Raw genomic sequence first — 57671 nt, 5'->3', positions numbered from 1 at the left:
ATTAATCTTTTGATTAACTATTTTTGTTCCGTACTGCTCCTTCTCCAAATTTTTTATTTTTGTAATCCAATCAAAAGAATTTTTTGCATCTTGGTATACTTGCCCAAAGGAAAAGAAAAATTTAATACTCTGTATCAGCATTCCAAAATATGATGAAATTATCAAAAACTCTCCTAATGTTAAGTTTCCAGAAATCATCTCAATACCACCAACTATTAATGCTGTTGATTTAAAAACAAGCGTAATGATACTCTCTAAAGAATTGTAAAAATATGAAAGCTTAGTATACTTCATGAATTCTTCTAAATATTTCCCAAACTCTCTTCTTCTTTTGTTTTCCTTATTTTTATAATCAGCCCATAACTTTATTTTTTTATAAATTCAAATTGTTCATTAATATGCTTGTAATATGCAGACTGTTCTTCTTTATATCTAGTACTTTGCTCATACAACGGTTTTTTAAATAATAATAACTAAGTATGTAAGCTGGAACTATGAACATTATAAGTAAAAATATTTTTTTATTTATTTTTCCAATTGCTATTATTACCCCAATTATAGTTAAACTCTGAAATACACTACTTATAATATTATCAAAAACAAAAGACCATATTTTATTTGCATCAATATTGATCTTTTGATGTAAATAAGATGGATTAAATTTACTACTTTCGCTATAGTCGGAATATTGTACACACCTTATAATTTCATTCATTGTTTTAAATACAAGTTGGGACTGAACTTTAGTTTTATAAATATTAAAACAATATGTCAACATCGTAGTTATCACCCCTAGCCCCACTATTAAACAACCAAATTTAATTATTTTTTCTTTACTTGGTGTATATATCACTATATTAAAGTAAAAACCGTTCAAATACGGAACAACTAATGCTAATACAAAAGTCAGGAAATTCCCCATAATTATAAAAATTAAAAGCCTTTTATTTTCACAAAAATTTTTATACACAAACCGTAATAGTTCCATAAATACCTCTTTATCAAAATTTCATATATCATTTCATTATAAATTTTTGTTTTTCCCACATTACCATAGTTCCTATATACTTCCCATATTTTTGTTTAAAATGCACTTTTTTTTCTATTTGGCACATTTACTTCTTATATTTTACTTCAACTTGGCACACTTCTGCGATTGAAGGGTTATCTTACCCATGTTACAATTGATATTGCTTATAGTATTCCTATTTTTTACCGGCACCTTAATTGGTGCTTTTTTGTACCCGTAAACCTTTCGCTGACAGTAGCCAATACTTACACAGTACGTACAGCGTACTTCCCCTAAAATAAAACGTATTCTGTGCGTACAGTGTAAGTAAAACTTCCTATTTATATAATGAAGGGAGATTACCATGAAAACAAGAAATGAAATCTATCAAGGGGAAGGTGCCCAACTGCTCCGGTTCATTACAACTTACCATTCGCTGCAATATGAACAGGTCTTACGGCTCTTTTCCAAAAACAGAGAGTCTATCAAATCTCTGATCACAAGTCTGGTAAAACAAAAACGCATTATCTATGATAAGGAGAACGGGCTTCTCTGCGACAGCCAGGAATCTGCAAACAATCCTGATTATGGCATGATTGCATCCTTTTGGGTGCTTTTGGACTTCAAAACAGCCATTATGTACCATACTGACGGTGAATTTCCTGTAAAACTGAACTTTTTCTCTAAAGATGAGTGGTATGAAGTCCTCTATGTCCCCCAGGAACAAGAATATCTTATCAATCATGTCATGGAAAGCCAGACAAAAAGCGATGCTAAACGGCTGGTAGTATTAGAAACGGAAGAACAGGCTGCAAAAATCCATATCACAGGTGTGATTGCCTTTTGCCTTGTAGACTCCTCTACCGGATCTGTCAGCTATTATGCAAAGAAATGAGGTATGTATGAACACCAAAACTGTTTTTGACCGTTTACAGAGCATTGATGATGAAGTCCAAAAACTTCACAACACTATTTTTGCATTGAAAACAACAGATATTCAAGCGTATGCCGACAAATACGAAGAGCTGAGTATCAGTGCTGCCCTACGTTCTGAAAGGATTGCCTGCCAGCTCAGAAATCTGGTATATACCACAACTGATACTGGAAAGAAAGACTATCTGAAACAGGCTGCGGCTGTGCAGGGAATCAAAATCTCTTTTTCAAATAGTGTTCTTTCCATTACCATGCCAGGGCTACTGCCCAAACGTAAATTGCGAACCAACACCGCTTTTCTACATGAGCCATTAAACCTTGCCTTGCAGACTTATGTGACAGAACATTCTATTCCGTTATATAAAAGATGTGTGGTCTGTTTCAGTCAAATTTATGACCAGAGCCTTTCTTTACAACGAATACGTGATTACGATAATTTGGAGTTCAAACAGATTTTAGATACTATCGCTTCCTATGTTCTGGTTGATGATACGGGACTCTTTTGCGACTCCTATCACACTACAGAACTGGGGAATTACGATCACACCGTTATCTTTGTAATGAAACCGGAAATCTTTCCTGGCTGGCTGAAAAATAGAAAATCGTCTATCAAAACCATATCGGAAATTTCCTGATATTTTTCTTTCTTTTTCCGATATAGGTAATTTTTCTGCAAAGAAGCCATATTCTTTGCATTTTTTATGCTTAATACCGCCCTTACTTTACCCAAGTATAGGCTGTCATAGGTAAAAATCGAACTGAGGTGATGCTTATTTGATAAAAACCGATTCTATAAAATATCAGCTTTTGGAAATGGTTGGACTATGTGGGGAATTCCCTTCCGGACAGCTTAACAGATTGATTGAGAGTGATTCCTATGCAGAGAAGGTGGTTACAGATTTAAAGCAGAGTAAGCTTATAAGAACACACTATAAAGATGGCCTACGAGGTTATCGCCTTACCAAACGGGCAAAAGAACTGCTGCTTTCGCAAAATTCCTGTCGTTTTCAAAACTATTTAACCGGAAATGCAGAAACCAACCTCATACGTAGCGAATTACCAAGACGGCTGCGACTTCATCAAAAAGCAGAAACCTATTTGACGCTTTCCCATGCTGGAATCCCATTCTTTCCAGATGAAAAGCCCCTGCTTTTTTCTGAATCCGGCGAAGCGGCTACGTTTCCTATGCGAAGCCTTCCTCTGTTTTACTCTTCTAGGGAAATAAAAAATCTTAGAGCATCCACTACTAAAATCAAAAATTCCCGTAGTATGGGAATCCTGATGGCTCCTCACTGTGTCTATGCTGTTTATAATACCGGAAATACACTTCTAAAATGGGAATACAAAACGGAAGTCCGACTCAATGCTTTTTTGCAGCACTATCTTCAAGGACTTCCTTACCATGGCCCGCCTACCGTTTATGCCATCATGACCGGCAGTGATATGGATATGGCTTTCCGTCTCCTTACCAGTACCGGGGGATACAAAAAAACACTGTTCATGCTGGATACTGCGTATGAACACTTCTATTTCCTGCCCAATAACAGCTACGGAGAATACCTGCTCCGTTTATTGGTACAACCCCAGCGTATGATGCAGCTTAATCAGTTACTACTGTCCGACTGTTTTCCCCAGCGTGAGGATCTGCCAATTGAACATGATGGAATAGACAGCCAGGAAAACCCTATTTTGCTTGCGTATGATTTTGACATGCAGCGTATCAACCGCTTCAATACTGGATTAAATGTATATGGGCTATCCGGGAACCTGATTTGCTTTGACTTTCAGCTTCCCTGCCTGAAAAAATACCTGACTGCAGATATACACTTCTCCAGCATTGATTTTCAAAAGTTTAAAAGGAGGTTTTTCAATGAACCGTAAATGGTGGAAGTTCCTGTTTTTGCTTCCCATAAGCGTCTGCACTCTGTATGCCGGAGGATACGCAGCACAATTTATTAAAAACTATCAGGAATGGACTTCTGCCGGAAACTTTGCCGGCAACGGAACCTATCCGCAAGCAGCTTCTTTACACCCATTGGTATGCTTTCATACTGCCCTTACCGATTTCCCATACAATTTGTATGGGATTTTTCTTTGCCTGGTTCTCTTTGGGCTTCTTACTTTTTTACTTATGCGTATGGGATATGACAGAAACGGGGAGATTAGTGACCATGACCGGAACTTAAATTACTCTACAAAAGGAACCTACGGTACATCCGGATTCATGACTCCAGATGAAATGATGAAAGTTTTGGAACTGACCGGAGATGTAAAGAAAAATAAAGGAACCATTTTAGGAAAATTGAATGGCAAAGCCGTATGTCTTCCATATCAAACACGAATGAATAAAAATATCGCCGTGTATGGTGCCAGTGGTTCCATGAAATCCAGGGCATTTGCCAGGAATATGATTTTCCAGTGTGTCGCCAGAGGGCAGGAAGGCAATTCCGGGGAAAGTTTAATCATTACCGATCCCAAAAGCGAACTCTATGAAAGCATGTCTGCTTATTTGGAAAACGAAGGCTATGTAGTAAAAGCATTTAATCTGGTCAATCCGGAAAACTCGGATAGTTGGAATTGTCTGGGTGAAATCAATGGACAGGAAACGATGGCTCAGGTATTTGCAGATGTCATTATCCAGAATACAGGTTCCGGAAAAGGAGATCATTTCTGGGATAATGCGGAGATGAACCTGCTAAAAGCCCTGGTTCTCTATGTGGATCAGGGATTTCCGCCGGAAGCCAGAAATATCGGACAGGTTTATAAGCTCCTGACCATGAGTTCCGAAAAGGAGCTGAACAGTCTTTTTGATCTGCTCCCAGTGTCCCATCCAGCAAAAGTTCCTTACTGCATCTACAAACAAGCCAGTGATACCGTGCGAAGCGGAGTTATTATCGGATTGGGTGCCAGACTTCAGGTATTTCAGAATAAACTCATTCGGCAGATTACCTCTTATGATGAGATTGATCTGACACTTCCAGGGAAACAGAAATGTGCTTACTTTTGCATTACCTCAGACCAGGACAGCACCTTCGATTTTTTATCTTCCCTGTTTATGACCTTCATCTTCATCAAACTGGTCCGATATGCAGATAAATATGGAGAAGAAGGAAAACTTCCTGTTGCTGTACATATACTGGCTGATGAGCTTGCTAACACCGGAGCTATCCTGGAATTGAATAAGAAAATCAGTGTAATCCGAAGCCGGAATCTCAGCATTTCCTGCATCTTTCAGAATTTGCCCCAGATGCAGAACCGCTATCCTTATAACCAATGGCAGGAAATTATCGGCAACTGTGACACCCAGCTCTTTTTGGGCTGCACAGATGAAGTTACTGCTACCTTTATCAGTAACCGCAGCGGCGATGTAACCGTAGGGGTAAGCAGCGAAGCCAAGCAGCTCAATAGCTGGCGGGTATCCGACTATACACCAGAATACCGGCAGACAAAATCTATCGGCAAGCGGAAACTCTTAACACCAGATGAAATCTTGCGGCTCCCGCTTGATACTGCTTTGGTTATCCTACGTGGGCAAAAAGTCCTAAAAGTAGAAAAGTACGATTATACCCTGCATCCAGACGCCAAAAAGCTGATACCAAGAAAAGCATCGGAACACATACCTGAATGGCGCAAAAATGGTTCCTCGGAAGAAACAGATTATCGACCACAGCCCTCATCCGGATCATCCAAAAGGAAACGCCGTTCATCTTCTGCGTCAATAGCAAAACAGAAACCACATTTTACATCCGACCCCGTTTATCAGGAACCTACTCCCGATGATTTTATGGAGGATTTCCTTCAGGAAAATTTTATAGAAGATTCCCCCGACTCTGGCATGGTTCCTTTAGATAAAGATTCCATCATGTCATAACACATTTTGAAAGGAGATCATATTTATGGCAAACGAAACAATGAACCTGAACACCCCTATTTTAACCCTTGACTCCGATACTGTATTAGAAACTGCTCAATCAAAAGCGGATTTAATCTGGCATGACATCCAAAATGCCTATCGTACCAGGAAAATTCTCACCGGCATTCTGGGAGGTATTGAAAAGACCGAAGCCGGCAGCTTAATAGCAATTATTTACTATAAAGATTATCGGGCAGTCATCCCCATCTCGGAAATGATGATCAATCTGATCCAGGATGAAAATCATGATTACGGAGATCTCTCTCTTAGACAGAACAAAGTCCTTAACAATATGCTTGGTTGTGAAATCGACTTTGTAATCAAAGGACTGGATACCAAATCCAGAAGCATCGTTGCCAGCCGGAAAGATGCTATGCTGAAGAAACGTCAGATTTTCTATTTTGATCAGGACTCTTCCGGACAGACTAAAATCCACGAAGACCGTATTGTGCAGGCCAGAGTCATTGCCGTTGCTGAAAAAGTAGTCCGGGCAGAAATCTTTGGTGTAGAAACTTCCATCCTTGCAAGAGATCTGTCTTTTGACTGGCTGGGTGATGCCAGGGAACGATTCCAAGTAGGGGAACATATTCTGGTCCGGATCTTAACTATCCAGGGAGATTCCCCGGAAATGCTCTCCATCCATGCAGATGTGAAAAGCGTGGAAGGCAACACCAGCAAAGAAAATCTGAAAAATTGTCGGGTACAGGGAAAATATGCCGGAACGGTGGAAGACATCCACAAAGGAACTGTTTTTGTCCGGTTAGAATTGGGCGTCAACGCCATTGCTCACAGTTGCTACGACAGCCGCGCCGTTGGAAAGAAAGATAAGGTGTCCTTTGTTGTGACACATATTGACGAGGATCGGAATGTTGCAGTGGGGATCATCACTCGGATTATTAAGCAATACATATAGCATTCATAATGCACTGGGGGATAAGAGAAATCCCCCAGTCTTTAATGCCTTCATCAGAGTTACATTTGAACCAACATACAATTATGCATTCAAAGTTATTATTTCATCACACATAGATAAAAGATATTTTCTATGTGTGATGATTATTATAATTTTATCCCACTTTATTTTTGCAAGCAAATCACCAACTATTTCTTCACTTTTCATATCCATAGATGCTGTAGGTTCATCTAAAATTAAAACATCTTTATTCTCTAAAAATACTTTTAAGAAACATATTTTCTGCAGTTCGCCACCAGATTTTAAAGTATAATTATATACTTGCTTTTTCGGCACTTCATCTAGGTTTAAAAAATTTAAAAGTTCATTATTATTCACATAACAAGCTATTTCTTCTATATCATCAACAGACACTGTTGCCTTTTGAGGCATTACCGATATTCCCTTTAACAATGATTCCTGTGATAATTCATTAATATCTACATCATTTATTGTAATCGTACCATTGTATACCACATCAAATCTTCTCAATAATTTTATTAGGGTAGTTTTTCCAGATCCGTTTTCGCCTGTTATACCTAGAATTTTGCCCTTATGTATAGACATATTGAATTTGTCAAATATTACTTTGGTATCAATTTTTTAGTTAAGTCCGTTATTTCTATTTTTTGAATACTTGTTACTTCCTTACTACCATAATTACGTAAAGGTATCTTAACTAACAAATTCAATCTGTTTGACACTACACAAAATGATTTGTATTGTAAAAAACTTCTCCTATCTTGAATAATGGAACATACAGTTTTTGGGTGTACAAAATCACATTAATTAATTGACCAGGGCTTAAATTGATACTGGAATCTAATATCCATACTGATAGGATTACAATAATAGAAATCAAGTTAAAACTCTGTGATATGATCAATGAAATTTGATAATGGTTTTTATTTAAAAACTGTTCAAACAATAATTTATTTGATTTTGCATACAAACTAAATGCACTTTTTACATTATCAATTAAATAGTAACTTTCAATATTGTTCAAAATATCATTAGAATATGTATTGGTTTGTGTCTCCACTTCCTTCATTCGTTGTAGCTTATAATTTAAAGGTAAAGTATATATTTTTTGAACAACGACAAAAAATATGACTAACCCAATAATAACTACTCCTAGTTTTATGTTGACTCTCAAAATATACCAAGCTATTCCTAAAAAGGAAAGCAAATTTCCTACAGCATTAGAAACATCCGATACCAAAAAGCTATTAAATTGTGGAATATCTTTATCTAATAGTGTCTCTAAATTTCCTATTGAATATTTTTCCCAAAAATCAGCATTGGTATTTGTAATTCTTTGCATTATTGCCTGTCTTGAAGCAATATTCATTTTTGCTTCAAAATAATTATATCTATTTGCTTTCCAATATTCTATTATTAATGCGATAATAGTCAGTAAAATCAATGCTTTACTATAAAAAATCACATTATTATATTGCATATTTTGAACGCTATCTATTAGTTTTCCAATATAACTTGGTGAATAAACAGATGTTGCTGTGCTTATCAGCAAAAACAAGAAACAAATTCCATGTTGCATCAAAAAAGTAATCGTAATATGACAGTTGCTTAAAATATTTTTAATACTTTTCACCAAACAACTCCTTTTTTTCTTCTTCACTAAGTTCCATATACAAGTATATTAATTTTTCATAAAATACCTGTTGGTGGAAACACTCCCTTGGTGGCTGCGACAATAAACCACCATTTTCTTCATAATTTCCAGCCACACAACCACCTGCACAATATTTTCTAACCCAGCATTTAGAGCAGCCTTCACGAGTATTTAGATTATTAATTTGTGCTTTTTCTAAATACTTTTCTCTCTTCTCTTCATTTTCCTGATATGTATCATACACATTACCTAAACAAGTTTCCTTATAACTTACAAATCTATGACAAGGATATATATCACCATGTATATCTATTGCAACGTCTCTTATCCCTGCCCCACAACCGAATTGTCTATATACACCCCTGTGTAAACTTAACAATGCAGAGTATATAAAAGTCATCTTTCGCACTTTAGAACAATTATTGCTATGAATAAATTCTTTGGCATATTCTATCAATTCTATTTCGCTATTAATGTATTCCACAAATTCCGCATCTGATGTCAAATTATTGGCAGGTGTCATCGGTATATTTTTAAAGCCTAACCCATTCAAATGATTAAATGTATTAACCATATCAAGATTACCTGGTGTAAGAGTTGCTCTAGACGTTAAACCGTACTCTTTTCGTAATTCTTTTGTATTTTTTACAGTTTGGTCATAACTGCCTGTTCCATCTTTATGATATCTGTTTTTATCATTTTTTCTTTATCACCATCAATGCTGATAATAGTCGAAATTTTATTTTCTACTATTAGTTTATTTACCTCATCATTTAATAAAGTTCCGTTTGTTGTCATCGAATAACCAACATTTTTATCTTTGGTTTTACAATACGAAATAATTTCTTTCATTAAATCTACTGCCAACAAAGGTTCCCCTCCAAAAAATGTTATTAAAACTTTATCGGCATCTGAGTGCTCAAATAAATAGTCTATTGCCTTAAAAGCAGTTTCTTTACTCATTTTACCTGAATCACAATAACTACCTTCGTCACCAAAACAATAGGAACATGCCAAATTACATCCTTGAACCAACATTAAGGTTATTCCAACAATATTTTCTTTGGTATAAGTTTCTATCGACGATTCATTTTTAGAATCCACATATTTAAGAAAGCCTGCATTTTCCATTGCATTTACAAGCGAATTAAATTCTTCTTCGTTAAAATATTTTTTACTTTTCTGAAATAATTCTTCTTTCGATAAGTTATTGTTTTGAATTACTTTTAGGGTTCTTTCATCCACTTTTACAAGTTTTCCGTTTTCTATGTCTAAAATAACCACCTCTTTTTCATTACGAAATATCTTGAAATCATTAAACTGAATAATTCTATTGTACATATGTATCCTTCTCTCCTTTTTTTATTATTCTCATTGTAATAAAGGCATATAATACAGTCATTCCTATAACCAATAACAGATAACGACTGGCATTTAAAATAACACCTTTTATTGATACATAAGCATGTATTTCTGCATAATTCAATGAAATATATACTCCTAAAATAATACTCAGAAAAACTCCCGCACAGACCAATGGAGTAGTATAGATATACCTACTCTCCTTTTTTCTAATATCACTACTTTCCTTTTCATTAACCCCCAGCCTACGGTATACCTTAATATTATCAACATGACTTCTCATAATAAATAAATAATTCAAACTCAAAATGCTTAAATTAAGTACCATACCTATTATGAATAAATAGATGGATAATAAATTCACCAATATCGTAAACGTCACAAACTGGTTATTTGAAATTGTTTGCATCGTAACCTCAAATATTCTGAAAAAGTCATCTTCTTTATTATAAATTCTATTTAACTCATATATTTCACTATTATTTAACTCTGTCAAAATATCTTTTTCTATTTTTCTTGCTTGGCTATATGTTATCCTATTTTGTGTATCAATTAATACTGTTTCTGATACTTTTAATAACCCTTCTACAGCGTATGCATTCACTACTATAACATACGGATTATCTGTATTAAATAAACTTTCTCCCGCAACAGAATCTGTAAATTCTTTCTGGGAATTTTTTCAGAGTAACACCATTGGACAACACAATTTTTTTATCAGAAAAAACATTCTGTTCGGTCTTATACTTATGAACTAAAAACTCATCTTTATTTAAACTAACCTTTTCCAATCCTGATGCAGATCTAACACAATTATAATCATCTAGGGATATAATATAAGGTGGAAACATTCCCCTTCGACGATTTTTAAATAAATCTGGATTTGCAAGATAATTTTTAACCTTAATGAATTTATTAACATGTACATCTTGACTCTCTAAATACTCATTCAAAAAATCAATTTCAATTTCTCCAATCTTATCGGGTTCTTTGATATAATTATAAATACTATTTACTTCTATATCATACGAGCCTTTATATTGATTGAATGAATGAGACCACGTGAATAGTATGTTAGCCATTACTGGTACTACTATACAAAAAAGCAATATAATACTAGATGAAAACATCATAAACTTTAATCTTTTGGAATATGTAGTTAACTCTGTGAGCAATATAATGTCTTCAATATTATGATACTGCTTTTTCAACCTCTTTCTTGTCTGCAAATTTATTCCAGCATAAATAAAACTTCTTATCGCCAGTATCGCTAAAATAATAACCAAAAAAATCAAAAGATTTTTTACATTATCAGGAATCTCTTGTAAGTGTTGAACATAATCATAATATCTTAAAACTCCTATTCCCATTATGCCAATAACTATTATGGAAATTATATTTGCTTTAACTGAAGGAATCTTTCCAATTTTTATTTTCTTTTCTACTGTTAATAATTCTTTTAACTCAATACTTTTGAATCTTTTCACATTTTTTATAAATGTAACTAATAATAATATGGCATTTCCCAAAATAGTAAGTGCTAATGCATCTTTATATAACTTGAAAGATATTGTTATAGTAGTCTCCATAACTTCCAAAATATGTTTTGTCAAAAAATAGTTAAATACAGTGCCTATAATAATACCAATCAAAAGTCCTATAATACTTCCTATAAGTCGTTCAACCAAAATTTTATAAGATATTATTCTTCTTGATAACCCCATTGTTCGTAACAAATAATATTTGTTCTTCTGGTAATTGAATAAGTAATTATCAAGATACAAAATTATTCCTAATGCTAATAAAAAAAAGCATCCTGCCATAATACGTGTCATCAAAAGAATATTATCCACATTAAAATACTCTATATGTTGAATTACATAATCCTTAGAATATATGATATTTATTCCATACATTATTGCAGAATACATAACAATCATAACAACATAATATAGATTTAACTGAATGTTCTTTTTAAAGTCTTTTGAGGATAATTTGGTTAGTAATTTACACATTTTAATAGTATTATCCATCATATTTCTCCAAACAACTGATTATTTCTTTATAATATTTCTTTTGTGAATCATTCTTTATCAACTGTTTCTCTATCCTTCCATCTTTTAAATAGACGAATTTATTTGAATATGAAGCCACATATGGATCATGGGTTACCATAACTATTGTCTTTTCTAAATCCGTATTCAGTTTTCTAAAAATCTCTAATAAAATATCGGCATTTTTTTATTGAGAGCCCCTGTTGGTTCATCCGCAAAAATACATTTTGAATTATTCAATATACTTCTAGCAATTGCAACTCTCTGTCGTTCACCTCCAGATAATTCATCTGGATATTTATTTAACAGAGTTTTTATATTTAATTGTTGTACTACTTCTTCAAAAGATAGTTCCTTCGCATTTGATTCTGCTAGTAATACGCCTAAATAAGCATTTTCCTCAACTGTCATTTCTTGAATCAAATTATAATCTTGAAAAATTATACTTATATCTTTTTTCTGTATTGATCTCTTTCCTTATCCTTATACTTCCTAAATGATTTGGCGAAAAAGGATATTTCTCCCTCATCATAATCTTCAATCATTGTCAATATATTTATTAAAGTAGTTTTACCAGCTCCACTACTACCCATAATCGCTAAAAAATCACCTTCAGCAATATCTAAATCTATGCCTTTAAGTACCTCTGTTATCTGTTTTCCATTCACATAATTTTTAGTTATTTGCTTAAGACTATACATATTATCGCCTCCCTTGTATTATCTAACAAGAACCGGGGAAATCCCCGGTTCTCTAGTCTTGAATGACCACTCTGCTTCTTAATTGGCAATTAACTAATGAAATCTAATGATCCACCATTGCAAATAGTACAGTTGTTGTCACCTTTATTGCACAGAAGACAAATATTGCTATCAATATTTTTTGCCTCTTCTTCAGTAACTGTTCTGTTCACTACTTCAAACATATTTACATCCTCCTTTCATTCAAAATTGTTAGGCAACTGTCAACTTATACTCTTCCATTTTTGTTATACGAACTAATTCCCCGTACAAAGCAAAAATATTTCGTACTAAGTTTTATGTAACCAAAATCACTTATCGCCAACAATTTCACCTAACATTTTAGGTTACCATTAATAAATACACTTTCCTAATCTACAAATCTATATTTTATGCTTAAATTGCGTTTTTTGTCCTCGTTGGCACATACTATTCATTTTTATGCCCCAGCTTGGCACACTTCTGCGATTTACAGGGAAATCTACCCATGTTAGAATGATACTGTCAAAATTATATGTAGCGAAAACGCAGCTTTCCAGGGAATGCCTCTTCTCTGGTGCAAGCTGCGTTTTTTAGTGCATGGAAAGGAGTATCACAACTAAATATAGAATAAGCGTTCCTCCGTATTGACCGGACGGAAGCTTTTATGAGGCAGGAAAACTATAAGCCAGGGCAAAGTGAAAGATCTCACTTTGCCCTCTTTTTATGAAGGAGGTTCATTTACTTGAAAAACCATGTACACAAAGCAGCCCCACCGGGCATGAAACATCATCGGAACTATGGAAAATATCTCTACACTGCCTTCCTTGTCTTCACTCTGATTGCCTGTAATGTACAACCAGTTATGGCTGCTACCATCTGGGACAAAGCTTCAGAAATCATGAAAGACGTATATAACCAGATTATCCTGATCTCCACCATTGCGGCTGTTGTAACTGCATCGGTTGCTTTGCTTTTGATGAATTTTTCCAAATCCGGAAAAACCGTGGATGAATCCAGGGCATGGCTCAAACGAATCATCATTACATGGGCGATTCTCAATGGTCTGGGATTTATCATGGCTTACATCACTCCGTTCTTTGCCGGCGGGCAGTGGAATGGATAATGCAGATAAGGAGGTGGCTCTTTCATGGGAATACTTGACGGAATTGTAGAATGGATTGCCGAACAGGTCATGAACATTCTGGATTTGATTACGACTTCTGTTCTGGCTGCACTGGGATGTTCCATGGATACTTTTCTCCGGTATTTTCCAGCAGCGGAAACAATGTACCAGATTTTTCTGGCACTGGCTATCGGACTCATCCTTTTAAACTGGGTTTGGCAGCTTTTTAAGAATTATTTTATGGGGACAGGGATTGACGCTGAAGATCCAATCAAATTATCACTGCGAACCTTTATGTTCCTTTTCCTGACATTCTATGCCAAAGACATTGTAGATCTTCTATTGAATATTGCAGGAACCCCGTATAGCTGGATTCTGACTGAAGATCTTCCACCACTGGAATTTGCCAAGTTTAATTCTGTAATCACAGTCATCCTGGGAGTATGTGCCAACGGTGCTGTTGCCATTGTTGCCCTCATACTGGTACTGATCCTTGCCTGGAATTACATCAAGCTGCTTTTTGAAGCTGCGGAACGTTATATACTGCTTGGAGTTCTGGTCTACACCGCACCTGTTGCATTTTCCACAGGTGCTTCCCAGGCTACTGGAAATATTTTTAAGAGCTGGTGCCGTATGCTCGGCGGACAGTTCTTTTTGCTTTTAATGAACGCCTGGTGTTTGCGGCTGTTTACTTCCATGGTGGGAACATTCCTTGCAAACCCTTTATCACTCTAGGAAGGAGGAGATTATGAAACATAAGAAAACACTGCTCTGCAGCCTGCTATTGATTTCTTGTCTGATTCTTGTAACATCCATGCCGGTCTTTGCCGCTGAACTTACAGAAGCAGAGGTACAGCAAGCTGTGGATGCACAGGGAAAAGAAACGGTCACCGGTAATGTTTTTATCTGGTTTCTGTGTGCCATTGCTTTTTTGAAGGTTTCTCAAAAGATTGACAGCTTTATGGCAAGTCTGGGAGTCAATGTTGGAAATACTGGTGGAAATATGATGGCTGAACTTTTAATCGCCGGAAGAGGTCTTGCAAGTTCCTTTCGAGGGCATGGAGGTGGAAGCCATAGTAGTTCCCATTCTTCCTCTCCCGGAAGTGCTGCAGTACAAAGTTCTTTCCTTTCCGGAGGATTAGCCGGAGCCGTTGGAAGGCAGACAGAGCGTTCTGCGGTAAATGCAGCCACCGGATATACCGAAGGACCAAGCATCGGAAATGCACTCTATCAGTCTTCCCTTGAAAAAGGCGGAGATTTTGCCAATAACGTTATCAGCAATATTGCTCAAGGAAACTATGGTCAAGTTGGCTCGATCAAAGGTGATGGAGCTGTTTCTGCATTTCAATCCTACATGGGAATTCAAAATGAAGATAAAACAGATCATTCCTATACCAATGTTGAAATTGGAGGTGGCAGGATAACAGGAGTTGAGTCCGGTTCCAATGGGGACAGCCGGGAATTTGCTATGTACCATGCCGATCAATATACGGCTCCTACCCAGGGAACCTATGAAACTGTGCAATCTGTAGACGGAGCTACCTGGTACAAGCAATATGCCGAAAATACGGTATCCAAAATCCCTTATGATGCTGGCGATGGAAAAATAGCCTACAACGAATCCATTGTCCAAAAGCTTCCTCCTACTCCTCCAAGAAAGGATCGGATTTAGTAATGGATACAGAACGTTCTGGACTTGACGAAGCAATGGATGTAGGCTCCAGTACCGTTTCTCACCTAAAGTCCTTAAAAACAGCAGCCACTTTCTCCAAAGCAGGATATGGTGCCGCCCTTGGCGGACCTTTCACAGCAGCAATTGGAGCCGTCATAGCCAACCGGAATCAGCTCGCTAAAATTCTTCTTGTTATTCTCGCCATACTGCTGCTCCCGGTTTTATTTATTGTGATGCTCCCTGGTCTGATCTTTGGAAGCCTGACCGAGCAAAGTGATGTACTAAACAGCAACTCTATGATCAGTGAAAACATCCGTGCTTCCCGTGAAGCCATCGTTGAAGTGTTAGAAGAAAGCCATGAAGACATTCTGGCAGAGATCCATGCAGCAATTTCCCGTCTTCCACAAGGTGATACTGCATCCATCAATGATCCCTATACATACAGCATCTCCGTCAATGCCAATCTGCTGATTTCACAATTTTGTGCCAGCCAGGATGATTATAAAAATATCAACCGAAACCAATTAAAGAAACTCATTCGTGAAAATAAAGAAGGACTTTTTTCTTATGATGTAGCAACCGAAACAGTTACCATGGAAGTTACCGTTGATGGCGGTGCAGAAGGAGAATCCGGCACAGAACAGGGACAGGAACAAACACAGACGGTTACTTTTACGAAACACACCTATACTGTTGTTTATGCCGGAGATTCCTATTTTGCAGACCATGTATTCCATCTTACAGACAAGCAGAAAGAACTTGCCAAAAACTATGCTGAAAACCTGACTGCTTTCTTTGGAACTGCTTCTTCCGGTATTGTCGCTGCTATCAATCTTAGCGATGAGGTATTGTCCTACCGCCCTGCTGTAGAAAGAGCCGCTGCGAAATATGGTATGAGTGATTATGTAGATTTAATTCTGGCAGTCATGATGCAGGAATCTGGCGGACGAGGGCTGGATGTTATGCAAGCAGCGGAAGGTGGATTTAATACCCGCTATCCCCATGTGCCAAATGGGATTACAGATCCAGAATACTCCATTGAATGCGGAGTACAGGAATTAAAATATGCCCTCGACAAAGCCGGCTGTACCGGACCTACGGACTTAGACCGGATTAAACTGGCTCTTCAGGGTTACAACTACGGTTCTGCATACATTGACTGGGCAATGGAGCGTGACGGTGGTTATACCAAAGAAAATGCGATTGCCTACTCTGATATGATGTGTGCAAGACCAAGCTGGCCTTATGACCGGTATGGTGATAAAGAATATGTGGATCATGTCCTTCGGTATTACCAAATTACTGCCAGTGGCGGCAGCTATCCCGCAAACGGCATGCAGATTCCACACTATCTCCAGACAGACTATGGAAATATCCCCTATGGCGGTGGTTCGATTGCATCCAGCGGTTGTGGACCTACCAGTTTTGCCATGATCGCCAGTTATCTTACAGGCACTACCATTACACCTATTGATGCAATATCCTGGTGCGGAAATTCCTATTACAAACCAGGAGTCGGCACTTACTGGTCTTATTTCCAGGCAGCGTCCGATCATTTTGGGTGTGGGGCTGTCACACAGACCAGTGATCCCAACCAGGTACTTCAGGCTTTATCTGAAGGTCATCCGGTCATCAGTTCCCAAAGAGCTGGGCTTTTTACCAGTGGCGGACATTTTATTGTCCTTCGTGGTGTAACGGCTGGAGGTAAAGTATTAGTCAATGATCCCAATGACAGTTCCTCCAAAAACTACATCAACCGTGAATTCGATATGATGACGGAAGTGCATGCAACCGCAAATGCCTATTGGATCTTCGCTAAAAAATAAAGGAGACACTTATGAACAGAAAAAAGCAATTCTGGCTATCTTTATGATGGCCTTTTTAATTATCATCGGATTTGTCTTTCCCTCCATCTGGAAATCCCAAAAAGGAAGCAAAAAATCCGAGACAGAAAATACTCAACACGATAATAATGAAAATACCGAGACAGAACAAGCAGAAAATAACGAATCCATAAGCTTTCAGGATTTTGAAGCTTTGGAAGACTTTTTCTCCAAGGAACAGGTGAAACTTTTTCAGGAAGAACTGACCTCCTATCTTAAAAACGTAAAACAGATGTCTCTAACTTCCATCCGTTTCCTTGCTGATGATACTACCTATCCCAATGCTTCTGATATTAATTTTTTATTCCAGCTTCCGGATAAGTCCGTTCTTCCTGTGTACTACACTTCCTCTACTGGAAGATTCTTTTTCGGTGAGGAACGTACCCCTGATTCTGGAAAAGAAATCATCTATGAACGTCCGACAGATGACAAACTTCCTTCCATCACAACAGAGGAAGTGGAACAGTTGCAAGAAGGTGGGTATGACGATACCTCAGTGAATTTGGAAAAAGCTGCCCCTGTCACAGAAGTTCCGGAAACTCCTTCCATGGAAGAACCAAAGGAGGTGCAGCCATGAACAATACTGAAGAACAACATCCTGTCTTCATCCCTCGCAATTTTATAGAAAAAGGGACCTTTATGGGCGGAATGTTTAAAATCCGTAATGCCATCGAAGGCGGTATCCTGGCAATCCTGATCACCATTCCTGTTGTCAATCTGCCTCTGACACTCACTGTCAGGATTATTATTCTCTGTATGACTGCTCTGCCTGCAGCTATGATTTCTCTAATTGGAATCGGTGGGGAAAGCATTACTGCGTTTTTAATGAACGCTCTGCGTTTTCTGAAAAACCGCCGGGTTATTTACCGTATGGATGTACATCCGGAGCCGAAAAAAAGTACCGGATAAAAAAGCCCCGCAACAAAGAACCAAAAACCAGAAAACGAAAACGTCATCCAAAGCAACCTGCAGAATCTTCTTCTGAAGAGAACTGCTCACAGATGTCTTCCGAAGAGGAAACAAAAGAAACCTCTGCTAATTAAAAAAAAGAACGCCGGCAGTTTGACACTTCTACAAAACGTGGAATACGCAAACAGGCTCGTGAAGACATCCGGATTCTTAAATATGAGTCCCGACAATTAAAAAAGAACAAACCGCTGCACGTAAAAGTGCGAAAAGGCAGGCAAAACTTGAAAAACAACAGATAAAGCAGCAACTTTCGGAGGAACGAAAAAAGAAAGAACTGCGAATAAAGCTTCCAACCAGCCTCCTGCTTCCGGGAAAAGCAAAAAGAAAAAGCGAAAAGAAATCACCTTGGAAGATTATCTTCCTATTGATAAGATTGCCAATGGTGTTATCTACACGACAGACCATCGTTATGTAAAAATCCTGGAGATTGAACCGATCAATTTCCTCTTACGCAGTGCCAGGGAACAACAGGGGATCATCTTCAGTTTCATCTCCTACCTAAAAATCAGTCCTGTGAAACTGCAGATTAAGATGATCTCCAAAAAAGCGGATATCAACAAACATCTGGAACAGTCCCGTTTGGAAATGGAACGGGAATCAGATCCTAACTGCCGGCAGTTACAAAAAGACTATATCCAATTTGTCCGGCAGTTAAGTTCCAGAGAAGCGGTTTCCAGACGTTTTTTCCTAATCTTTGAATACGAACCTTTCAATGTGAATCGGAAGGTGGAGGAAAAGGAAATCCTGGCAGCTTTGGAAACTGCTGCACAGACCGCAAAAACCTTTCTATATCAATGCGGCAACGATGTGCTGGTTCATGACAATGAAGATGAGTTTACAACCGATGTACTCTACACTTTACTGAACCGTACCAAATGTACCGAAACACCTTTGCCAAAACGGATTAACCAGGTACTTACCCGCTATATGGAATCTGGCCGTGAGCAGGAAGTGGATAACATCCATATCAATGAATTCATTGCACCAGAGTCTTTGGACTTTAAGCACAGCAACTATGTGCTGGTAAATGGCATCTACCATTCTTACCTGCTGGTGCCGTGCGATGGTTACAAAGCAAAAGTAATGCCAGGTTGGCTGTCCCTGCTTATCAATGCTGGCGAAGGAATTGACATTGACTTTTTTCTGCATAAACAGCCCAAAGATAAGATCCAGCAACGTCTTGGACAGCAAATCCGGATCAACCGTTCAAAGATCAAAGATGCCTCTGATACCAATGCGGATTTTGATGATCTGGATTCTGCCATCCGTTCCGGCTATTTCCTCAAACAGGGACTTGCTAATAATGAAGATTTCTATTACATGAATCTTTTGATTACAATTACGGCAGGTGATCTGGAAGAACTGCAATGGCGGATTCAGGAGATGAAAAAACTTCTCATCTCACAGGATATGGATCTGCGGTCTTGTTACTTCCTGCAAGAACAGGGATTTTTATCTTCCCTTCCTCTTGTAAACCTGGATAAGAAGCTCTATGAACTCTCAAAACGAAATGTCTTAACCACCGGAGCTGCCAGTTGCTATCCTTTCGTCAGCTACAGCATTTGCGATGACAACGGCATCCTATTTGGAGTAAATAAGCATAACAACTCTTTAGTGATTGCTGATATTTTTGACTCCAAACAATATAAAAACTCCAATATTGCGATTCTTGGCACTTCTGGATCCGGAAAAACCTTTACCATGCAGACTATGGCACTTCGTATGCGGCGTAAAGGAATCCAGGTATTTATCATCGCACCGTTAAAAGGTCATGAGTTTTATCGGGCTGCCAGAAATGTAGGAGGAACCTTTATCCAGATTTCTCCTGCCAGCCAAAACTGCATCAATGTCATGGAGATCCGAAAAGTAGATAACTCTGTCAATGAGCTGCTGGACGGTCCAACTTTAGACGCATCTGCCTTAGCCAGTAAGATTCAGCGTCTGCACGTTTTCTTTTCTCTGCTCATTCCAGATATGAGCCATGAGGAAAAACAGCTTTTGGACGAAGCACTGATTAAAACCTATGCAAGAAAGGGAATCACCCATAAGAATGAATCCCTCATTGATCCCAAACACCCGGAGCATTATAAAGCGATGCCAATTCTTGGAGATGTATATGATGTTTTGATGGAAACCGAAGATACCAAACGGCTGGCTCACATCCTGAACCGTCTTGTCCATGGCTCTGCTTCCTCTTTTAACCAGCAGACCAATGTAGACCTGACCAATAAATATACTGTTTTGGACATCTCAGAGCTGACCGGCTCCAGCGATCTCTTAACGGTGGGGATGTTTGTTGCTCTGGACTATGTATGGGATAAAGCCAAAGAAAACCGTACCGAAGAAAAAGCTATTTTCGTAGATGAAGTATGGCAGCTCATCGGTGCTTCCAGTAACCGCCTGGCCGCTGAATTTGTTTTGGAGATTGCCAAGATTATCCGGGCATACTCTGGTGCCGGTATTTTTGCAACCCAGGATCTTAATGACTTTTTTGCTCTGGATGACGGAAAATATGGAAAAGGCATTATCAATAACTGTAAAACCAAAATTATTCTTAACATGGAAGATGAAGAGGCACAACGTGTAAAAACCATTCTTCGTCTTTCCGAAACCGAAGTTATGAATATCACCCATTTCCAACGTGGAAACGGACTGATTTCAACAAACAACAATAATATCACTGTGGAATTTAAAGCTTCCAACCTGGAAAAAGAATTAATTACCACAGACCGACAGGAACTCCTGGAAATCTTGAAACGCCAGGATAAAAAAGTCGGTTAATGTTACCTGCAGCCCGAATGTGGCTGCTTTTCTTTTTAACAAAGGAGGAGATTTATGTTAAAACCAGCAAAACAACCTCATATCCGGCTAACCGCCCTTTTTCTTTGTGTCACGATGTTTCTTAGCACACTCTTTTTCAATGCCCATACCGCTTATGCTGCAGATGGAACCATTGATTATAAGGCAGGAGCCAAAATTCCATACGGGGACTATTATACTTCCCGCATGAGCTTTGATGGCAATAACACGGCTTATTGCGTTGAACCATTAAAGAAAACACCGGCTTCCGGAAAGTATCCTTATAACCTTTTGGGAAAAAATTCCCCACTCAGAAAAGCTCTTTACTACTTAAACGGTGGATATGGTTATGAAAAGGTAATAAAAGATCAATATTTCCAAGGATGGTCCGATGACAATTCTTATGTCATTGGTCATCTGGTCGTTTCCTATATCCATGCAGGAAATAATGGGGACACCGGTGCTTTTCATGGTGCACCTCAAAATTATATTGACAAAGCATTGGAAGTTGCCAACGCCATTGAAGGGCTTCCTGCCCCACCAGAATCCTTCCGTGCTTTTATCGTTCCTGGCAATGCTTCCCAAACTTTTGCAGGAAGCTGGTATCAGGTTCCAAACGGCTTTATCGAACTGCAGAAATCCTCTGCCAATACCGATATTTCCGATAAAAATGGCAATTACTCTTTAGAAGGAGCCAAATACGGAATCTACAAAGGGGAAGAACTGGTAGAAACTCTTGTTACCGATAAAAAAGGATATGCAAAATCCAAAGAACTGGCAGAAGGAAGTTACACCGTTAAAGAAATCAGTGCCCCAGAAGGATTTGCTATAGATCCTTCCGCCCATAATGTTACGGTAAAAGCAGAAGGAACATCTACCGTAAAAGTAAAGGATATTCCTCAAAATAATCCCGTAAAACTGCTCCTTAAAAAGCTGGATGCTGACACACAGCAAAATTCTGCACAGGGAACCGGCTCTCTCGCCAATGCCGAATTTACAATAAAATTCTATACAGAGCAGTCAGCTACCGATCCCGGAGCAAATGGTAAGAAACCGGTTCGCACCTGGATATTGAAAACAGATGCCTCTGGAGAAATCCATTTTACAAAAGATTATTTGGTATCCGGGGATGAATTTTTCTATGCCAGTGATGGAAAGACCGTCTGCTTCCCACTGGGTACAGTAACCGTACAGGAAACCAAAGCACCTGCCGGCTATCTTCCAAACGAATCTGTTTTCGTGCAGCAAATCACCAGTACCGGTACGGAAGAAACTATCTCTATTTATAACGCTTCTTCTGTCGAAGAACAGGTCTTCCGAGGCGGCGTCAAAATTCAGAAGCGGGATCTGGAAACTCAGGGAACACAAGCACAAGGAACCGCATCGCTTGCAGATGCCGAATTTACCATTACCACTTTGAACAAACAGCCGGTATGGGTAGGTGGAAAGCTCTATGAAAATGGTCAGGCAGTACTTACAATTAAATCGGATGCACATGGTATTGCTGCAAGTGCCGCTGATGCCCTGCCCCTTGGACATTACCGGATTGAAGAAACCAAAGCGCCTTCCGGATACCTAACCGATGGTGCAAAGGCTCTTGAATTTGACATCACCCAAAATGGAGAAATCGTAGATTTAACAACAGAAGAGACTTCTGTTTCTAACCAGATTATCCGTGGCGGTGTCAAAATCCAAAAACGGGATCTGGAAACGGGAGAAGCCAAACCACAGGGAAATGCTTCTTTAAAGGATGCAGAATTTACAATCACCAATCTTGGTCCAAATCCTGTTCTTGTGGATGGAACCCTTTACGAAAAAGATCAAGTAGTTCTCACTTTGAAGACAGATGAAAAAGGGCTTGCTTCCACAAAAAAAGATACTCTCCCTTATGGACATTACCGGGGTGATGAGACAAAAGCACCGGAAGGTTATTTGAACGAGGGAAAACTCTCTCAGGAGTTTCATATCACAGAAAATGGGAAAATTTTGGATTTAACTGCAAAAGAAACAGCGATTTCCAATCAGGTAATCCGTGGCGATTTAGAATTCGTAAAGGTATCTGACGGAGATTTAAACCGGCTGGCAAATGTCCCATTTTCCATTACCTCCAAAACTACAGGAGAAAGTCATACCATTGTAACAGACAAAAATGGCTATGCCAGTACCTCCTCAGAATGGAATAAGCACACTACAAATACCAATCGTGGGGAAACTTCTGAAGACGGAATCTGGTTTGGCTCTTCTAAACCTGATGATACCAAAGGAGCCCTGATTTATGATACCTATATTTTGGAAGAACAACGCTGCGATTCCAATGAAGGTATGAACCTCTTAAAAATTGAGGTCTCTGTATATAAAAATCACGTAGTCGTGGATATGGGAACTTTAACGGATGATCAGATTACCATTGGAACTACTGCCCTTGACAAAGACAGCAACTCCCACTTTGCCAAACCAGAAGAAAAAATCACTCTGGTTGATACCGTAGAATACGAAGGCTTAAAGAAGGGACAGTCTTATAAGCTCATCGGCACACTGATGGATCAGGAATCCGGAAAGCCAATTGAAATAGATGGAAAACCTGTCACAGCAGAAACCACCTTCAAACCAAAAAAATCTTCTGGTTCTGCAAAAGTGACCTTTACGTTCAATGCCTCTTCTCTGAAGGGCAAAACAATCGTAGTATTTGAAGAACTGTACCAGGAGGATTTAAAACTGGCTGTTCATGCGGACATTACAGATCAGGATCAGACTATCTATTTCCCAGAAATCGGGACCACTGCAAAAGATAAGGAAACAGATATGAATCTTTCCCAGGCAGATAAAGAAGTTACCCTTGTAGATACGGTAGCTTACAAAAATCTTCTGCCCGGCGAAGAATATGTTATGACTGGAACCCTTATGGATAAAGAAACCGGAAAACCTGTCGAAATAGATAAGAAAGAGGTTACTGCCGAAACCACATTTACTCCTAAAGAATCCTCTGGAACGGTAGATGTGATTTTTTCTTTTGATGGGACTTCCCTTGCCGGAAAAACCGTAGTTGTTTTTGAATCTGCTACTTATGACGGCAAAGAATTTGCAACACACGCTGATCTTGAAGATAATGGGCAGACCATCTACTTCCCGGAAATTGCTACCACTGCAAAAGACAAAGCAGACGGAGATCATTTTGCCAAAACCGATAAAGAGATTACTATTGTTGATACGGTTAAATATAGTAACCTAATTCCAGGAAAAGAGTATGCACTTACCGGTACCTTGATGGACAAAGAGACAAAAGAACCTCTTCAGGCAGATGGTAAACCGATTACTGCCACTACGACCTTTACTCCTGAAGATGCCTCTGGCAGTATTGAACTTACCTTTACATTTGATGGCAGCATCCTGTCCGGCAAAACAATTGTTGTCTTTGAGTCTTTAACGTATCAGGAAAAAGAGATTGCTGTTCACGCCGATATAGAAGACCATGAACAGTCTATCTACTTCCCGGGAATTGGAACTACTGCGAAGGACAAAGCGGATGGGGATCAGGAAGCCGTTGCTACGAAAGAAGTAACCATCATTGACACCGTATCCTACCAAAATCTGATTCCGGATACTCCATACAAACTGGTCGGCACACTGATGGACAAAACAACCCAAAAGGAAGTTATGATTGATGGAAAACCTGTCACGGCAGAAACAGAATTTACACCAAAGGATTCCAATGGTTCTGTCGAAGTCATCTTCACTTTTGATGGAAGCACATTGGCTGGACATGATGTAGTCGTTTTTGAAAAACTTTTTTCCCTTGAAGGAGAAACAGCACTTGAAATTGCTTCCCATGAGGATCTGGACGATAAAGGACAAACGATAAAACTTACGGAAGCTCCAAAAGACACACCTGAACCTTCCAAACCAGTCAAGACCGGAGATGAAACAACCGTTCTTCCTTATCTTTTACTGGCAGGTGCCGCACTCCTCTTTGCTGCAGGATTTGGTATTTTATATATCCGTAAGCGGAAAAAAGATAAGTAACTATCAATAGATATGCTCACAGGCAGCTTATTACGGCTGCCTGCTATAAAGGTGATGAATATGGAACAATCTCGTTGTAATGCCGATGCCAAACACATCCGGCATTTTTTAGATATTTGTGATGGAAATTGGCATTCCTGTATTTATGTTCGCTGTGTTTCCTGTAAAACCCCAGGTTATTGTAATGGCCCACACTTCTTATATCATCCAGATGAAAACGGCAGTCCATGTGTCCTGCCCATGGCAGATGCCCGTATGCTCTTCTCCCGCATACCGGAACCAACGGAATGTCTATCCGCCATAACACTGGAACAATTTCAGTCTTTATATGGACTCTACTTTGCAAAAGAAGCATTGACCGATAAGCCATGTCCTTGTTTTGCTTTACTGCGGCACCAGGAAGCATCTCATTATCACTGGTAAAAGGTTGCACTTTTGGCACTTTCTGCGTACAGGATAAGAAAGGAGGCGATTTTATGTTGAATTTCACTGCTATGATTCAAGGAATCGATACAATATTTACGAACTTTATTTTTATTCCTGCACTTTTAATCCTGTACCTGAAGTTTCGTCCGAGAAAGCCCTGGAACAAACGCACCAGAAATCTGTATCGGCTATGTATAGCTCTGATTTCTGTTTATGTCATCCGGATTTTCTGTGCAGGGTTCATCTTTACACCAGTAAATTACTCACGTTTTGCAGACAGCGGTTTCTTTCCGCTTATCAAGGCACTGTTCTATTCTTAGATTTTCTGCCATTTTGTGCCATTTAGTCCGAATCTGGGAGTAGTTTCTATGCCCATCCTATGGGAATTCATCACCTGCTTTCTTACAATATACGTATAAAACACGTAAGCGAGGTGAATCTTTATGAAACAGAAACAAATCCGCTGCCCATACTGCGGCAGCATCGCAATTTTAAGGGATGCGTCCTATGTATATGGAAATAAAGCGAAAGATGGAAAACTCTATGTGTGCAGTCACTTCCCACAGTGTAATTCTTATGTAGGAGTTCATCCTGGCACTACCAATGCCAAAGGAAAACTGGCAAACAAAGAGCTTCGGCAAAAAAGGATCCAAGCACACCGGGTATTTGACCAGATATGGCTAAACCACATCTTTACGAAATCGGAGGCTTACCGCTGGATTGCTGATAAATTCTGTCTGACTGCCAAGGAAGCACACATCGGAGAATTTAGCACTTATATGTGTGATCAACTAATTCTGGAATCCATGAAGATTCTGGAGAATAACCATATCCCTCTCAGGGCCATTGGTTGAAAGGGGGGATATGTATGATCATCCCGATGACAGATGATGAACGCCGATTGACAGAGGAGTACTTATATTTGGTACCTGAAATGGTAAAAAATTGACTTCCCGTTGTGCTTATGTCTCATACGATGAGCAGCAAGACCTTCTGCAAGCCGGAAACTTAGCTTTATGCAAAGCCGCCATGAACTATGACAACACCCGTCCCTTTGCAGTTTACGCCAAAGTTGCCATACGAAATGCCATTTACAGTTATTGGAGAAAACTGCAAAAAGAACGAAAATACACCTGTTCCATGTATGCATCTTCCGAATTTGACATGGAACCCCTGCTTGTAGACCAAAAAACCGAACTATGGCAGGAACAATGTATGAACCAGGAACCCATTTATAAGCACCTGCAGTCCTTAGAAGCGAGAAGCTGCAATACACTAAGAAAAGGAATACATGCCCTGCTCCTGCAGCAAAAAGGATATACCAACCAAGAAATTTCCAAACATTATGGTGTCCCAATGAATCATGTCCGGGCATGGCAAAGCAAAGCCCGGAAATACTTACAGCAGGATACCAAATTATATACTCTTTTATCTTGAAGGGAGAACGATTATGCTGACACTTTATACTGCAGTCGGAATCCTACGATTCCAGGATTCCATAAAGGAACATAAAACACCGACTGTTATCAATAACCGGCAGGAATACGGACTGACAGAAGAAGAATTCTTTCTGTGGAGCAGCCTCGCATTTCAAATCCGACAGATCCATGAATTGCAGTCTGCTTTTTCCGAACGCTTGAAAAACATCACCGTTCGGAAAATATCCCCATTGAACCTTACCTGAATCGGCTGCTGCTTCGAGGACTGGTTGTAAAAGGGGATGGTTTAACTGGTGTGGATGCCCTGTACCGCCTCTTAGGAGAACTTTATATCAGCCCATTGCAGGACAGTTTTTCAGTACGGCTTTTTACCTGCATCTATCTCTGCATGAAGAAAAAACTGCACACAAAGGAACTGATCCATTATCTAAAAAAGCCGGCACGGACTGCTATAGAGGACACGGTACTCCAAATAGCAAAAAAAGTACAGATTTCTACGGCAGAGCTTGTAACCTGTGTAGAACAAGGCATCCATCCACAAAATACAGAGCAGCTTTTGACGCAGCTCTATGAAACCTCGGATGCAACATTCCGTACCCTGGCACAGGATATCCAATTCACCCATGCCGGTTATCCTGTACTGGAAGCCATCAGTAATTTGTACCTCAATAAACAGATTGCATTTGAAAAATTATAGGAAGGAGCAAATTATGCCAAAACCATTTCTTAATAAGCTGATTGTCCATGGGGCAATCGGCTTTTTCTGTGTCTTATTTGGATGTATTTACGGATTTATAACAGACGACCAGATATTTCTCCTTATGAGTCTTTGCATCGGTGTTGGAACTGCCATACGAATTGTGAGTCTGCTGCATACCATCAAGATACATGACTATACCGAATTAACTGGAACCTGTACAAAACGTGAAGTCAGCCCACTTACCAAGAAACAGAAAATTATTTTCCGGTCCACTGACCAGAAAGAATATCACTTTACATTCGATAAAAATATCCGCCTTTTATCTGGACATTATTATCGCCTATATTTTAGGAATGTAGCAAACCTTTCGGGTGAAGAAAAGGTTACTCCGGATTTACTTGCGTATGAGGAATTATCCCTAAATGAAGATGTTTCCCCGAAGAACTCTTAGATTTCTTCTCTAAATACAATAGAAGTGGATATGCCACTTTCACATACCCACTTCTATTATGCTTTATAAGTTTTCCTTCTGCCGTCCCAGTGAAATGACAAAAACCACTCCGAACTACCACGTATTCTGTCTCAAGGATGACAGCATAACAGCAATCGCAGGGAATAATAATCTATTGTATTCCAGAAGACTCTTCAAAAAATGGACAGTGCTTTCACTTTCAGGGTTTCAAAATGCAGTAACAATATCTTTTATTTTTCTACTGTGACCAATTTTTTCATATTAAGGGCAACTTTATACTGACAGTGAAAATTCCCGCTTCATAATTCACTTGAATATCACCACTTATTTGTATTACTAGCTTTCTAGTAGCATACAATCCGATACCACTGCTTTTTATCCTTGCTTCATCTTTTGTGTAAAACAAATCAAATATAGATTTTAATTCTTCATCACTAATATAATCAGAAGGATTGCTTATTTGTATATGACAATACTCGGATTCTCCCCACATGTAAAACATTATATCACCAGTACTATACTTTAAAGCATTATCTATTAAATTACATAAAATTCTAATTAATATTTTCTCTTGAGCAAGTATCCAAATGTTTCCATGTGGCAGTCTAATATCTAATTGTTCTGAGGCACGTTTTGAATTTTGAATATATTCCTTTAACAAAGAAGTGACTACCTCTGTAATATTGACTGATTTCATATCAACTTCGCTCTCTATTGCTTCACTCCAAAACAATAAATATAAATCGTCTACTAATTTTTTAAATAATCCGCCTTTTTTCAATATGTTCTATATAGCTATTAACAGGTTCATTCACATTTTTTCTAATCTAATTAACTGCAAGTAACCAATAATAACAGTTAATGGAGTACGTAAATCGTGTGATAAATTTGCTACCATCTTTTTAAAATTTTTATCCTGTTTTTTTAGCTGATGTTCTTTTCGTTCATCTTCTTTAATTCGCTTGTTGATACTAAGTGCAAGGTTCTCAATATCTTTATCCAATACATTGACCGAGTAGATATGCTCATTATGTTCTATCCATTCTATAATTCTTCTAATTTCCCTCTTCAGATGAAAAATGTATAATATGCCTAATAATATAAACACTCCTGTTATTAAAAAGACAACTAGCAAACTTCATATCTCCTTATAATATTAGAATCTCATCACATGTATTCAAGATTGCATTATCATGTGAAACAATAATAATTATTTTATGATTTTTAATTTGATCGATCAACTGTAAAAATTGTTTTTTTCCACTCTCATCCATAGCTGAGGTAGGCTCATCAAAAATCATTACCTGACCGTCTTGCACTACTTGGCGAATAATTGCAATTTTTTGCTTTTCTCCACCGGAAATATTACTTGACTTTTCATTAATTTGCAAATCCCAATTATCTCTTTTCAAAATACTATCACCAAAGCAATCAACGGCTCTCTGTATACATTTTACATCAAGCTTTCGATATAAAGCAATATTATTATATATTGTATCTGCTATTAAAGTCGGCTCCTGTTCTGTTACACTGATTACATGTTCTCTTATATAATCCATATCTAAATTTCTCATTTCTGTATCGTTCCATATTATATTCCCTTGATATTCATCTACATACATACCCATTAAAATTTTAATAAGTGTACTTTTCCCACATCCGTTTTCTCCTTTCAATCCATAAACTTTCCCCTTTTTAAGTTTGTAGAAAAACTTTTTATGGTTTCTTTCTGGTCATATGCAAAATTCAAATCCTGAATTCTAATTTGTTTGATTTCATTAAGTCTTATACACCCCTTAGACTGCTCCTTAATTTCTAAAATAGATTTTATACGTTCAAAGGATACATAAGCCTCTTGGTATTCTTGACCGTATGCCACTATTTCTTTTCCATATTCCAAAATCATATTAAAATATACTGAAATCATATAGAAATATCCTATTTGCATATCTCCAGTAAGTATCTTTTTCCTCCAATCCAAAGTAAAATGCATACAGATATTGCCCCTACAATCCCTTCAAGATTTGCAAATGCCTGGATAGTCGCTTGTTGTTTAAATATAGATCGATATAATTTTTGATATGATGCTACTAACCTATTTAAAAAATGAATCCATACTATGTATTTTTATAAACTCTATTTTTTCTAATTGTTCCTGCAGTCTGGAGAAGAAATTGGATTTCTCCTCTTTCATTCCATAACTGCAATTATAAATACGCTTTTTGAAGCCAATATATATAAAAAAATAAAGTGCTAATAAAAACATTGTAACTATAAAAGCAATCGAATCCATTTTCCAAATCATAAATAAGATTATACCCGCTGAAAAAACTGAAAATATCAATTCAGTCAAGGAGCTGATGAAAAAATAAGTACATCATTCGCATCATTGTTTATCCTTTGAGATAAGTACGATAAATCAGTTCTGCCAATTACGAGTGGCGAAACTTTTTTAAATGATTTACAATTTCGAAATTTAATGAAAATGCTGCATTAGTCTGTATCCTTATATAAAGTATTTTATTGACATAGCAGACAATTTCCTTACCAACATACAATAACAGTAATAAAAATATGAATTTTAACATTGCTGAATATGTTGTTTCCACATTAAACATATTAATAAATTGTCCCATAGCAGCCGGTATAAATGTATTTAACCCGCACAGTATAATACCCAACAAAAAATATATCCCATATTCTATTTTATATTGAAAAACATATTTACTGCAAAATTTTATCATTCCAATTCTCCCTGCTATTTCATTGAGCCATTTCTTTCATCAGCTCCAACATCTCTTCTGCATTCCATTTTACTGAAGAACAAATCTTATTTTTATAAGCAGCACACCCACCATAACATACTGGAAAAAATGAACAATCTTTACATTCTTGATCCTTTACGACATCATAGGAAAGCCATTCTACAAATTTATTTGTAAGTTTGATTCCTTTTTCCAAATTACCGATACTTCGTTCACTATATCCAATATCATTCCAACATTTATACAACGCTCCATCTGGACCTATCACAAATGAATTTAAGCTAATTGCTCCACATACACCATAATTGCTCGGCTTAACACCTTGGTACATAAAGCCTCTCTTAATCCCTTCTTTATAAAACGCAATCTCTTCTTTTGCGTACTGTGGTCGTTCCATACATATATGATTATTACATACTCCATTAATATCATCTACTGGTGCTAAATAATAACCAACTCTACCTTTTAAACCATATCTTTCTAGCCAATCAAATATTTCTGTTGCTTCGTTTATATTTGTCTTGTCAACATTAATTCTTATCGAAATATTCAAAATATCCGCACATTCTCTTATATTGTCCAATATATGTTCGAAGGTAGGCTGATGATTATGGAGAATCCTTCTACTATCATGGGCTTGTTTTGAACCATCTAAAGTAACTTGAATATAGTGGATGTCCATGTCTTTTAATTTTTCAGCTACTCTTCTAGTCAATTTATAACCATTTGTGACCATATCCGCATTATATTTGCAACCAAGTGGCAAAACAGACTTTATCTTTTTGGTTAATTTTTCAATAGTTTCAATTGCCAATAATGGCTCCCCTCCATACCAAGATACCGTTAATTCATGTATATGCTGATATTTTTCTTTGAGCTGCGATGTTAATTGATCCTGAACAGTCTCAGACATAGTAATATATTCTCTCCCTTTTTCATAGCAATAGGGACAACAAAAATTACATGCCATAGTTGGGGCAATAGTTAATGTAAGATTTGAATCCGCAAACCTTTCTATTTTATTTCTTATAAGCAATTCTGCAAATTCATCTTTATCATCTTCAACTAGCATACCACCCTCTAATAATGCTGACTCTAAATCAGGCTTTGAACATTTTTCCCTTCTTTCATTTCATAATATGATTTTTCATAATCAGTATCTAATTCCAGTATTGCAGATGTGACCGTATTGTAAATCAAACAACTTTTATCTTCTTTTTCTCTATATTGTATCTTGATAATTTCATTATTATATCCTCTTTTCTTAATCTCTTGTTTTCACAGTGTTCTTTGCAATAATGAAAATGTGCCCAGCATATTGCTGAGCACATTTTCCTTTACTGACTACAAATATCTTTAGTAACGAATTACACATGTAGCCTTTTTAGATCCACAACCTTTATCATTGTAAACCCAGCAGATTCTTGTACTTTTGTCCTCTGATGCTTTGTTAATCCACTTCATTGCAATATCCTCCTGTAAAATATTTATTTATTTCAAAGTAGTAAGAGCTACTTGAAACACAAATTAAAGTTCTTGACGTTTCAATGCAAAATGCATTAAAACTATCCCCACCAGGCACGCACCCATACCATACATAATAGTTCCAACAACAATCCCATTTGTCATCCGATATCCACAAATATTATACATATAAGTGGTCGGGTTCATAACACAAAATGCTTTAAGAAGCACTGATTGATTTTGAAAATCCTCATATACCATAGGATAAGTAATCGCACCTGCAAAGAAATATACACATGATAAAGCTGCCACAATTCCTGTATTCTTTACTAAAACCGTAATCAAAACCGCCACAGCTTCCATTCCAATCATAGCTATCATATTTAAGGTAACCATTCCGATAAAAATCAAAAATTCCTCACCTTTATAATGAAAACCATACTTCCATGCTAATCCTAAGCCTAATGCAGTTTCCACAATATAATAGAGAATAAAAAAGTGAACATTTATCACCAGTAATTTACTTAAAAATAATTTGGTTCGATTTATCCCATATACGACAGAAGCTCTTATTGTTCCTTGATGAAATTCTGCAGATACCATTGTCGTAATATAGACAATTAATCCAATCCAAGAAAAAAATTAATTGATAATGCAAATCTTGCGATTTCTGCAGCTTTTACATTATTCATGTCGTCTATGTAGCAAATCCAACCAATGCTATCTATATTTCTATAATCACCAAAAGTCATAAACAATGTATCATTTCCCACAACGAACGGTATAAAAAAATAAATGCCATAAATACTAAAACCCACTTCGAGGCTCGCGAATATTTCATTTTATAGTACTCTGCTTTAAGCTGTCTCATTCGATTTCACCTCCGATAATAGATTTGTGTAATACTCTTCTAAGTCTTCTCCTTCATATCCTATTTTTTCTACACCAACTCCTCCATATACTAATTCTTTTGTTATATCAGAAATATTTTTATTATAACCAAATACCTTAATCACATTTCTTAAATAAACTTTTATTTGACTTTCTGGATACCTCTCATCTAAAATACAACTAGCCTTTTCCACATTGTCTACTTCGATATGAACATGACGACGACATTTCTCATCTAATTCTTTATCTGTAATCTGTTGTAACATTTTTCCATGATGTATAAATCCATATACAGTTGCAAGTTGATGTAACTCTGGCAAAATATGACTGGATATAAGTATCGTTGTACCATCTTCTTCATTCATATTCTTTAAGACTTCTCGCACATATTTAATTTTGGTTGGATCTAAGCCATTTATTGGTTCATCTAAAATTAGCAACTGTGGGCGACCAAGCAATGCAATTGCAATTCCTAATCGCTGTTTCATCCCTAAAGAAAAAGCCTTCACTCTTTTATTTCCAGCGTCCTTTAAATCCATTATTTCCAGAACTTCATCAATACTACTTTTTCCTGGAATTCCTCGTTGAGTACGCTGGATTTCCAAATTTTGGCGTGCTGTCATGTCCATATACAAAGCTGGATTTTCAATTAAACATCCTATCTTATTTCTTTCATCTTCAAGATTTTTTTTACCAAATAAACTTATCTCACCTGAAGTCGGCTTTGTTAGTCCTGTAATAACTTTCATCAGGCTACTTTTTCCTGCACCATTTTCTCCAACCAGTCCATATATCTCGCCCGCTTTTATCGTAAGATTTACCTGATTAAGTACCATATTTTTTCCGTATGCTTTACAAATATCTTTTGCTTCCAATATTTTTTCGGGTTCTTTCATTCTAATCACTTCCCTCGTTTCTTAAATCCTATAATGATAATGATAATGTCTAATTCTAACATTTCTCTTAAATCAGTTCTTAAATTTCCATAAAATTATAAATTTATCTTTATATTTTCCCACTCGCCTATGAAACCTTCAAATTATTTAAAACAGTAACTTGTATGAAATTACAAATCATGTTAGTATTTTTACCATACCTATTACCAAAGGAGTTTATTATGATTGATATATTATTAGTAGAAGATGATAAAGAAATTTGCTTTATTTTTACAGAATTATTAAAAAGAAACCATTACAATGTTTCAGCATATCACAATGGGATAGAAGCAATTGAAGCTCTTTCCTCTAAAAAATATGATTTAATGTTATTAGATTTGATGCTTCCCGATTTGCCTGGTGAAAAAATACTATTTCACCTAAAAAACACAACAATTCTATTCCAGTTATTGTTATATCTGCCAAAAATCAGCCTGAGACTCGTATAAACCTTCTCCGATCCGGTGCAGATGATTATATAACTAAACCTTTTTATCATGAAGAAGTTCTCGCACGAATAGAAAGTGTTTTGCGCCGTTGCAGCGAAAGTCCCCAAACGGAATATTCCTTTAAAGATATTCGCATAAATGTGGATGATCACAAAGTACTTGTAAATAACACAGAGCTTACTCTGACTACTACCGAATATAACCTCTTACAGCTACTAATCAAACATCCAAAACAGACTTTTACAAAGGAATCTTTATATCAACTTATTTGGGGAAAAGATTATATTTCAGATGATAATACTCTCAATGTCCATATAAGCAAACTAAGAAAAAACTAGAGCATATAGGAAACCAAGCCCCTTATATCGATACTGTATGGGGAATAGGTTATAAATTACACCGTTAGAATAAATTCACGCAAAAAATACCATTACAAAGATTAATCTGTAACGGTATTTTTACCCTATTCACTTTTTTCATACTTTCAAACAACTAGGTATACCCTCAACAATTTTTTCAGGCACAAACACTTCATTAACTATCACATACGTCCAAGCACCATCTGAGTTATCCGTAGTTTTAGACACTACAATGGCTTAACTTCCACGCAGTATATATTAAATCTACGAATTACAAATGCAAAGACACAACTTCGAACCACTACATATTCCTTTCCAAGGTAACGGTGATTGTGGTCTATGAAAATCATTTGTATTTCAGCTGACCATAAAAAACACCGTTGCAGATTCACTCCCCCACAACGGCATCTTTCATTTTTTTTATTCGATTTTATCTTCTCCTGTTGCCTTTATAAATCTCATAACCTCATCAATGGTTTTCCCAGATGCTACCAAAGCCTTAAACAGCTCATCTTTCTGCTTCTCTTCTATCTCTTTTTGAATCTCTTTTGCTTTATGACGCAGTTCCTTTAAATCGGACTCTTTTGTACGAATCTCCTGTTCCACATACTCCAGTTGCTCTTCCAAAGATGTGTTTTCCAGTTTTTTCGTCTTGCCATAATGCATCCTCCTAATAATTTTCCTCATTCTACCACATTTTATCTACTCTGAAAAGGTAGTAGTGTTTTATGAAAATTTTATATCTATTTGGGATTATCCTCATAAAATACTACACTTCCAAGCATTTTGACACAAAAATTATTATTTCGAATCGCAAAATACTATATATGGTATTTTATCATTGACCTTCGCTATATCTTGTGTTACTATGATATTGTATTTAAGTTTTGTGTTATCCCTTTATAGGGTGTCTGGATACTATCTCCAGTACACATGCAGTTTAAGTTGGAAAATCGTGTCATTATAATGCCGTTTTATACGGTGCTATAATGGCACTTTTTTTATTTATCACTATTTTATCGCCCAAAGGGCAGAAAGGAGAATTTTTATGTCATCTATTATCATTGTAACAGGAAGGGTAACTGCCGATCCGGTTATGCAACAAGCAAAGAATTCCGGAACTGAATACATCAGTCTGGGGCTTGCTACCAACCAGAGAGGTCAAAGCGGAAAGGAAGAACCCATCTTCTATCAGTGTTACTGCAACAAGTTTCTTGCAGATCGACTGATAAAAGCCGGTGTCAAAAAATCAACGTGTCTCATGGTCTACGGAGATTTAGAACTCCATCCGTATATTCACCAGAAAGGCAATAATGCAGGTCAAGCAGCTATCACGCCGCAAATTATGGTAAAGGACTGGCAGTTCTTACCTGCGAATCGTAATGATACCAATGCAGCAACACCTGTACCGGGGAATCCAATGGTCGGAAATCCAAATGTTCCACCAGTACCAGCAAACGGTGCTACTTATAATGGAAACCCGGGAATGAATCCTTCCGGTACCGTGCCTACTGGCGCAATGCCAGTCAATAACAATATGATGCCACAGGCCGCACAACAGATGTCTTATGCTCCGGCAGGGGGATCGGCTTATGCACCACAGGGATTTACGGCTGGCAATGTATCTGGTGATGGATTTACCAATATTCCGGAAAATACACCACCACAGCAGCTTCCATTCCCGTAAATTATCAAAGATCCCTAAAATGAAGGAATTGCGACTTTCCAGTATCTACTGGTCTGCTGCAATTCCTTTTTCTATTGAAACAAACATGGAGGAAATGAAGTGAATACACAAAAGAAATTTCTTAAAGTTCTAAGTATGCTCACAATAATTTTGTTAATTGCAACTATATTCATACCAGGAAATGGAAATCGTAATGCAGTCGCAAGTATCGGAATCCTTGGCATCCTGCTGCTATTTCTTTCCACACTTCTTCCTAAAATCTATAAACTGACTCTAAACCTACTCAAGAACCAGGGCAAAACAAGCCCTTGGTCTTCTTTGAAATCATCTGAGCCAGTTTCCGAAACAGAAGAATTGCTTTGGAGACAAATCAGCTATCAGATTACCGACAAACTACAGGCTGCATTTCCAAATGCAACATGGGAATTCCAGAAGCCGCCATCCATGAAGCAGCTTCTTTGCGGAAATCCCATACGTCTGAGAACCTTTCATACGGAGGACTACAACTTTGCGGAAGCACGTATGAACCAATACGGATATCTGGAACTTCAAATGCTGACCATTGCCAGCCTCAAAAAGACTGTCACAGTTACCGATGAGGACGATGTTCCTTTTGCTGATCCGGAATCCTGGTATTCCTTAATTGGCAAGAAAAAACTGGAGAACCTTATCGGACAGCTCCATGCGAAAGGACACCATAAACTCTATATTAATGAAAACGGGCAAATTTACATCCAAAATGGTGATACAGCGGAAATCAAGGATTGTTTTGATTATTTCCCGCCACGAAACTATTGGGATATTCTCATTTCCATCTTCCAAAAAGATGAATTGACCGCAAAAGAAAAGGACCAGGCACTAGAATTATCCTGGATAAAAGAATAAAGGAGGAAATACTATGCCAAATACAAACTTTGTCCCTAACTGGACTTTTGAAAGAACGCTACCATCTCCATTTGACAGCTATTCCGGGAAAAGTGCAGTGATGAAAGACATCGCTTCCAAATACTGTAATCAGCCTAAAAAACGGGCTACTCTCCATTCTGCTACTTTGCAGGCAGTTTTTTCTTATATGAATTTGGAAAATCCACCTGCTGGAAAAGCAGAGGAAGAACTCGGAGCCATTGGAAGCCAGGCAAACAATTTTACAATCGCAGAATATCCAAGCCGTACCGGGTTGCTGCATGTAGTGGTCTACAACCGTATGACTGGGAAATTTATAGCCGGAAAGTATGAAAAACCTTTGGATCTGGACAGTAAACCAGAGCCATATCAGTTTAAAAAAGATGAAGATTCCGGAAGTGCTCTTTATTTTGCTTTAATGCCTACTTTCCTTTCAGATGACGAATTCAATGAAAAATATCAGGAATTAAAGCAACACCGTGATGACGGTTTTCCTGACCTGCCCAAAGCTGCAGAAACGGCTGCGGTTCTTTGTGATAACGTGTACCGCAGGATCCGTTATGGTGATTCCCTTCCTATCGGGAACATCAAAGTTGACACTCCTGCAAATGGCGTGCTCCAAAGACTTACACCACTGAATATCCAAAAAGGTGTTTATGCACCAACGGAAATTATCCAGGGTACCTTTCAGGTATTAAAAGGTGGACATCACTATACTGCTTCCGCCGTTTCAATTCCCAAAGAAGATTTTGTCGATAAATACATCCTGTCCAATTCTCGGACATTAACTCCCCAAGAAGAATCAACCGTTCCTATTCTCGAAGATTGGTATGTAATCCCAAAAGAAATCCAAAGAATATGCGAACATGCCAAATTAACAACTGACAGCAAGCAGCCTATGAGGAATTTTATGCTCCGTGGGCCTGCTGGAACGGGAAAGACCGAAGGTGCCAAAGCCATTGCTGCAGGACTTCACCTTCCTTACCGATGCATCACCTGCTCGGCAAATACAGAAATTTTTGACCTTCTTGGACAGATTTTACCTGATGTAGATGAAAAACAGCTTTCTTTGGTAGGGGAACTGCCCTCTTTTCAAGACATTACCCTCGATCCGGCTACTGCCTATGAAAAATTAACGGGTACTTATGATGAAAAGGTATCAGAAAATACAGTTTATGAAGAATTGATCCATCATATATCTGAGGAAATGAAGCAGAAACAAGCTGCTACCTCCAGCAGCCAACAGTTCCGCTATGTGGATACACCACTGGTTGAAGCCATCCGAAACGGCTATCTGGTAGAAATACAGGAGCCTACGGTGATTGCCAATCCTGGTGTACTGGTAGGACTTAATTCCCTATTGGACCGTTGTAACAGCGTATTTCTGCCAAACGGGGAAGTCATCCATCGGCATCCGGATACTACCATTATAGTCACAACTAATCATGACTATGCCGGCTGTCGTCCCATGAACCAGTCTGTCATTTCAAGGATGAATATGGTCATAGATATGGATGAACCGGATGAAGAGACCATGGTAGAGCGTGTTCTTGCTATTACCGGATGTTCCGATAAAAAATCAGTACGTACCATGACACAGATTGTACGTTCCATCGCACAGTATTGTCAGGATAACCTGATAACAGATGGCTGCTGTGGAGTCCGGGAATTAATTGCCTGGGTTCAGTCTTTTATGGTATGTGGCGATATACAGGAAGCTGCTCATTATACCATTTTATCTTCCGTCACTGCCGATTCTGAAAGCCGTATCGAAATTGAAGGTTCTTGCTTGGATACAGTTCTTGCATCATAACACACTATTGAGGAACACCTTTTATACCGAAGCCGAACTACGCAAAACTCTGGCAGAAAATCTCGTTTATTTAAGAAAATCCAAGCAGACGAAACTCTCTCAGAAAGCCGTAGCAAGACTTCTGCATCTACCGGAAAAAACAATTATGAACTATGAAAATGGGCATACGCTTCCATCTGCTTACGCCGTCTTTCGGTTAGCCCAGTATTACGGCTGTACAATGGAAGATCTCCTAACCCAAAATATGAAAAAGAAAGAAAGGTGAAAAAATTGAATAACACTCAAAAAGCTTTAAAAAGAATGATCCGGGATACGGAGTCAAAAATCACTGATGAAGAACTCTTTCTTTCATCGGCTTTCCAAAAATACCAAACATCTCTGGCGAAAGCGGCTACTGGCCGTTCTCGCTATGGACTTCAGGTGCTTATGGAATGGGACAGTTCTGAAAATGCAGACATCGCTTATACAGATAATTATAGAATTCACTGTAACGCCGCAAACTCGATAACCCAAAGCTTTCCTTCCCGATTTCTGCGGTCACAAAGCCTGACTGGTCTAACTGGACATGAAATCGGACATCTGCGTTACTCTGATTTTGCATCACTACAGCTTTATCTGACCAATATGGAAAATGGTTCCTTCTATCCAGAAGCACCAGACAATCTGCCTTCTGGATACAAGGCAAATCTGCAGGACATCTTAGATGCCATGGAAGAAAAAGATAACGCAACGTGTCTGACGCTATCCCGCTGTGCTGCACAGTATAATAATATACTGGAGGACATCTACATTGAAGCCCGGATGTGTGAAGAATATCCCGGAACTTTTAAGCAGGGAATACAGATCAATAATCTGCGGATGTCTGAATTGATTCCTTCTATACAGGAACAAATTGACTGTGGCTATCAGCCGTTTTCCATTATGAGCAATTTAATTTTGTCTTATTGCCGGACTGGTAATATAAATAACCGCACGAATTATTCTGGAGAATACACAGACACCCTTTCAGACTGCATGGATTATATTGACGATGCTTTAATTGCCACACAGGGGAAAGAACGCTTACGTGCTTCCAACTATCTTTTAGTACTTTGCTGGAACTATATTCAGCCTATGGTAGAGTTAACCAGAGAGTCTTTAAAAAAGCAGGATAGTACCCAAGTTGGCGATGCTCTGGAGGATCTGCTGCGGAAAGAATCAGGTAGCGGATCTCCTCTTCCAACTGGTAAAAACGGAGGAATCCCTAAAAACATTCCAGGTCCTACAGTAAAATCAAAAACTCCTATAACCTGTGACTTATCTGGTCTTGATCCAAATTACAGGCAAGATGCAATCAACCAGGCAGAAAAGGTACTGCAGGAAGAAGGAGGAAGAATTGAACTTGCTAAAACTACAGCAGTATTAGATGGAAATAATCCAGTAATCACATACGCATCACAGTATGCCGGTTCCGGTTATGAAAATGCAGCGAATGATCTTGCACGCATCCTAAATGATGTTGCTACGGAAAAAGCCCAAAATGATTATGAACAGGAATTAACAGAAGACTTGCAAAAATCGGCGGATGAAATACATTACGGAAATGCCCATGCAGGCATCCATGTAACAATCCACCGCATCAATCCAGTTTCCGACTTTTTTATCAAATCTTATCAAACAGTTGCTTCCCCTCTTTTGCGGACCTCCAAAAGGCTGCAAAGTTCCATTCTTCCTTTATTAAAAGAAGAGGCAGAAGGCGGGAAACAAAAAACCTGTTATTTGGTAAAAGGCTGGATATGCGGGCTTTACACCGAAAGGACGGCGGTATCTTTACCAGAACCAGGCTTCCGGATGAAGAACAAAAACTTTCCGTGGGACTTTTGGTTGATGAAAGTGGTTCTATGGGCTGGGGAGATCGTATTACCCATGCCCGGAAAACTGCAATCGTGCTGTATGATTTCTGTATGAGCCTGGGAATTCCTATTACCATTTATGGGCATTCTACAGATTCTAAGGGTGTTGCTTTGTATTCCTATGCTGAATTTGATTCTCTGGATGCCTCTGACCGTTACCGGCTGATGGATATGTCTGCCCGTAATGGCAACCGGGATGGAGCTGCACTTCGTTATGTTGCGGAACACCTGGCAAAGCGTCCGGAATCACAAAAACTCCTCATCATAATCTCTGACGGACAGCCCGCGGATTGTGGGTACAGTGGTACGGAAGCAGAAGCAGATCTTCGTGGTATCAAGAATGAATATCGTAAACGTGGCATTGTGATCTTTGCTGCAGCAATTGGTGATGACAAAGAAAACATCCGCAGGATCTATCAGGATGGTTTTTTAGATATTACCAAATTAGAAGATTTACCCAAAAATATGACACAGCTTGTAAAACAATATTTGAAATAGAAAGAAGGAAAACATACATGAGTGAAAATTATCAAAACTCAATTACAGATCAGATATGCAAAGTACAGACCAGTAAAAAATTAATTGCACTGTATGACCGCCTCCGCTACACAAGTTATAACAGCTATGCACAACTTCATGCAAAAGGAGAATTTGAAGAAAATGGTCATAAAGTTCACTCCCTTATTGGAATCTCCATACAGGATTATTCTAGTGGTACTGGTGATAAAAATATTATCACCCGTTTTCATCTGGCACCCGAACAAATTCAATTTCTGCTGTCCAGAGTTACCGCTGGCTTTCCTGAATTTGAATGGTCACAAAGTAAAATATTTGGTGTGCCGGATGGCAATGGCTATTCTACTGCACAACAGTTTTTTATTTCCCGCCACGTATATAACAACCAGCAGGAAATACTGACCAGTCCATGGAGAATTCAAATTAATAACGGAAAAGGTATCAAGAAAAAGAATCATAACGGCGGCACTTATATGCAGGCTCAAAGTTTTATCTCTGAAAAAAGTGCTTTTATACAATTGACAGATATGGATTTTTATATGCTGTTAAAACGTGCTGATTCCTATATCGTAAATTGGGAAGCCTATGTTGCATCCTTCCTGATTCAAAACGGCAAACAACAGCTTAAAAAGCAACAGGAAGCAAGAATGGCACAAAATATACAGCCACAGCCAGATGAAATGACTTCCTATATGCAGGGACAGCCACAAGAGCAATATCTGAATGGTATGTATGTCGCTTAAAGAATTTCAACAAAGAAGCAGCCGAAAAGACTGCTTCTTTTTATAAAGGAAAGGGGATCTCTATGGATTATGCTACAACACTAAATATTGACCAACAAGGGCGGATCATTATTCCTGCCAAAGTAAGAAAAGCCCTACAGCTTCATACAGGCGATGTATTGATGTTGGAAGCTGACACACGCAACATCTGTCTTCGTAAATGCGACTCCCATATCCCTATGGATATCCGGTTAGACAGTTTTCTGGATATTTTACATAGCAATGTCCCTTGCCGGATTCTGTTATGTAATCATTCCAAAATCATTGCTTCCAAGAATTATCATACAGCACTTAATATGCCTGTAACAGAAAGTATTCAAAGGCTTCTGCAACAGGGAAAGATGAAATTATTCTCTGAAAAGGAACGCATATACCCTACTATGACAGGAAAATATCCCATATCAGCCTTTTTCCCTATTTCTAAAAAAGACGAATTGGGGGAAGCCCTGGGACTTTTACTATGTGCAAAAAATCAACAGCCTTTCAGCGAAATGGATTTAGGCTGTGCCAAAATGACTGCAGCGGCGATTTCCCGCTACATCCAACAAAATTATGAAAGGAAGGTGACATAAAATGAATGACTTACTGCTGCATCGGGCAGCACAATTATTAGAAGCTGAATTTGGTCCCCAATGGCGTACTGTCGCTGACATGCTTGGAACGGAAGGATTGCGAAAACGTGTGGGAAAGGAACTGACTTCTTTCATGGCATACCCAGAACGGGGCGAAGGCGGTAACAGCCAGTGGCGTGGTAACTGCTCTCCCGAAGTGATTGCAGCACTTCTACGCTATTGCCTGGACGATAAGCGATATTACGGAAAAGATACCAGCACCTTTACCCTCTTAGATCCTATGAGTGGCTCTGGGACTTCAAAGGCGGCGGCTGACCGTTATCAGGTACGTTCCCTGCTCTATGATCTAAATCCGGCACCTGCTTATGGAAAAGGTAACTGGAATGCCCTAAAAGATGAAGTGGAGGATTCCGCTGATCTCATCTTTTTCCATCCACCTTACCATAATATGATCCAGTATTCCGGAAATATCTGGGGAAACCCTCACCCGGACGACCTATCCCGCTGTGAAAACTATTCGGATTTTTTAGAAAAACTAAATCACTGTATCCGGAAATTTTTCCTGGCACTTCGGAAAGGTGGCAGGCTTGCCATACTGGTAGGCGATATGCGGCTCCATGGTAAGTTCTATAGTATGCAGCATGATTTAATGCGGATGGGTGATTTTGAATCCTTTCTGGTAAAGGGCCAGTTTAATTGTGTTTCTGACAATCGGACGTACAAAAAGCCTTTCATTCCCATTGTGACAGAATATGCTCTGTTACTGAAAAAACGGATTCTTTCATTATCCCCTTCAGCATCCGGCAAGAAGGTGTGTTTTCTGTACAAAATACAGATATTCTTGCACTGACTTGGCATCATCTAATCCGGATGACAATGGAGAGTATTGGAGGAAGAGTGGCTTTAAAAGACCTGTACGCTTTATTAAAGGAACACCCAAAAGCGAAAAAGAATCCGCATTATCAGGAACGTATCCGTGCCACCTTATATGAACACCCAGATGAATATATCCCTGTATCGAAAGGATATTTTCGTTTGAGTTACCCTGTTACATAAAAACGAGCCATGAAAAACAGATTTTCTATGGCTATACAAAAGGAGTGTGAACACTATGACAAATCGAAAGCACCATGTGAAAGATAAACAAATAACAACACTCTCTGGATGGTTTCATTCTCCGCTACGTGTTGGGGAACGTGCTATTATTTCTGGGGTCAATGGTTTCTCTATTCTGACATCTCCTATCCTAACGATTTTGGAAGTATCAAATGACAGTATCGTTTTCGAAACAGAAAATACCATTTACCATTTGGTTCATACACCAGAGACCGTATCGGAAGTGATGTGTGCTTGAATAACATATATGAATTGGGAAGCAAGCTTTGTGAATTGCTTTCAACTTTAAAGAAAAACCGAGAATACGTTCCACTTGAAATTTTACAAACACAGTATCGGGTGCCTTATGAAACCCTAAAAAAGCAAATTGGTGATACAGCGACAGCTTTTGTAAAAGAAATTACATTATCAAAGCTTATGATAAATCCAGATGTATCTCTGGAAGAGCAGATTTCTGTTATCCAACAGGCAATTACAACATCCGGGATGCTCAAAGAAATGAGCTATACCTTATCAAAACTGTATGATGTGGAACTACTGCACAGGCAGGCATTAAAATTAAGGACATATATTGAAGATGCTCTATATCCATATATTGCCCTTCAGGATTGCCTTGTCGTTGATATGGAACGTATAGAGGATACGCCAATTATCTACAATACAATTACCCAAAAGGTTTATGAGAATGGGCAATGGAGTAAACAGGATTTGGATCTGAACGGGAAACTATTACTCTATGTAAAATCCAGTTCTCCTATGCCTGCAACAACAGAACAAATAAACAATGAATTCTAAATTCAAAAATTATTATGTCAAGAAGGGAAACTTTTGTGGGTTTCCCTTTTTACGAAAATAATTTCAGTTGTTCATATTCTGCTGTCCGATTCAACGGTATGGGCTTCTTAGCAAGAATAATTTCTACCGCTGCATCCTCCATAATCCAATCTTCCAGTTCTTGTCGTTCCAAAAGCAATGGCATCCGTTCATGCACCGGTGCTACGGAAGCATTTGCCTGTGTAGTCAGAATAACAAAACGGTTTTGACCATTATAGATTTGATAACACCCTGCCATAAATAATGTGTCATCCTGCTTTGGACTTTGAAAAGTATATTTTTCTTTGTTTTTACTCCATTCGTAAAAGTGACGGGCGGGAATCACACATCTTCGATGTAGCACACTTTCTCGAAAGGTCTTCTTGTCTAGTATCGCCTCTGCCCTTGCATTGATAAGCAGTCCCTTTCCCTGGAACCCCGGAAAGCCCCACTGCATCTGCCTCGCAGCCACTTCCCTACACCCCTTTGTAAGAACGACTGCAGATTCAGACGGGTGGATGTCCTGTCCATGCTCTATCTTTAAACGCTGGTCCAGTTTCCTTACAATCTTTTCAATTTCCCGTGAGGTTTCATCATCCACATAATATCTTCCGCACATTTTCTGTCCTCCTTTTTCCTATTTTACTTCATCCCTGGTATCTTATACAACCAGTTTCCATGCACAATCCTCCGGACAAAAGAGAAGCACAAAATTGATTTGTTTTCCCAAAAGTACCGCCTGACATCTATACTTCCAGTTCAAAATTCCCGCATACCACTGCTTTTCTACAGTCAGAACCTGGATATGATTGATCTGGATAATCTCTTCATCCTCCCCTTTTACCTTCAGCATCAATGGCAGAGATTTTCCGGTAGCTGTGAACCAGCACTGGACTGCCACCTCATGATAGGTTCCGGATAAAGGCTCCTGCTCTGTATGCTCTGTATTTATTCCGATTCCAAATGCCACCGTTTCTTCCCCCTTCCCGCTATTCTGTCTTTAATTTCTCATAGTCCACAGAACGTTTTTCCCGTGAAATGCCACCACTCATGTGATCAATACACCCACCTAAAAAAGCCGCACGTATTACCGAATCATTCCCATACCGTTTTCTGATCTGATCTATCGTTTCATCCATTTTTTCCAGCTTCTCATAATCATTCGTATCAAATAGATCCAATTGCCTCATATTCACCTGATCCTTGATGCGGCTGGTATGGATTCCCAGATGCCGGATGGGTGTCCCATCCCAGAGCTGGTCAAATAACTGGCAGGCACACTGATGAATCTCTTTCGTAATATTGGTTGCATTCTGAAGCGTCATCTGGTGACTGGCATAACTGAGATCATAATTCTTGATCCCTACTGCAATCACTTCTGCCCTGACTCCTGCTCCACGAAGTCTGCTTCCTACTGTCTCTGCCAAAGCCAACAGCACCAATTTTGCTGTAGATGCATCTGTCACATCAAAAGGAATCGTTGTGGAATTACCATATCCCTTATTGGCAGGTGGGGCAGACTGGACTACAGATACATCAATCCCATTTGCAAATCCCCAGATTACTTCCCCATGTTTCTTTAAATGTTGTTTTAAGTAGCCAGGATTGCTCTTTGCCAAATCTCCTATTGTTCGGATTCCCAACTTGAAAAGTGTCTTTGTTGTTGCCCGTCCTACAAAAAACAAGTCGCTTACCGGTAATGGCCACATCTTATTCCGTATCTCAGACTTCCATAATGTGTGCACTCTGTCTGGCTTCTGAAAATCACTTGCCATCTTAGCTAACAGTTTATTCTCTGAAATACCGATATTCACTGTAAATCCAAGCCGTTCCTTAATCTGCCTCCGCATCTTCTCCGCTGCTTCCACTGGCGTCCCCCAAAGCAATTCCGTTCCAGTCATATCTACAAACGCCTCATCTATCGAGTATTGTTCCACTGCGGGAGAATACTCTTGCAAAATTCCCATAAAAGCTTTGGAACACCTCTCATACAATCCATAATTCGGAGGCACTAAAATAAGATTTGGACATTTCTGTTTTGCTTCCAAGATTGATTCACCTGTCTGTATCCGATATTTCTTTGCTGGAATGGATTTTGCCAAAATGATTCCATGACGCATCGCCATATCCCCACCTACCGCCGACACCTGTTCTCTTAAATCGCCTTTCCATCCCAAATGATGCAGCCGATATACCGCTTCCCAGGACAAAAAGGCAGAATTTACATCTATATGAAAAATCACTTTTCCCAAACTCACGTTCCCCTCCTTTACATCTCATTATATAGAACATACGTTCTGAAATCAAGAGATAATATTTTCCATATCCATGCTTCCTCTATATATAGTAATTCTCCTCTCAGACTAAACGATATATAGTGTTTTTATATTGACGCATACTACATATAGTGTTACACTTACTATGTAATTATTATTTGTGTCATCCGGAAAGGATATACGCACGCAGTTTAGGTTTGTAAAAGTGTCAGAAGTATACCACGCTACCAGCAGGGATTTCTGGCTTTTTTTATTTTGCAGGAAACTGCACGCATTAGAGAATGAACATCCGTGTCATTCTCTTTTTTTATGCCTAAACGCAAAGAAAGGAGGAAGAAAAACCGGAACAAATAAGAATTACAACTATACCATAGAAAAGGAGACAAGAATAAAATGAACCATCCCAATGAATTATCAAACGTGGAAAAAATCAAACAACTGGTGGACTATCTGAATTTACAGCGTAACGCTTATTATAATGAGAACAGTCCGAATATCAGTGATGCGGAATATGACCGAATCTTCGATGAATTAGTGGAATTAGAAAAGCAGACAGGCTTTATCTTATCCAATTCACCGACACAAACCGTAGGCTATACTCCCATCAGTGAACTTCCCAAAGTAAAGCATCCAGTCCCTTTGCTCTCTTTAGATAAGACAAAGCAGGTACAGGACTTGATAAGCTTTGCCGGTAAGCAGCCGGTTCTGTTTATGCTGAAGTTGGACGGATTAACGACTAAATTGGTCTACGAAAATGGAACACTTGTAGAGGCTTCTACGCGTGGCGACGGAGAAATTGGGGAACTTATCACCCATAACATCCCTGCATACGTTGATGTCCCTCTTTCAATTCCATATAAAGGCCGGCTAGTGATTGTTGGAGAATCCTTCATCCCAACCCATGACTTTGAGCGTTTAAAAGAAACCCTCCGAGATGGAAAAGGAGAACCTTACAAAAATGGGCGAAATCTGGCTTCTGGCTCTGTGCGAAGTCTTGATCCGGCAAATTGTGCAGGACGCTGTCTGCACTTTATGCCTTTTAATGTTCTGGAAGGTCTGGACTCTCCATTTCTCTTTCCAGACAGCAGAGCTATGAAAATTTCCAGCCTGTTTGACTATGGTTTTCAGCCTTGTCCTTATATTGCTGCAAACCATCCCTTAACCTCGGAACTTGTAAATCAGTATATTGAAAGGCTGACTGATCTGGCAGGCAAAAAACATCTGCCTATTGACGGAATTGTAATGATTTTCGACAGTCTGGACTATTCCAAAAACTGCGGGCGTACCGGACATCATTATAAAGATGGACTGGCTTTTAAGTTTGAAGACGAAACTTACGAAACCACTCTTCGCAATATAGAATGGACACCCACCCGTTTCGGAGAAATTGCACCTGTGGGAGTTTTTGACCCTGTGGAAATTGACGGATGCTCTGTTTCCAGAGCAACCCTTCACAATCTGACCTTTATCAAAGAATTAGAATTGGTGCCAGGTTGTAGAATTTCTGTATCAAAACGTAATATGATCATTCCTCATATTGAAGAAAATCTGGAACGTGGTCATTACGTAGATGCAGTTCCTCCTGTATGTCCATGCTGTGGTTCTCAGACTCGTATCTATCAAAGAAAAGGAAATGATGGGCGTCTCATTGAAACGGTGCATTGTGACAATCCCAACTGTGATAGCCAGATCCGAAAACGCTTTACACATTTCGTTGGAAAAAAAGCAATGAACATCGAGGGACTCTCCGAAACTACCTTGGAAAAATTCCTGACTTTGGGTTATCTCCAGACATTTCCGGATATTTACCATCTAAATGAACATCAGGAAGAAATCTTACAGTTGGAAGGTTTCGGTAAAAAATCCTTTGAAAGATTATGGAATTCCATTACTTCCAGCCGGAATACTACCTTTGTCCGGTTCCTGGTTTCCATGGATATTCCTATGGTCGGAAGGACCAAAAGCAGGATTTTGGATACAGTATTCCACGGCAGTCTACAGGAATTTTTTGATGCTGCCTCTGGTGACTATGATTTCACCCAGTTAGATGACTTTGGTGATACTCTGAATCAGAATATCCATGACTGGTTTTCTGATGAAAACAATTTAATTCTCTGGCACGAACTCCAAAAAGAACTTATATTTGAAGAAAGAAAGGAAATGAATACTATGATGAAAGAAAATGTATTTACAGGATGTACTATCGTTGCAACAGGAAAACTTGCTCATTTTACAAGAGATGAAATCAACTCGAAGATTTTAGAGCTTGGAGCAAAAGCCGGCAGTTCTGTCACAAAAAAGACAGATTATCTAATTTGTGGGGAAAAAGCCGGCAGTAAATTAGCAAAAGCCCAGTCTCTCGGCATTAAGATTTTATCTGAAGATGAGTTTCTTGAAATGATTGCGTAAGGAGAAATCTATGAGTATCATTACATCCGTTTTTCATATCTATGGATTTCTTATTACAGAAGAGGCTGCTAATCTTATCCTTCGATATACAGAGGAAGTTTTTCCTGATTTATACAAAGAGTTCTCTGATCCAGAATCACTCTTAGCCTTTCAGGAATATCTTTGTGAGAAACTTGATGGCTGTCGTTATGGCACTGCTGAGTCTATGACGGTATGGAGGATCAAAGATCAGGAAGAACTGGACTTAAATCCAGGAGAAGAATTTTATATCATTGAACTTAAAAATTCTTCCCACTTATTTTCACAGGCGTATTCTTCTTATACGGAAGTTATCCAAGAAATTCAAGAAACGTTTGGTGAATTACTTCCTCCCGATTTTCCATTAGATGATTTTCTTGTGGAAATCATGGGCGAAGTTTGGGGATAGTGAAATGGGGTGACGCCCCATTTCAAACATCTTTTGCAACTTTACATTTATAGTTATTTTACCGTTGGAAAGCACCTTCTTTTTTGATATAATGAAAGCAAATGGAGGGATAACGTATATGAGTATTCAATCAGATATAGAGATGCTATCAATTGAAGCACTGGAATATTATGCTAAAAAGCACCAAATATCAGAAGACGATGCCTTTAATATTTTCTACAAACATCAAGTATTTGAAAAAATACTGGTACAACACGAAACGTTGCACCAATTAGATATTCATGATACTTTTCAATACGTAGAAGATATTATAGAAGAAGATACGCCCACGCTTGTTCTTTTCCATGGCTCCAATATTGCATTTGATAAAATCGATTTGAACAAATCACATAACCGTCGTGATTTTGGTCGTGGATTTTATTGCACAGTTCTCGAACAGCAGGCAAATGAATGGGCGAACCGCCTGTACTTGCGTACTCATACTGGCGGCAAATATGTGTATCGGTATATCTTCCAGCAATCCGAGGAACTAAAAATCAAACATTTTGCCACCTTGGACAAGGAATGGTTGGAGTTTGTCAAACTCAACCGTACTGTCGGCGATATCCAGCATCACTATGATGTTGTAATTGGGCCTGTTGCGGATGATAATACCATGGAAACTGTACAACTTTATTTGTCCGGTATCTTGAGCGTGGATGAAGCGGTTACAAGGCTTCGGTATAATAAGGTTAATAATCAGGTTTCCTTTCACACCCCACTTGCTCTTGAACATCTGGTATTGGAATCTCGAAAGGATGTGTAAAACATGGAAGGTAAATATTTTTTTAACGGAAAAGATATTTCAATGAATCTGTATATTCAGATCCGGGATGTTATCGATATTATTATGGAAAAGAGTAATCTTTCCTTTCCGGATGCCATGGGCAAATTTTATCATTCAAAAACTTACAAGGCCCTACAAAATACAGAAAATACTCTTTGGGCGGAATCTGCCGGCTATATTGCAGACCGCTATTACGAAGAACAAGAAGAAGCACAAATAAACAAATAACAAACAAAAAATATGTTTAAGAAGGAACTGCTTACCATAAGCGGTTCCTTTTTTGTATAAGAAAGAAGGGATTACATGTATATTAATACCTATTCGAATCATTACCAGCAAACAATTGACCACTTTCATGGAGCATACGCTTTTCTTAGTAACTTCTATCCTTCCCGGATATATTACCGGGGCTACTGGTATGCAAATAATGAGGCTGCTTTCCAGGCACAAAAGACCATTTCCCCTAAAGAACAGCTTCAATTTACCAAATTAAGGAATCCAAAAGATGCAAAAAAACTGGGAAGAGAAGTGCAGCTCCGTTCAGACTGGGAAAGTGTAAAGCTTATGTACATGTATGAAATTTGTATGTGCAAATTCATGCAGAATCCTACCCTATGTAAAGCATTACTTGCTACTGGGAATTGTCACCTTGTTGAAGGAAACAACTGGGGAGATTACTTTTGGGGTTCTGTAAATGGTCATGGCGAAAATCATCTGGGCAAAATTCTTATGGATATACGTGCAAAGCTTCAATTTGAATGTTAAAACATAATTTATCCAATTTTGCACTGTATGAACTGCAAATATTTTGCTATAATGAAAGATAGATTTTAAAGAAAGGATTTGTGCTTATGTATCTGAAGCGTTTTGTCTATGACCGTCTTCTGGATTGGAAAAATGAAGGAGGTCATAGTACCCTGGAAGTCGGTGGAGCCCGTCAGGTTGGAAAAACCTACCTGATACAGAAATTCGCTGACGAAAACTACAAACACAAAATTTATATTAACCTGTTTGAATTAAGCGGCAAACAGTTTATGGAATGTTATAAACAGGCAACCGACTGGACACCTGGAACAAAACGGCGGGAGCATCCTCTCCACGATGCCTTCCAGTTATATGAACCGGACTTTATTGATTCTGAAGATACCGTCATCATTATTGACGAAATCCAGGAGTCTTCCGAAATTTATAACCGTATCCGGGAGTTTACACGTCACTTTAAAGCCCATTTCATCATCACAGGAAGCTACCTTGGACGGATTTATGATCCAGAATTCCGTTATTCCAGCGGCGATGTCACCAAACTCACCATCTATACGCTTTCTTTTGAGGAGTTTTTGATGGCCTATGATCAGAATCTGTATGGCGATTACAAAAAAATATCTCTTGTTTCCTCTGAAGCAGAAGTCTATAATCGCTTAAAGGAAACCTATGAGCTGTACTGCCAGATTGGTGGCTATCCCAAAGTGGTCGAAAACTATCTGGAAAACCGGAACATCGTAAAAGCTCAAGGCGAACTCGTAAAAATCATTGATACCTTTACCAATGAATCCATTCGCTATTTTACGGATATTTTGTATACCAAAGTGTTTACCCATATTTTCTTTTCCATCTGCCGTATTTTAAATCGTGAAAAGAAAGGATTTTCAGAAGACAGCATCAGTGAAGAATTGCAAAAACTGGTAACCAAAGACTACTCCAGCAATATTTCAAAGGCTACCTGCAACCGTGCCATTAGCTGGCTGTACTTTTCTGGAATCATTGGATTCTGTGCAAAAATAACAGAAATGGACATTCTGGATTTTAAGTCTGCAAGCCGCTGCTACTTCATGGATATGGGGCTGGCAAATTATTATCTGACACGTACCGGTACCGATTCCCGTGTACTTGCAGGCACATTAAATGAAAATTATGTCTATATCAACCTGAAGAAACGCCAGGATTTTCCACCGGAAATTTCCTTTGAAACCCCAGCTTTTGCTACTTACCGAGGCGGAGAAATTGATTTTTTGGCACAAAGCCTATCTTCTTCCACCCGATATTTAATAGAAGTAAAAGCCGGAAAAGGGACTGCTTCCACTGCCCAGAAAGCTCTGGCTCAGGGAAAAGCAGATAAGCTTCTTTATTTAAAAGGGGCAACCAAAGGAGGAATAGACGGAAAAACAGAAACACTGCCTATTTATTTATTGGAACAATACAAGTTTAATTAAATTTATGTTTACGAAGAGACTACTTGCGAGTGGTCTCTTTTTATTTAGAAGGATCACGAAAAACACAGCACTGAATTAGTGAAAATTTATGAATTTATGAGAATTGGCATAGATGTGATGTTACGGAAAAGGGGTATGGATTTATTCTATTCCCTCTTTTGTCAATGCCAATTCCCATCAAGAAAGGAAGAATTACATGAACAATACAACAACTGAATTACAATGGGGAGATGTCATCTTCAAACCTGGACAACGTGTGCGGACAACCGATGCCAGCGATTATGCAGGATTGGATGGTGTTATTTTGGAAATTCATACCGGCGAAGATAAAGAAACCGACAATCTGACTCCTGATATTCACTGTTGCTTTGATTTTCCTGAGTCTGAAGCAGACATTCGGAAACTAGAGGAACGCTTTTCTTCTCTTTACAATATGCCAAAAAAACTGGATGATCTTGCTTTGGATGAAGTGATTATGTCCCCGGATGAACTGATTTCTATTCCAGAAGAACCCTCTCGTCTTCTTCATTATATTGGTACAGACGAATGGGCTCGCCCGGTATACCAGGATCAATATGGGAAGTTGTGGAAAGATGTAGAACTTGGTGACTTTGAAATTCCTCATCTGCACTCTGCAGTCGGAAATGAATTTGATGGAGAACCGGATATGCCTATCCGGAAACCATTTAGAATTTTAACAGATAAACCGAAAAATCCTTATGAATTTCAGTACATGATGCTTAGTCGTTTACAAAGCGACTGTGAGTATTACTTGAATTACGGAAACCGTTGTACTGGACATCTGTACTATCACAATGAAAGCAAACAAATTGCCGCCATGAAAAAACTCTGGAATGAATTTCCGGATGATGGGAAACCAGAATGGTTGACATGGAAACAAATCCTAGAATACGAAAAAGCAATGTGTTCAGACACAAAATAATAGAACCGCCATAAAAATATTTTTTTAAGGAGAATGATTATGAATTCAATAAAAGAACTAAAAGAACAATTAGGATATGAAGAAATCGGTCTCGATGATACATTTACATTTCACTGTACCCAATGCGGAAAGTGCTGCATTCACCGGGAGGATATTCTCTTATCCCCGAAAGATCTGTTTAACATAGCAAAAAAATTTCAAATTACACCAGCGGAAGCCTTGGAACAATATTGTGAAACTTATATTGGATGTAACTCCCGTTTCCCGATAGTCCGCCTGAGACCACAAGGAAGTGTCAAACGCTGCCCTTTATTAAAGGATCAGAAATGTTTGGTTCATGATGTAAAACCGACTGTCTGTGCCATGTTTCCGATTGGTCGGTATCTTACCCTTTCTGCGGATGATAGTTTTCCGAAAAATCCAGAAGAACTGTCTGTTGGATATATCTTTAATAATCCTGAGTGCGGAGACGGAATCGAAACACATACCGTCCGGGAATGGTTTCGTAGTTTTAACATTCCACTAAAAGATGACTATTTCTTTACATGGACAAGAACACAGGCAACACTCTGCAAACATCTACAATTTCTGGAAGAACACATATCAGAAAAGACCATGATTTCAATATGGAATGCTACTTTGATAACTCTGTATCTGAACTATGATATTACAGAAGATTTTCAAACGCAATTTCAGCAAAATTCAGATGCAATCCTATCCTTAATTGAAACACTAGGAACTGTTGACATTCCTAAGAAATCATAAACAACTATAAATACTTTGAGCCGACCAGTTTTGGACGGCTCTTTTTCATATCACTTTACATTCTGGCAGCTCTTTTGTTTCCTGTTCTTATCACACGCAATCCATTCATCCAAAGTAAGCGGCTGATAATTTGAATACATACAAAAACAGTTAATCATATTACATGGAATATGCTGTGTTTCCCCCTGTGTATTCAGAAATGTTGTTTCAGATGTGATTCCTTGAAATCTTTCCAGCAATCTCTGATCCTGCGTATCGTGTACATGTCCATACAACATATAGGTTTTTGGGTTTCCTTCTGCATTCAATTTATACTGTCCGTTATAACACATAATAGGATAATGACAAAGTATCACTTTTCTCTTATTATCGCTAAGTTCCTCATACATTTTAATCCACTCAAAGCGTGAACTGTCGAAGTTTGGATCCTTGACATAGTGGTCATGGTTTCCCTGTATCAGATATAGACGTCCGTTCAATTTCTGAAGCAACTGGTTTGTTTCTTCAGATTTCCCCCATGATAAATCCCCTAAGATAACAACTTCATCCCTATTACGCACTTTACTATTCCACTGTTTCAGCATATAATCATTCATTGCATTTACATTTGCAAATCCACGTTTATCCATTTTTGTATTCAAATTTTCATGAAAGAAATGTAAATCTGCAATATAATATCTCATTTTATATCATTCCCTCAATCTTGTTTAAATTATCAATATTTACAACTGCCCAGAACACTCTTTTTAAATCTTTCCCTTTCAAAGTTGATGCCGGGATTACCGAATCTTTACCAAATTCCTGAATAAACTGATTTCTGAGTTTACGAATTTTTTGTCCTTTTTCTGGTCCCGATAAATGCTCCATACCTAATTTTTTTTCAATCTCTAATGCCTGTTTTACCTTATCCCAACCCATGCCTGAAATCATCAGTTCATACATCAAGCGAACCAGGGATGCTCCGCAGGCAACCGTTTTGGGATCATACTGCACTTTCCTGTTTAAATATAACGAATGAAAATCATTAATAAACTTTTTCAATTCTGCATCTTCACCGCTATCGGCTTGTTGATAACGCAAAAGCTGTTTCTCAACATCTTTTACGATATATTTAGGTTCATAATCTCTTCCCTCCAGCGTGCTCCCCAGTGTAATCTTCCTTGTATTCCATTCTTGTTCTGCCCGTTTTAAATACTTTTCTTTCACAACAGAGCATTGCATCTCGGATATACAGTTTCTGGACAACATCATAATATCATAGAACTGCTTCACCTGTTCATCCAGCCTTTCATTTTGTACGCCAATCGTATTACAACCTAATGTGGTGAGCTTATCCGCAAATAAATAATTCAATGGAAGGATCTGATAGTTCCATGAACTGTTTACCGCAAATATGTTTTCTCCCGTTCTTCTTTCATATTCCCATTTTTCTGGCTGGAGAATAAATTCTATTTTTAATTCCTGATAGGGAATACTCTCTCTCTCCATATTACGTTCTGCATTGGATAGTACAGAAGGAACTTTCGTGTAATATGTATGTAATGGAAGATTTGTTTTCGGATTCTTAGGGCTATGTTTATGAAAGTAAAACAATTCGTCTTCTGTCCCCAAATATTCTTCGATTTTCCTCAATGTTTTCTTTATTTCCTCTTCTGTTCCAAAAAATAACATATCAATGTCTACACTTGTTCTTTGAGCATCCCTTGGCAGATAAAACTGCGTGGCTGCACCACCTTTCAATATTATTTTATCTCCTAGTATTTTCTGAATATGCAAGAATAATTCAAGATCCCATAAAAACAGTTCCATTCTCGCCATATTTTTAAACCCAAATTCTTCCATTCTCTTCTGAAAGGTTTCTCTCTGAAATGCTTCCTCTTTATGAAATAACTTTTTGTAATCCAAATTTTATTCTTCCCTTCTAAGTATTTTTCCAAACTCTATTGCCGAATCTGTAATAAACCGATTTTCAACGATAAAGCGAATATCATATTGTATATTCCTTCTTGATGCTACTGTTATCAGCTTCTTTTTATCTATATTTCCCAATCTGCTGAGATTCTGATAAATTCTTACCAATTCTTGCAATGATAGTGGATATCCGTTTCTCGTTATTGCAAAATAAAGATCTGCAAAAGCCTTCTCTATACTTGCCAGACCTTCACTACTGTACTGAAAATCCTCCGTTGTGTATAAAATCACCTGCATATTATGGCTACCTGAAAACATAGCATCTTCATACATTTTTTTCGTGTATTGTGGTTCTATCACCTCAAATCCTTCTGCTAATAAATTGTTATATATTTCCTCTTTTGCTGCTTTTTCAATAAATGCAATGACAGGATATTGTTCTGGTATGTGTAACATATATTTTGCCAAAATATCCAAACCGGATATATAATAATAAAATCCCAGCTCATCCATGTAATTTTTCAATTTTTGGGCTGTTTCACATAAAATAATTCCCTGTCTGCCTTTCAAATCATTGAAGGAAAATACACCGTTTCGCACTCTCTTAATGTAACCCGCCTCTACTAATTTAGAAAGATTCCAATATAAAGTAGACTTTTTTAACTCCGGGAAAAGGGGAATTACTTCATCTGTATAAAAGGTAGTTTGATTCCCAAGATTTTGTTTGATTATCTCGTATTTTTTTCTAATGCTGTTTTGCTATTCATACTACACCTACTTTCTTTTCGTAGTATATCACATAGCACCTAATAAAAACAAATAAAATAAACGACTAAAGTTTTATTATTTGCGTTTATTTTATT

At 38.2% G+C, this 57671-nt stretch carries 64 protein-coding genes and 1 pseudogene (1 of these 65 cut by a window edge); 40 read left to right on the top strand and 25 right to left on the bottom strand.

The annotated features are described in order from the left end of the window. Both CK1_RS14240 and CK1_RS14235 read right to left on the bottom strand, forming a co-directional pair. Positions 1 to 294, bottom strand: the 5' portion of a protein-coding gene (locus CK1_RS14240) for a hypothetical protein (RefSeq protein ID WP_015526866.1). 51 nt of this gene lie to the left of the window's left edge; 294 of the gene's 345 nt are visible here — the first part of the coding sequence; the start codon lies at positions 292 to 294; the stop codon falls past the left edge of the window. A 79-nt stretch (positions 295 to 373) separates the two neighbouring features. Further along, a complete protein-coding gene (locus CK1_RS14235; protein WP_015526865.1) occupies positions 374 to 988 on the bottom strand; it encodes an ABC transporter transmembrane domain-containing protein in 615 nt (204 codons plus the stop codon). A gap of 385 nt (positions 989 to 1373) precedes the next feature. On the opposite strand from CK1_RS14235, the gene CK1_RS14230 reads away from it, so the two are divergent. The 5 genes from CK1_RS14230 (at position 1374) to CK1_RS14210 (ending at position 6768) form a co-directional block, all read left to right on the top strand. Continuing rightward, the gene (locus tag CK1_RS14230) at positions 1374 to 1904 is read left to right on the top strand and encodes a DUF5697 family protein (protein ID WP_015526863.1); all 531 of its coding nucleotides are present in this window, start codon (positions 1374 to 1376) and stop codon (positions 1902 to 1904) included. Positions 1905 to 1911: 7 nt separating this feature from the next. Further along, positions 1912 to 2577, top strand: coding sequence for a DUF6100 family protein (locus CK1_RS14225; RefSeq protein WP_015526862.1), 666 nt, complete (start codon positions 1912 to 1914; stop codon positions 2575 to 2577). A 139-nt stretch (positions 2578 to 2716) separates the two neighbouring features. Continuing rightward, positions 2717 to 3823, top strand: coding sequence for a hypothetical protein (locus tag CK1_RS14220; RefSeq protein WP_225084386.1), 1107 nt, complete (start codon positions 2717 to 2719; stop codon positions 3821 to 3823). Further along, positions 3813 to 5813, top strand: a complete 2001-nt coding sequence (locus tag CK1_RS14215; protein ID WP_015526861.1) for a VirD4-like conjugal transfer protein, CD1115 family — start codon at positions 3813 to 3815, stop codon at positions 5811 to 5813. The genes CK1_RS14220 and CK1_RS14215 overlap by 11 nt, the downstream gene beginning before the upstream one ends. Positions 5814 to 5838: 25 nt before the next feature. Beyond that, positions 5839 to 6768 (top strand): hypothetical protein, encoded by a 930-nt coding sequence (locus CK1_RS14210; RefSeq protein WP_015526860.1) that lies wholly within the window; start codon positions 5839 to 5841, stop codon positions 6766 to 6768. Positions 6769 to 6849: 81 nt separating this feature from the next. On the opposite strand, the gene CK1_RS14205 is transcribed toward CK1_RS14210, so the two are convergent. From CK1_RS14205 to CK1_RS14165, 9 genes are all read right to left on the bottom strand, one after another. After that, positions 6850 to 7374 carry an ATP-binding cassette domain-containing protein gene (locus CK1_RS14205; RefSeq protein WP_015526859.1) on the bottom strand — a complete coding sequence of 175 codons (525 nt, stop codon included), beginning with the start codon at positions 7372 to 7374 and terminating at the stop codon, positions 6850 to 6852. Between the two features lie 136 nt (positions 7375 to 7510). After that, positions 7511 to 8422, bottom strand: a complete 912-nt coding sequence (locus CK1_RS14200; protein ID WP_306288950.1) for an ABC transporter transmembrane domain-containing protein — start codon at positions 8420 to 8422, stop codon at positions 7511 to 7513. Further along, entirely contained in the window at positions 8409 to 9017 is a 609-nt protein-coding gene (locus tag CK1_RS14195; protein WP_015526858.1) for an SPASM domain-containing protein, read from the bottom strand. Before CK1_RS14195 ends, CK1_RS14200 begins: the two co-directional genes overlap by 14 nt. Before the next feature lie 71 nt (positions 9018 to 9088). Next, the gene (locus CK1_RS14190; RefSeq protein ID WP_015526857.1) at positions 9089 to 9784 is read right to left on the bottom strand and encodes a radical SAM protein; all 696 of its coding nucleotides are present in this window, start codon (positions 9782 to 9784) and stop codon (positions 9089 to 9091) included. Next, positions 9774 to 10409 carry a hypothetical protein gene (locus CK1_RS14185; RefSeq protein WP_306288949.1) on the bottom strand — a complete coding sequence of 212 codons (636 nt, stop codon included), beginning with the start codon at positions 10407 to 10409 and terminating at the stop codon, positions 9774 to 9776. The genes CK1_RS14190 and CK1_RS14185 overlap by 11 nt, the downstream gene beginning before the upstream one ends. A 25-nt stretch (positions 10410 to 10434) precedes the next feature. Next, a complete protein-coding gene (locus CK1_RS14180; protein WP_306288948.1) occupies positions 10435 to 11841 on the bottom strand; it encodes an FtsX-like permease family protein in 1407 nt (468 codons plus the stop codon). Positions 11842 to 12024: 183 nt separating this feature from the next. After that, positions 12025 to 12282: an ATP-binding cassette domain-containing protein gene (locus tag CK1_RS14175; protein WP_306288947.1), complete on the bottom strand. Its 258-nt coding sequence runs from the start codon at positions 12280 to 12282 to the stop codon at positions 12025 to 12027. A 23-nt stretch (positions 12283 to 12305) separates the two neighbouring features. Beyond that, positions 12306 to 12560: an ATP-binding cassette domain-containing protein gene (locus CK1_RS14170; protein WP_015526854.1), complete on the bottom strand. Its 255-nt coding sequence runs from the start codon at positions 12558 to 12560 to the stop codon at positions 12306 to 12308. A gap of 89 nt (positions 12561 to 12649) precedes the next feature. Then, positions 12650 to 12784 (bottom strand): hypothetical protein, encoded by a 135-nt coding sequence (locus tag CK1_RS14165; RefSeq protein WP_005340371.1) that lies wholly within the window; start codon positions 12782 to 12784, stop codon positions 12650 to 12652. 539 nt (positions 12785 to 13323) lie between these two features. Between CK1_RS14165 and CK1_RS14160 the strand changes: the two genes are divergently transcribed. The 13 genes from CK1_RS14160 to CK1_RS14105 all read left to right on the top strand — a co-directional run bounded on the left by CK1_RS14160 (position 13324) and on the right by CK1_RS14105 (position 28063). Then, positions 13324 to 13704, top strand: a complete 381-nt coding sequence (locus tag CK1_RS14160) for a hypothetical protein (RefSeq protein ID WP_022381177.1) — start codon at positions 13324 to 13326, stop codon at positions 13702 to 13704. A 24-nt stretch (positions 13705 to 13728) separates the two neighbouring features. Further along, a complete protein-coding gene (locus CK1_RS14155) occupies positions 13729 to 14439 on the top strand; it encodes a conjugal transfer protein TrbL family protein (RefSeq protein WP_015526853.1) in 711 nt (236 codons plus the stop codon). A gap of 13 nt (positions 14440 to 14452) precedes the next feature. Next, on the top strand, positions 14453 to 15376 hold the full coding sequence (locus CK1_RS14150) for a hypothetical protein (RefSeq protein WP_015526852.1): 924 nt from the start codon (positions 14453 to 14455) through the stop codon (positions 15374 to 15376). Between the two features lie 2 nt (positions 15377 to 15378). Continuing rightward, a complete protein-coding gene (locus tag CK1_RS14145; RefSeq protein ID WP_015526851.1) occupies positions 15379 to 17202 on the top strand; it encodes a lysozyme family protein in 1824 nt (607 codons plus the stop codon). Then, positions 17162 to 17836, top strand: coding sequence for a DUF5038 domain-containing protein (locus CK1_RS14140; RefSeq protein WP_353611176.1), 675 nt, complete (start codon positions 17162 to 17164; stop codon positions 17834 to 17836). The genes CK1_RS14145 and CK1_RS14140 overlap by 41 nt, the downstream gene beginning before the upstream one ends. Then, positions 17833 to 18168 carry a hypothetical protein gene (locus CK1_RS18480; protein ID WP_015526849.1) on the top strand — a complete coding sequence of 112 codons (336 nt, stop codon included), beginning with the start codon at positions 17833 to 17835 and terminating at the stop codon, positions 18166 to 18168. Before CK1_RS14140 ends, CK1_RS18480 begins: the two co-directional genes overlap by 4 nt. A gap of 405 nt (positions 18169 to 18573) precedes the next feature. Then, on the top strand, positions 18574 to 21009 hold the full coding sequence (locus CK1_RS14135; RefSeq protein ID WP_353611175.1) for a VirB4 family type IV secretion system protein: 2436 nt from the start codon (positions 18574 to 18576) through the stop codon (positions 21007 to 21009). 54 nt (positions 21010 to 21063) lie between these two features. After that, positions 21064 to 25047 carry a VaFE repeat-containing surface-anchored protein gene (locus tag CK1_RS14130; RefSeq protein ID WP_015526848.1) on the top strand — a complete coding sequence of 1328 codons (3984 nt, stop codon included), beginning with the start codon at positions 21064 to 21066 and terminating at the stop codon, positions 25045 to 25047. A gap of 869 nt (positions 25048 to 25916) precedes the next feature. Further along, positions 25917 to 26327: a zinc-finger-containing protein gene (locus CK1_RS14125; RefSeq protein ID WP_004223692.1), complete on the top strand. Its 411-nt coding sequence runs from the start codon at positions 25917 to 25919 to the stop codon at positions 26325 to 26327. A 91-nt stretch (positions 26328 to 26418) separates the two neighbouring features. Continuing rightward, positions 26419 to 26910, top strand: coding sequence for a sigma-70 family RNA polymerase sigma factor (locus CK1_RS14120; RefSeq protein WP_353611174.1), 492 nt, complete (start codon positions 26419 to 26421; stop codon positions 26908 to 26910). Between the two features lie 13 nt (positions 26911 to 26923). Next, complete coding sequence (locus tag CK1_RS14115) at positions 26924 to 27157, top strand: hypothetical protein (protein ID WP_015526846.1); 234 nt, start codon at positions 26924 to 26926, stop codon at positions 27155 to 27157. 143 nt (positions 27158 to 27300) lie between these two features. Beyond that, positions 27301 to 27609: a hypothetical protein gene (locus tag CK1_RS14110; protein WP_270628849.1), complete on the top strand. Its 309-nt coding sequence runs from the start codon at positions 27301 to 27303 to the stop codon at positions 27607 to 27609. Positions 27610 to 27622: 13 nt separating this feature from the next. Continuing rightward, positions 27623 to 28063 (top strand): hypothetical protein, encoded by a 441-nt coding sequence (locus CK1_RS14105; protein WP_015526845.1) that lies wholly within the window; start codon positions 27623 to 27625, stop codon positions 28061 to 28063. Positions 28064 to 28340: 277 nt separating this feature from the next. On the opposite strand, the gene CK1_RS14100 is transcribed toward CK1_RS14105, so the two are convergent. The 7 genes from CK1_RS14100 to CK1_RS14070 form a co-directional block, all read right to left on the bottom strand. Next, positions 28341 to 28865 (bottom strand): sensor histidine kinase, encoded by a 525-nt coding sequence (locus CK1_RS14100; RefSeq protein WP_306288945.1) that lies wholly within the window; start codon positions 28863 to 28865, stop codon positions 28341 to 28343. A gap of 30 nt (positions 28866 to 28895) precedes the next feature. After that, positions 28896 to 29219 (bottom strand): histidine kinase dimerization/phospho-acceptor domain-containing protein, encoded by a 324-nt coding sequence (locus CK1_RS14095; protein ID WP_306288944.1) that lies wholly within the window; start codon positions 29217 to 29219, stop codon positions 28896 to 28898. 13 nt (positions 29220 to 29232) lie between these two features. Continuing rightward, positions 29233 to 29760, bottom strand: a complete 528-nt coding sequence (locus tag CK1_RS14090; RefSeq protein ID WP_306288943.1) for an ATP-binding cassette domain-containing protein — start codon at positions 29758 to 29760, stop codon at positions 29233 to 29235. After that, positions 29757 to 30011 carry a hypothetical protein gene (locus CK1_RS14085; protein ID WP_306288942.1) on the bottom strand — a complete coding sequence of 85 codons (255 nt, stop codon included), beginning with the start codon at positions 30009 to 30011 and terminating at the stop codon, positions 29757 to 29759. Before CK1_RS14085 ends, CK1_RS14090 begins: the two co-directional genes overlap by 4 nt. 836 nt (positions 30012 to 30847) lie before the next feature. Then, positions 30848 to 31921, bottom strand: coding sequence for a radical SAM/SPASM domain-containing protein (locus CK1_RS14080; protein WP_015526841.1), 1074 nt, complete (start codon positions 31919 to 31921; stop codon positions 30848 to 30850). A gap of 455 nt (positions 31922 to 32376) precedes the next feature. Then, positions 32377 to 32916 carry an ABC transporter permease subunit gene (locus CK1_RS14075; protein WP_015526839.1) on the bottom strand — a complete coding sequence of 180 codons (540 nt, stop codon included), beginning with the start codon at positions 32914 to 32916 and terminating at the stop codon, positions 32377 to 32379. A gap of 254 nt (positions 32917 to 33170) precedes the next feature. Continuing rightward, positions 33171 to 34100 carry an ABC transporter ATP-binding protein gene (locus CK1_RS14070; RefSeq protein WP_015526838.1) on the bottom strand — a complete coding sequence of 310 codons (930 nt, stop codon included), beginning with the start codon at positions 34098 to 34100 and terminating at the stop codon, positions 33171 to 33173. A gap of 164 nt (positions 34101 to 34264) precedes the next feature. Here CK1_RS14070 and CK1_RS14065 point away from each other — a divergent pair. Both CK1_RS14065 and CK1_RS18475 read left to right on the top strand, forming a co-directional pair. After that, positions 34265 to 34599 (top strand): annotated as a pseudogene (locus CK1_RS14065) (response regulator); the annotation flags it as partial. Positions 34600 to 34728: 129 nt separating this feature from the next. After that, entirely contained in the window at positions 34729 to 34926 is a 198-nt protein-coding gene (locus CK1_RS18475; protein WP_353611257.1) for a winged helix-turn-helix domain-containing protein, read from the top strand. Positions 34927 to 35367: 441 nt separating this feature from the next. Here CK1_RS18475 and CK1_RS14055 read toward each other — a convergent pair whose 3' ends face one another. Then, a complete protein-coding gene (locus tag CK1_RS14055) occupies positions 35368 to 35553 on the bottom strand; it encodes a flagellar export protein FliJ (RefSeq protein WP_306288941.1) in 186 nt (61 codons plus the stop codon). A gap of 442 nt (positions 35554 to 35995) precedes the next feature. On the opposite strand from CK1_RS14055, the gene CK1_RS14050 reads away from it, so the two are divergent. From CK1_RS14050 to CK1_RS13995, 12 genes are all read left to right on the top strand, one after another. Continuing rightward, on the top strand, positions 35996 to 36634 hold the full coding sequence (locus CK1_RS14050; protein WP_015526835.1) for a single-stranded DNA-binding protein: 639 nt from the start codon (positions 35996 to 35998) through the stop codon (positions 36632 to 36634). A gap of 99 nt (positions 36635 to 36733) precedes the next feature. Beyond that, on the top strand, positions 36734 to 37519 hold the full coding sequence (locus CK1_RS14045; protein WP_055151549.1) for a hypothetical protein: 786 nt from the start codon (positions 36734 to 36736) through the stop codon (positions 37517 to 37519). Positions 37520 to 37532: 13 nt separating this feature from the next. Beyond that, the gene (locus tag CK1_RS14040; protein WP_015526834.1) at positions 37533 to 39350 is read left to right on the top strand and encodes an AAA family ATPase; all 1818 of its coding nucleotides are present in this window, start codon (positions 37533 to 37535) and stop codon (positions 39348 to 39350) included. Then, the gene (locus CK1_RS14035) at positions 39238 to 39615 is read left to right on the top strand and encodes a helix-turn-helix domain-containing protein (RefSeq protein ID WP_225084396.1); all 378 of its coding nucleotides are present in this window, start codon (positions 39238 to 39240) and stop codon (positions 39613 to 39615) included. The genes CK1_RS14040 and CK1_RS14035 overlap by 113 nt, the downstream gene beginning before the upstream one ends. After that, complete coding sequence (locus CK1_RS14030; RefSeq protein WP_306288940.1) at positions 39612 to 41297, top strand: nitric oxide reductase activation protein NorD; 1686 nt, start codon at positions 39612 to 39614, stop codon at positions 41295 to 41297. The genes CK1_RS14035 and CK1_RS14030 overlap by 4 nt, the downstream gene beginning before the upstream one ends. Continuing rightward, positions 41231 to 41740 carry a cobaltochelatase CobT-related protein gene (locus CK1_RS14025; RefSeq protein ID WP_306288939.1) on the top strand — a complete coding sequence of 170 codons (510 nt, stop codon included), beginning with the start codon at positions 41231 to 41233 and terminating at the stop codon, positions 41738 to 41740. The genes CK1_RS14030 and CK1_RS14025 overlap by 67 nt, the downstream gene beginning before the upstream one ends. A gap of 17 nt (positions 41741 to 41757) precedes the next feature. Further along, positions 41758 to 42501 carry a hypothetical protein gene (locus CK1_RS14020; RefSeq protein ID WP_004223740.1) on the top strand — a complete coding sequence of 248 codons (744 nt, stop codon included), beginning with the start codon at positions 41758 to 41760 and terminating at the stop codon, positions 42499 to 42501. A gap of 62 nt (positions 42502 to 42563) precedes the next feature. Then, positions 42564 to 43112, top strand: a complete 549-nt coding sequence (locus CK1_RS14015; RefSeq protein WP_004223741.1) for an AbrB/MazE/SpoVT family DNA-binding domain-containing protein — start codon at positions 42564 to 42566, stop codon at positions 43110 to 43112. A gap of 1 nt (position 43113) precedes the next feature. After that, a complete protein-coding gene (locus CK1_RS14010) occupies positions 43114 to 43962 on the top strand; it encodes a TRM11 family methyltransferase (RefSeq protein ID WP_015526833.1) in 849 nt (282 codons plus the stop codon). A 47-nt stretch (positions 43963 to 44009) separates the two neighbouring features. Continuing rightward, positions 44010 to 44168: a hypothetical protein gene (locus CK1_RS14005; protein ID WP_306288938.1), complete on the top strand. Its 159-nt coding sequence runs from the start codon at positions 44010 to 44012 to the stop codon at positions 44166 to 44168. Between the two features lie 55 nt (positions 44169 to 44223). Further along, positions 44224 to 44466: a hypothetical protein gene (locus CK1_RS14000; RefSeq protein WP_015526832.1), complete on the top strand. Its 243-nt coding sequence runs from the start codon at positions 44224 to 44226 to the stop codon at positions 44464 to 44466. Continuing rightward, the gene (locus tag CK1_RS13995; protein ID WP_139009984.1) at positions 44463 to 45023 is read left to right on the top strand and encodes a hypothetical protein; all 561 of its coding nucleotides are present in this window, start codon (positions 44463 to 44465) and stop codon (positions 45021 to 45023) included. Before CK1_RS14000 ends, CK1_RS13995 begins: the two co-directional genes overlap by 4 nt. Before the next feature lie 49 nt (positions 45024 to 45072). Here the strand turns inward: CK1_RS13995 and CK1_RS13990 are convergent, their stop codons facing one another. The 3 genes from CK1_RS13990 to CK1_RS13980 are packed head-to-tail and all read right to left on the bottom strand — an operon-like array spanning position 45073 to position 47293. Beyond that, positions 45073 to 45660, bottom strand: coding sequence for an SOS response-associated peptidase (locus tag CK1_RS13990; RefSeq protein ID WP_015526831.1), 588 nt, complete (start codon positions 45658 to 45660; stop codon positions 45073 to 45075). A gap of 42 nt (positions 45661 to 45702) precedes the next feature. Next, positions 45703 to 46011, bottom strand: a complete 309-nt coding sequence (locus tag CK1_RS13985; RefSeq protein ID WP_054337543.1) for a hypothetical protein — start codon at positions 46009 to 46011, stop codon at positions 45703 to 45705. A gap of 19 nt (positions 46012 to 46030) precedes the next feature. Then, positions 46031 to 47293, bottom strand: a complete 1263-nt coding sequence (locus CK1_RS13980) for a Y-family DNA polymerase (protein ID WP_195196771.1) — start codon at positions 47291 to 47293, stop codon at positions 46031 to 46033. A 417-nt stretch (positions 47294 to 47710) separates the two neighbouring features. Here CK1_RS13980 and ligA point away from each other — a divergent pair, with 417 nt between their 5' ends. From ligA to CK1_RS13940, 8 genes are all read left to right on the top strand, one after another. Beyond that, on the top strand, positions 47711 to 49726 hold the full coding sequence (gene ligA / locus CK1_RS13975; RefSeq protein ID WP_004223761.1) for an NAD-dependent DNA ligase LigA: 2016 nt from the start codon (positions 47711 to 47713) through the stop codon (positions 49724 to 49726). A gap of 10 nt (positions 49727 to 49736) precedes the next feature. Continuing rightward, on the top strand, positions 49737 to 50153 hold the full coding sequence (locus CK1_RS13970; protein ID WP_004223763.1) for a hypothetical protein: 417 nt from the start codon (positions 49737 to 49739) through the stop codon (positions 50151 to 50153). A 118-nt stretch (positions 50154 to 50271) separates the two neighbouring features. Then, positions 50272 to 50958: a DUF3990 domain-containing protein gene (locus CK1_RS13965; RefSeq protein ID WP_015526830.1), complete on the top strand. Its 687-nt coding sequence runs from the start codon at positions 50272 to 50274 to the stop codon at positions 50956 to 50958. Between the two features lie 3 nt (positions 50959 to 50961). Beyond that, positions 50962 to 51207 carry a hypothetical protein gene (locus CK1_RS13960; RefSeq protein ID WP_004223767.1) on the top strand — a complete coding sequence of 82 codons (246 nt, stop codon included), beginning with the start codon at positions 50962 to 50964 and terminating at the stop codon, positions 51205 to 51207. A gap of 75 nt (positions 51208 to 51282) precedes the next feature. Continuing rightward, positions 51283 to 51744 carry a riboflavin biosynthesis intermediates N-glycosidase gene (gene ybiA / locus CK1_RS13955; protein ID WP_004223769.1) on the top strand — a complete coding sequence of 154 codons (462 nt, stop codon included), beginning with the start codon at positions 51283 to 51285 and terminating at the stop codon, positions 51742 to 51744. 86 nt (positions 51745 to 51830) lie between these two features. Further along, a complete protein-coding gene (locus CK1_RS13950) occupies positions 51831 to 53189 on the top strand; it encodes an ATP-binding protein (protein ID WP_015526829.1) in 1359 nt (452 codons plus the stop codon). 196 nt (positions 53190 to 53385) lie between these two features. Continuing rightward, on the top strand, positions 53386 to 54132 hold the full coding sequence (locus tag CK1_RS13945) for an LPD11 domain-containing protein (RefSeq protein WP_015526828.1): 747 nt from the start codon (positions 53386 to 53388) through the stop codon (positions 54130 to 54132). A gap of 39 nt (positions 54133 to 54171) precedes the next feature. Continuing rightward, entirely contained in the window at positions 54172 to 54897 is a 726-nt protein-coding gene (locus CK1_RS13940) for a YkgJ family cysteine cluster protein (RefSeq protein ID WP_015526827.1), read from the top strand. Positions 54898 to 54947: 50 nt separating this feature from the next. Here CK1_RS13940 and CK1_RS13935 read toward each other — a convergent pair whose 3' ends face one another. The 3 genes from CK1_RS13935 to CK1_RS13925 are packed head-to-tail and all read right to left on the bottom strand — an operon-like array spanning position 54948 to position 57489. Further along, positions 54948 to 55580, bottom strand: coding sequence for a metallophosphoesterase (locus CK1_RS13935; RefSeq protein ID WP_015526826.1), 633 nt, complete (start codon positions 55578 to 55580; stop codon positions 54948 to 54950). A gap of 1 nt (position 55581) precedes the next feature. Continuing rightward, positions 55582 to 56802 carry a nucleotidyl transferase AbiEii/AbiGii toxin family protein gene (locus tag CK1_RS13930; RefSeq protein ID WP_117457422.1) on the bottom strand — a complete coding sequence of 407 codons (1221 nt, stop codon included), beginning with the start codon at positions 56800 to 56802 and terminating at the stop codon, positions 55582 to 55584. A 3-nt stretch (positions 56803 to 56805) separates the two neighbouring features. Next, positions 56806 to 57489 carry a DUF6577 family protein gene (locus tag CK1_RS13925; protein ID WP_353611256.1) on the bottom strand — a complete coding sequence of 228 codons (684 nt, stop codon included), beginning with the start codon at positions 57487 to 57489 and terminating at the stop codon, positions 56806 to 56808. Positions 57490 to 57671 lie beyond the last annotated feature (182 nt).

Source organism: Ruminococcus sp. SR1/5 (assembly GCF_000209835.1).
In the GTDB taxonomy this organism is placed as follows: domain Bacteria; phylum Bacillota; class Clostridia; order Lachnospirales; family Lachnospiraceae; genus Blautia_A; species Blautia_A fusiformis.
The sequence above is the reverse complement of the archived record's forward strand: the minus strand, read 5'-3'. Positions and strand labels throughout refer to the sequence as shown.

What these genes read in the sequence shown, in the direction of transcription:
- CK1_RS14235 (WP_015526865.1), bottom strand. Translation starts at nt 988, where the DNA reads ATGGAACTATTACGGTTTGTGTATAAAAATTTTTGTGAAAATAAAAGG.
- CK1_RS14230 (WP_015526863.1), top strand. Translation starts at nt 1,374, where the DNA reads ATGAAAACAAGAAATGAAATCTATCAAGGGGAAGGTGCCCAACTGCTC.
- CK1_RS14225 (WP_015526862.1), top strand. Translation starts at nt 1,912, where the DNA reads ATGAACACCAAAACTGTTTTTGACCGTTTACAGAGCATTGATGATGAA.
- CK1_RS14215 (WP_015526861.1), top strand. Translation starts at nt 3,813, where the DNA reads ATGAACCGTAAATGGTGGAAGTTCCTGTTTTTGCTTCCCATAAGCGTC.
- CK1_RS14210 (WP_015526860.1), top strand. Translation starts at nt 5,839, where the DNA reads ATGGCAAACGAAACAATGAACCTGAACACCCCTATTTTAACCCTTGAC.
- CK1_RS14205 (WP_015526859.1), bottom strand. Translation starts at nt 7,374, where the DNA reads ATGTCTATACATAAGGGCAAAATTCTAGGTATAACAGGCGAAAACGGA.
- CK1_RS14195 (WP_015526858.1), bottom strand. Translation starts at nt 9,017, where the DNA reads ATGGTTAATACATTTAATCATTTGAATGGGTTAGGCTTTAAAAATATA.
- CK1_RS14190 (WP_015526857.1), bottom strand. Translation starts at nt 9,784, where the DNA reads ATGTACAATAGAATTATTCAGTTTAATGATTTCAAGATATTTCGTAAT.
- CK1_RS14180 (WP_306288948.1), bottom strand. Translation starts at nt 11,841, where the DNA reads ATGATGGATAATACTATTAAAATGTGTAAATTACTAACCAAATTATCC.
- CK1_RS14170 (WP_015526854.1), bottom strand. Translation starts at nt 12,560, where the DNA reads ATGTATAGTCTTAAGCAAATAACTAAAAATTATGTGAATGGAAAACAG.
- CK1_RS14165 (WP_005340371.1), bottom strand. Translation starts at nt 12,784, where the DNA reads ATGTTTGAAGTAGTGAACAGAACAGTTACTGAAGAAGAGGCAAAAAAT.
- CK1_RS14155 (WP_015526853.1), top strand. Translation starts at nt 13,729, where the DNA reads ATGGGAATACTTGACGGAATTGTAGAATGGATTGCCGAACAGGTCATG.
- CK1_RS14150 (WP_015526852.1), top strand. Translation starts at nt 14,453, where the DNA reads ATGAAACATAAGAAAACACTGCTCTGCAGCCTGCTATTGATTTCTTGT.
- CK1_RS14145 (WP_015526851.1), top strand. Translation starts at nt 15,379, where the DNA reads ATGGATACAGAACGTTCTGGACTTGACGAAGCAATGGATGTAGGCTCC.
- CK1_RS14140 (WP_353611176.1), top strand. Translation starts at nt 17,162, where the DNA reads ATGCAACCGCAAATGCCTATTGGATCTTCGCTAAAAAATAAAGGAGAC.
- CK1_RS18480 (WP_015526849.1), top strand. Translation starts at nt 17,833, where the DNA reads ATGAACAATACTGAAGAACAACATCCTGTCTTCATCCCTCGCAATTTT.
- CK1_RS14130 (WP_015526848.1), top strand. Translation starts at nt 21,064, where the DNA reads ATGTTAAAACCAGCAAAACAACCTCATATCCGGCTAACCGCCCTTTTT.
- CK1_RS14125 (WP_004223692.1), top strand. Translation starts at nt 25,917, where the DNA reads ATGAAACAGAAACAAATCCGCTGCCCATACTGCGGCAGCATCGCAATT.
- CK1_RS14115 (WP_015526846.1), top strand. Translation starts at nt 26,924, where the DNA reads ATGCTGACACTTTATACTGCAGTCGGAATCCTACGATTCCAGGATTCC.
- CK1_RS14110 (WP_270628849.1), top strand. Translation starts at nt 27,301, where the DNA reads ATGAAGAAAAAACTGCACACAAAGGAACTGATCCATTATCTAAAAAAG.
- CK1_RS14105 (WP_015526845.1), top strand. Translation starts at nt 27,623, where the DNA reads ATGCCAAAACCATTTCTTAATAAGCTGATTGTCCATGGGGCAATCGGC.
- CK1_RS14085 (WP_306288942.1), bottom strand. Translation starts at nt 30,011, where the DNA reads ATGATTTCAGTATATTTTAATATGATTTTGGAATATGGAAAAGAAATA.
- CK1_RS14080 (WP_015526841.1), bottom strand. Translation starts at nt 31,921, where the DNA reads ATGCTAGTTGAAGATGATAAAGATGAATTTGCAGAATTGCTTATAAGA.
- CK1_RS14075 (WP_015526839.1), bottom strand. Translation starts at nt 32,916, where the DNA reads ATGGTATCTGCAGAATTTCATCAAGGAACAATAAGAGCTTCTGTCGTA.
- CK1_RS14070 (WP_015526838.1), bottom strand. Translation starts at nt 34,100, where the DNA reads ATGAAAGAACCCGAAAAAATATTGGAAGCAAAAGATATTTGTAAAGCA.
- CK1_RS14050 (WP_015526835.1), top strand. Translation starts at nt 35,996, where the DNA reads ATGTCATCTATTATCATTGTAACAGGAAGGGTAACTGCCGATCCGGTT.
- CK1_RS14040 (WP_015526834.1), top strand. Translation starts at nt 37,533, where the DNA reads ATGCCAAATACAAACTTTGTCCCTAACTGGACTTTTGAAAGAACGCTA.
- CK1_RS14025 (WP_306288939.1), top strand. Translation starts at nt 41,231, where the DNA reads ATGGGCTGGGGAGATCGTATTACCCATGCCCGGAAAACTGCAATCGTG.
- CK1_RS14020 (WP_004223740.1), top strand. Translation starts at nt 41,758, where the DNA reads ATGAGTGAAAATTATCAAAACTCAATTACAGATCAGATATGCAAAGTA.
- CK1_RS14015 (WP_004223741.1), top strand. Translation starts at nt 42,564, where the DNA reads ATGGATTATGCTACAACACTAAATATTGACCAACAAGGGCGGATCATT.
- CK1_RS14010 (WP_015526833.1), top strand. Translation starts at nt 43,114, where the DNA reads ATGAATGACTTACTGCTGCATCGGGCAGCACAATTATTAGAAGCTGAA.
- CK1_RS14000 (WP_015526832.1), top strand. Translation starts at nt 44,224, where the DNA reads ATGACAAATCGAAAGCACCATGTGAAAGATAAACAAATAACAACACTC.
- CK1_RS13990 (WP_015526831.1), bottom strand. Translation starts at nt 45,660, where the DNA reads ATGTGCGGAAGATATTATGTGGATGATGAAACCTCACGGGAAATTGAA.
- ligA (WP_004223761.1), top strand. Translation starts at nt 47,711, where the DNA reads ATGAACCATCCCAATGAATTATCAAACGTGGAAAAAATCAAACAACTG.
- CK1_RS13970 (WP_004223763.1), top strand. Translation starts at nt 49,737, where the DNA reads ATGAGTATCATTACATCCGTTTTTCATATCTATGGATTTCTTATTACA.
- CK1_RS13965 (WP_015526830.1), top strand. Translation starts at nt 50,272, where the DNA reads ATGAGTATTCAATCAGATATAGAGATGCTATCAATTGAAGCACTGGAA.
- CK1_RS13960 (WP_004223767.1), top strand. Translation starts at nt 50,962, where the DNA reads ATGGAAGGTAAATATTTTTTTAACGGAAAAGATATTTCAATGAATCTG.
- ybiA (WP_004223769.1), top strand. Translation starts at nt 51,283, where the DNA reads ATGTATATTAATACCTATTCGAATCATTACCAGCAAACAATTGACCAC.
- CK1_RS13950 (WP_015526829.1), top strand. Translation starts at nt 51,831, where the DNA reads ATGTATCTGAAGCGTTTTGTCTATGACCGTCTTCTGGATTGGAAAAAT.
- CK1_RS13945 (WP_015526828.1), top strand. Translation starts at nt 53,386, where the DNA reads ATGAACAATACAACAACTGAATTACAATGGGGAGATGTCATCTTCAAA.
- CK1_RS13940 (WP_015526827.1), top strand. Translation starts at nt 54,172, where the DNA reads ATGAATTCAATAAAAGAACTAAAAGAACAATTAGGATATGAAGAAATC.
- CK1_RS13935 (WP_015526826.1), bottom strand. Translation starts at nt 55,580, where the DNA reads ATGAGATATTATATTGCAGATTTACATTTCTTTCATGAAAATTTGAAT.